This is a genomic window from Lentzea miocenica (assembly GCF_033949945.1).
In the GTDB taxonomy this organism is placed as follows: Bacteria; Actinomycetota; Actinomycetes; order Mycobacteriales; family Pseudonocardiaceae; genus Lentzea; species Lentzea miocenica.
On sequence record NZ_JAXAVW010000007.1, the window covers coordinates 173,015 to 229,910 of the forward strand.

General features: G+C 68.7%; 52 protein-coding genes (2 of these 52 cut by a window edge). 27 read left to right on the top strand and 25 right to left on the bottom strand.

The window, feature by feature from the left end; translation table 11 throughout:
* The 8 genes from SK803_RS10555 to SK803_RS10590 form a co-directional block, all read left to right on the top strand.
* On the top strand, positions 1-826 hold the 3' portion of the coding sequence (locus SK803_RS10555) for an SDR family NAD(P)-dependent oxidoreductase (protein WP_319965666.1). It extends 29,114 nt beyond the left edge of the window; the window shows 826 of its 29,940 coding nt (coding positions 29,115-29,940); its start codon lies off the left edge, out of view; it ends in the stop codon at positions 824-826.
* 13 nt (positions 827-839) lie between these two features.
* Entirely contained in the window at positions 840-2,540 is a 1,701-nt protein-coding gene (locus tag SK803_RS10560; RefSeq protein WP_319965667.1) for a 3-hydroxyacyl-CoA dehydrogenase family protein, read from the top strand.
* A gap of 74 nt (positions 2,541-2,614) precedes the next feature.
* Positions 2,615-3,064 (top strand): glycosyltransferase, encoded by a 450-nt coding sequence (locus SK803_RS10565; RefSeq protein WP_319965668.1) that lies wholly within the window; start codon positions 2,615-2,617, stop codon positions 3,062-3,064.
* Positions 3,065-3,216: 152 nt separating this feature from the next.
* Complete coding sequence (locus SK803_RS10570) at positions 3,217-5,826, top strand: helix-turn-helix transcriptional regulator (RefSeq protein WP_319965669.1); 2,610 nt, start codon at positions 3,217-3,219, stop codon at positions 5,824-5,826.
* Complete coding sequence (locus SK803_RS10575; RefSeq protein ID WP_319965780.1) at positions 5,826-8,504, top strand: ATP-binding protein; 2,679 nt, start codon at positions 5,826-5,828, stop codon at positions 8,502-8,504. Before SK803_RS10570 ends, SK803_RS10575 begins: the two co-directional genes overlap by 1 nt.
* A gap of 394 nt (positions 8,505-8,898) precedes the next feature.
* Positions 8,899-9,573 carry a PAS domain-containing protein gene (locus tag SK803_RS10580; RefSeq protein ID WP_319965670.1) on the top strand — a complete coding sequence of 225 codons (675 nt, stop codon included), beginning with the start codon at positions 8,899-8,901 and terminating at the stop codon, positions 9,571-9,573.
* 6 nt (positions 9,574-9,579) lie between these two features.
* Entirely contained in the window at positions 9,580-10,935 is a 1,356-nt protein-coding gene (locus SK803_RS10585) for an aldehyde dehydrogenase family protein (RefSeq protein WP_319965671.1), read from the top strand.
* A 13-nt stretch (positions 10,936-10,948) separates the two neighbouring features.
* The gene (locus SK803_RS10590) at positions 10,949-11,950 is read left to right on the top strand and encodes a beta-ketoacyl-ACP synthase III (protein WP_319965672.1); all 1,002 of its coding nucleotides are present in this window, start codon (positions 10,949-10,951) and stop codon (positions 11,948-11,950) included.
* A 51-nt stretch (positions 11,951-12,001) separates the two neighbouring features.
* On the opposite strand, the gene SK803_RS10595 is transcribed toward SK803_RS10590, so the two are convergent.
* Together SK803_RS10595 and SK803_RS10600 are read right to left on the bottom strand one after the other, a co-directional pair.
* Positions 12,002-12,406, bottom strand: coding sequence for a DUF6069 family protein (locus SK803_RS10595; protein ID WP_319965673.1), 405 nt, complete (start codon positions 12,404-12,406; stop codon positions 12,002-12,004).
* A gap of 28 nt (positions 12,407-12,434) precedes the next feature.
* Entirely contained in the window at positions 12,435-13,145 is a 711-nt protein-coding gene (locus SK803_RS10600; protein WP_319965674.1) for a Crp/Fnr family transcriptional regulator, read from the bottom strand.
* A 111-nt stretch (positions 13,146-13,256) separates the two neighbouring features.
* Here SK803_RS10600 and SK803_RS10605 point away from each other — a divergent pair, with 111 nt between their 5' ends.
* The gene (locus SK803_RS10605) at positions 13,257-14,177 is read left to right on the top strand and encodes a PucR family transcriptional regulator (protein WP_319965675.1); all 921 of its coding nucleotides are present in this window, start codon (positions 13,257-13,259) and stop codon (positions 14,175-14,177) included.
* A gap of 115 nt (positions 14,178-14,292) precedes the next feature.
* Positions 14,293-15,057, top strand: a complete 765-nt coding sequence (locus SK803_RS10610) for a PucR family transcriptional regulator (protein WP_319965676.1) — start codon at positions 14,293-14,295, stop codon at positions 15,055-15,057.
* 2 nt (positions 15,058-15,059) lie between these two features.
* Here the strand turns inward: SK803_RS10610 and SK803_RS10615 are convergent, their stop codons facing one another.
* A complete protein-coding gene (locus SK803_RS10615; protein ID WP_319965677.1) occupies positions 15,060-15,482 on the bottom strand; it encodes a YciI family protein in 423 nt (140 codons plus the stop codon).
* A gap of 130 nt (positions 15,483-15,612) precedes the next feature.
* On the opposite strand from SK803_RS10615, the gene SK803_RS10620 reads away from it, so the two are divergent.
* The gene (locus SK803_RS10620; RefSeq protein WP_319965678.1) at positions 15,613-16,005 is read left to right on the top strand and encodes a CoA-binding protein; all 393 of its coding nucleotides are present in this window, start codon (positions 15,613-15,615) and stop codon (positions 16,003-16,005) included.
* An 81-nt stretch (positions 16,006-16,086) separates the two neighbouring features.
* Positions 16,087-16,980, top strand: a complete 894-nt coding sequence (locus tag SK803_RS10625; protein WP_319965679.1) for a ParB/RepB/Spo0J family partition protein — start codon at positions 16,087-16,089, stop codon at positions 16,978-16,980.
* A 3-nt stretch (positions 16,981-16,983) separates the two neighbouring features.
* Here the strand turns inward: SK803_RS10625 and SK803_RS10630 are convergent, their stop codons facing one another.
* A complete protein-coding gene (locus SK803_RS10630) occupies positions 16,984-18,078 on the bottom strand; it encodes a helix-turn-helix domain-containing protein (RefSeq protein WP_319965680.1) in 1,095 nt (364 codons plus the stop codon).
* 127 nt (positions 18,079-18,205) lie between these two features.
* Here SK803_RS10630 and SK803_RS10635 point away from each other — a divergent pair, with 127 nt between their 5' ends.
* Positions 18,206-18,787, top strand: coding sequence for an NUDIX hydrolase (locus SK803_RS10635; protein WP_319965681.1), 582 nt, complete (start codon positions 18,206-18,208; stop codon positions 18,785-18,787).
* Positions 18,788-19,113: 326 nt separating this feature from the next.
* Here SK803_RS10635 and SK803_RS10640 read toward each other — a convergent pair whose 3' ends face one another.
* Positions 19,114-20,073, bottom strand: a complete 960-nt coding sequence (locus SK803_RS10640) for a hypothetical protein (RefSeq protein ID WP_319965682.1) — start codon at positions 20,071-20,073, stop codon at positions 19,114-19,116.
* 209 nt (positions 20,074-20,282) lie between these two features.
* On the opposite strand from SK803_RS10640, the gene SK803_RS10645 reads away from it, so the two are divergent.
* Together SK803_RS10645 and SK803_RS10650 are read left to right on the top strand one after the other, a co-directional pair.
* Positions 20,283-22,106, top strand: coding sequence for a S8 family serine peptidase (locus SK803_RS10645; RefSeq protein WP_319965683.1), 1,824 nt, complete (start codon positions 20,283-20,285; stop codon positions 22,104-22,106).
* Positions 22,107-22,248: 142 nt separating this feature from the next.
* A complete protein-coding gene (locus tag SK803_RS10650; RefSeq protein WP_319965684.1) occupies positions 22,249-22,719 on the top strand; it encodes an RICIN domain-containing protein in 471 nt (156 codons plus the stop codon).
* A gap of 20 nt (positions 22,720-22,739) precedes the next feature.
* On the opposite strand, the gene SK803_RS10655 is transcribed toward SK803_RS10650, so the two are convergent.
* Positions 22,740-23,360 carry an L-threonylcarbamoyladenylate synthase gene (locus SK803_RS10655; protein ID WP_319965685.1) on the bottom strand — a complete coding sequence of 207 codons (621 nt, stop codon included), beginning with the start codon at positions 23,358-23,360 and terminating at the stop codon, positions 22,740-22,742.
* Between the two features lie 100 nt (positions 23,361-23,460).
* On the opposite strand from SK803_RS10655, the gene SK803_RS10660 reads away from it, so the two are divergent.
* Together SK803_RS10660 and SK803_RS10665 are read left to right on the top strand one after the other, a co-directional pair.
* Entirely contained in the window at positions 23,461-25,107 is a 1,647-nt protein-coding gene (locus tag SK803_RS10660) for a glutamate--tRNA ligase (protein ID WP_319965686.1), read from the top strand.
* 747 nt (positions 25,108-25,854) lie between these two features.
* Positions 25,855-28,455 carry a glycoside hydrolase family 3 protein gene (locus SK803_RS10665; protein ID WP_319965687.1) on the top strand — a complete coding sequence of 867 codons (2,601 nt, stop codon included), beginning with the start codon at positions 25,855-25,857 and terminating at the stop codon, positions 28,453-28,455.
* A gap of 13 nt (positions 28,456-28,468) precedes the next feature.
* Here SK803_RS10665 and SK803_RS10670 read toward each other — a convergent pair whose 3' ends face one another.
* From SK803_RS10670 to SK803_RS10695, 6 genes are all read right to left on the bottom strand, one after another.
* The gene (locus SK803_RS10670) at positions 28,469-32,080 is read right to left on the bottom strand and encodes an nSTAND1 domain-containing NTPase (protein WP_319965688.1); all 3,612 of its coding nucleotides are present in this window, start codon (positions 32,078-32,080) and stop codon (positions 28,469-28,471) included.
* A 149-nt stretch (positions 32,081-32,229) separates the two neighbouring features.
* Entirely contained in the window at positions 32,230-32,838 is a 609-nt protein-coding gene (locus SK803_RS10675) for a YigZ family protein (protein WP_319965689.1), read from the bottom strand.
* Positions 32,835-33,899, bottom strand: coding sequence for an ATP-dependent DNA ligase (locus SK803_RS10680; protein WP_319965690.1), 1,065 nt, complete (start codon positions 33,897-33,899; stop codon positions 32,835-32,837). The genes SK803_RS10675 and SK803_RS10680 overlap by 4 nt, the downstream gene beginning before the upstream one ends.
* 15 nt (positions 33,900-33,914) lie before the next feature.
* Positions 33,915-35,024 carry an MAB_1171c family putative transporter gene (locus SK803_RS10685; protein WP_319965691.1) on the bottom strand — a complete coding sequence of 370 codons (1,110 nt, stop codon included), beginning with the start codon at positions 35,022-35,024 and terminating at the stop codon, positions 33,915-33,917.
* Positions 35,025-35,537 (bottom strand): ImmA/IrrE family metallo-endopeptidase, encoded by a 513-nt coding sequence (locus tag SK803_RS10690; protein ID WP_319965692.1) that lies wholly within the window; start codon positions 35,535-35,537, stop codon positions 35,025-35,027.
* Positions 35,538-35,540: 3 nt separating this feature from the next.
* Entirely contained in the window at positions 35,541-35,978 is a 438-nt protein-coding gene (locus SK803_RS10695) for a helix-turn-helix domain-containing protein (protein ID WP_030475574.1), read from the bottom strand.
* 155 nt (positions 35,979-36,133) lie between these two features.
* On the opposite strand from SK803_RS10695, the gene SK803_RS10700 reads away from it, so the two are divergent.
* The gene (locus SK803_RS10700) at positions 36,134-36,511 is read left to right on the top strand and encodes a hypothetical protein (protein WP_319965693.1); all 378 of its coding nucleotides are present in this window, start codon (positions 36,134-36,136) and stop codon (positions 36,509-36,511) included.
* Here the strand turns inward: SK803_RS10700 and SK803_RS10705 are convergent.
* Positions 36,490-37,725, bottom strand: a complete 1,236-nt coding sequence (locus tag SK803_RS10705; RefSeq protein WP_319965694.1) for a ThuA domain-containing protein — start codon at positions 37,723-37,725, stop codon at positions 36,490-36,492. The two genes, SK803_RS10700 and SK803_RS10705, sit on opposite strands and share 22 nt — an antisense overlap.
* 84 nt (positions 37,726-37,809) lie before the next feature.
* On the bottom strand, positions 37,810-38,661 hold the full coding sequence (locus SK803_RS10710; protein WP_319965695.1) for a lytic polysaccharide monooxygenase auxiliary activity family 9 protein: 852 nt from the start codon (positions 38,659-38,661) through the stop codon (positions 37,810-37,812).
* Positions 38,662-38,729: 68 nt separating this feature from the next.
* On the opposite strand from SK803_RS10710, the gene ilvA reads away from it, so the two are divergent.
* Complete coding sequence (gene ilvA / locus SK803_RS10715) at positions 38,730-39,965, top strand: threonine ammonia-lyase IlvA (protein ID WP_319965696.1); 1,236 nt, start codon at positions 38,730-38,732, stop codon at positions 39,963-39,965.
* Positions 39,966-40,028: 63 nt separating this feature from the next.
* Here the strand turns inward: ilvA and SK803_RS10720 are convergent, their stop codons facing one another.
* Positions 40,029-40,673 (bottom strand): DUF4360 domain-containing protein, encoded by a 645-nt coding sequence (locus SK803_RS10720; protein WP_319965697.1) that lies wholly within the window; start codon positions 40,671-40,673, stop codon positions 40,029-40,031.
* Between the two features lie 59 nt (positions 40,674-40,732).
* A complete protein-coding gene (locus tag SK803_RS10725) occupies positions 40,733-41,356 on the bottom strand; it encodes a DUF4360 domain-containing protein (RefSeq protein WP_319965698.1) in 624 nt (207 codons plus the stop codon).
* A 307-nt stretch (positions 41,357-41,663) separates the two neighbouring features.
* Between SK803_RS10725 and SK803_RS10730 the strand changes: the two genes are divergently transcribed.
* Both SK803_RS10730 and SK803_RS10735 read left to right on the top strand, forming a co-directional pair.
* Complete coding sequence (locus tag SK803_RS10730; RefSeq protein WP_319965699.1) at positions 41,664-42,779, top strand: DUF2341 domain-containing protein; 1,116 nt, start codon at positions 41,664-41,666, stop codon at positions 42,777-42,779.
* Between the two features lie 82 nt (positions 42,780-42,861).
* Positions 42,862-43,110 (top strand): mycoredoxin, encoded by a 249-nt coding sequence (locus SK803_RS10735; RefSeq protein ID WP_319965700.1) that lies wholly within the window; start codon positions 42,862-42,864, stop codon positions 43,108-43,110.
* Between the two features lie 9 nt (positions 43,111-43,119).
* Here SK803_RS10735 and SK803_RS10740 read toward each other — a convergent pair whose 3' ends face one another.
* The 4 genes from SK803_RS10740 to SK803_RS10755 form a co-directional block, all read right to left on the bottom strand.
* Positions 43,120-43,608: a DinB family protein gene (locus SK803_RS10740; RefSeq protein WP_319965701.1), complete on the bottom strand. Its 489-nt coding sequence runs from the start codon at positions 43,606-43,608 to the stop codon at positions 43,120-43,122.
* A gap of 40 nt (positions 43,609-43,648) precedes the next feature.
* Entirely contained in the window at positions 43,649-44,659 is a 1,011-nt protein-coding gene (locus SK803_RS10745; protein WP_319965702.1) for a glycoside hydrolase family 19 protein, read from the bottom strand.
* A gap of 163 nt (positions 44,660-44,822) precedes the next feature.
* On the bottom strand, positions 44,823-45,509 hold the full coding sequence (locus SK803_RS10750; protein ID WP_319965703.1) for a chitinase: 687 nt from the start codon (positions 45,507-45,509) through the stop codon (positions 44,823-44,825).
* Between the two features lie 122 nt (positions 45,510-45,631).
* Complete coding sequence (locus SK803_RS10755) at positions 45,632-46,015, bottom strand: VOC family protein (protein ID WP_319965705.1); 384 nt, start codon at positions 46,013-46,015, stop codon at positions 45,632-45,634.
* 58 nt (positions 46,016-46,073) lie between these two features.
* Between SK803_RS10755 and SK803_RS10760 the strand changes: the two genes are divergently transcribed.
* Entirely contained in the window at positions 46,074-46,508 is a 435-nt protein-coding gene (locus SK803_RS10760; RefSeq protein ID WP_319965706.1) for a hypothetical protein, read from the top strand.
* Here the strand turns inward: SK803_RS10760 and SK803_RS10765 are convergent, their stop codons facing one another.
* Positions 46,509-47,771 carry a BNR-4 repeat-containing protein gene (locus tag SK803_RS10765; protein ID WP_319965707.1) on the bottom strand — a complete coding sequence of 421 codons (1,263 nt, stop codon included), beginning with the start codon at positions 47,769-47,771 and terminating at the stop codon, positions 46,509-46,511.
* Positions 47,772-47,824: 53 nt separating this feature from the next.
* Here SK803_RS10765 and SK803_RS10770 point away from each other — a divergent pair, with 53 nt between their 5' ends.
* On the top strand, positions 47,825-51,019 hold the full coding sequence (locus SK803_RS10770; RefSeq protein ID WP_319965708.1) for a GH92 family glycosyl hydrolase: 3,195 nt from the start codon (positions 47,825-47,827) through the stop codon (positions 51,017-51,019).
* On the opposite strand, the gene SK803_RS10775 is transcribed toward SK803_RS10770, so the two are convergent.
* Entirely contained in the window at positions 51,006-51,683 is a 678-nt protein-coding gene (locus SK803_RS10775; protein WP_319965709.1) for an alpha/beta hydrolase, read from the bottom strand. The two genes, SK803_RS10770 and SK803_RS10775, sit on opposite strands and share 14 nt — an antisense overlap.
* Positions 51,684-51,702: 19 nt before the next feature.
* Here SK803_RS10775 and SK803_RS10780 point away from each other — a divergent pair, with 19 nt between their 5' ends.
* Complete coding sequence (locus tag SK803_RS10780) at positions 51,703-52,596, top strand: phosphotransferase family protein (protein ID WP_319965711.1); 894 nt, start codon at positions 51,703-51,705, stop codon at positions 52,594-52,596.
* Here the strand turns inward: SK803_RS10780 and SK803_RS10785 are convergent.
* A complete protein-coding gene (locus SK803_RS10785) occupies positions 52,591-53,499 on the bottom strand; it encodes an RluA family pseudouridine synthase (RefSeq protein ID WP_319965712.1) in 909 nt (302 codons plus the stop codon). The two genes, SK803_RS10780 and SK803_RS10785, sit on opposite strands and share 6 nt — an antisense overlap.
* Before the next feature lie 93 nt (positions 53,500-53,592).
* Here SK803_RS10785 and SK803_RS10790 point away from each other — a divergent pair, with 93 nt between their 5' ends.
* Positions 53,593-54,456 (top strand): EamA family transporter, encoded by an 864-nt coding sequence (locus SK803_RS10790; protein WP_319965713.1) that lies wholly within the window; start codon positions 53,593-53,595, stop codon positions 54,454-54,456.
* Here SK803_RS10790 and SK803_RS10795 read toward each other — a convergent pair.
* Complete coding sequence (locus tag SK803_RS10795; RefSeq protein WP_319965714.1) at positions 54,359-55,246, bottom strand: LysR family transcriptional regulator; 888 nt, start codon at positions 55,244-55,246, stop codon at positions 54,359-54,361. The two genes, SK803_RS10790 and SK803_RS10795, sit on opposite strands and share 98 nt — an antisense overlap.
* An 80-nt stretch (positions 55,247-55,326) precedes the next feature.
* Between SK803_RS10795 and SK803_RS10800 the strand changes: the two genes are divergently transcribed.
* Both SK803_RS10800 and SK803_RS10805 read left to right on the top strand, forming a co-directional pair.
* Positions 55,327-55,929 (top strand): hypothetical protein, encoded by a 603-nt coding sequence (locus tag SK803_RS10800; RefSeq protein ID WP_319965715.1) that lies wholly within the window; start codon positions 55,327-55,329, stop codon positions 55,927-55,929.
* A 10-nt stretch (positions 55,930-55,939) separates the two neighbouring features.
* Positions 55,940-56,611: a fibronectin type III domain-containing protein gene (locus tag SK803_RS10805; protein ID WP_319965716.1), complete on the top strand. Its 672-nt coding sequence runs from the start codon at positions 55,940-55,942 to the stop codon at positions 56,609-56,611.
* Positions 56,612-56,789: 178 nt separating this feature from the next.
* Here the strand turns inward: SK803_RS10805 and SK803_RS10810 are convergent, their stop codons facing one another.
* Positions 56,790-56,896 carry the end of a hypothetical protein gene (locus SK803_RS10810; RefSeq protein WP_319965717.1) on the bottom strand. Its footprint extends 538 nt past the window's final position, so 107 of the gene's 645 nt are visible here — the last part of the coding sequence; its start codon lies off the right edge, out of view; its stop codon occupies positions 56,790-56,792.

Sequence of the window (56,896 nt, forward strand, 5' to 3'; positions counted from 1 at the left end):
CGCGGCCGGCAACGCGTTCCTCGACGCACTCGCCGCGAACCGCAAGGCGCACAACCAAAAGGCGACGAGCATGGCGTGGGGTGCCTGGGACACCGGCATGCTGACCGCACAGGACGCGGAACGCATGGCCCGCTCCGGCATGCCGGCGATCACGAAGGAACTCGGCACCACCCTCTTCGACGAGGCGCTCCAATCCGGCCAGGCGGCAACGGTCCCGGTCAAGCTGGACTTCGCGGTCCTGCGAAACCACGAAGTAGCACCGTTGCTGCGCGGCCTGGTCCGCACCAAGACGAAGAAGGCGGTGGCGGGCCAGGAAACCGCCGACTCGCTGATCAACCGGCTCGTGAGCCTCACCGACCAGGGACGCACGGACGCGCTGCTCGACCTCGTCCGCGGCCAGGTCTCCGAGGTGCTCGGCCACGCGGAGGGCGAGGTGATCGAGGAGGACCGGCAGTTCCAGGACCTCGGCTTCGACTCGCTCACCGCGGTCGAGCTGCGCAACCGGCTCGGCGGTGCGACCGGGCTGCGGCTGCCGGCCACGCTGGTGTTCGACTACCCGACGCCCGCGGATCTGGTGGCACACCTCAAGACCGAGCTGCTGGCCGACGCGCCGGAGGCCGGGCTGCCGAGCGTGCTGGCCGACCTCGACGCGTTCGAGAAGGCACTCGCGGCGGCCAGCGTGGACACGGCGCTGCACCAGCAGATCGCGGGCCGGCTCGACGTGCTGCGCACGAAGTGGGCCAAGAACACCAGTACCGAGAAGGACTTCGAGTCGGCTTCGGACGACGAGATGTTCGCGATGCTCGACGAAGAACTCGGTCTCTAAGAAGGAGACGGACATGCCACTGGTGATCGGTGTGGTGGGGCTGGGCAGCCTCGGTGAGGGCCTCACGAAGGTCCTGCTCGTCAACGGGGCCGAGGTGATCGGCGTGGACAGCGATCTCGAGGTGCTGGCCCGCGTCCACCGCAGGCTCAGCGGTCCTCAGCTGAGCCTCGCGACGGAGCTGATCGACCTCAAGCGGGCCGACCTCGTCATCGAGGCGCTGCCGGAGGACCTCGGCGTCAAGGAAACCGTGCTGCGACGGCTCGTGGAGGAGTGCGCGCCGGGCACGGTCTTCCTCACCACCACACCGACACTGTCCGTGGCGAAACTGGCCATCGCGTCCGGCGCACCGGATCGCGTCGTCGGACTGCGTTACTCCATTCCGCCGCCGTACGGGCACCACGCCAGTCTCATCGGCACGTCCATGGCGTCACCCGAGGCACTTCACCTGGCGCGCAAGGCGGTCCGGCTGGCCGGCACCGAGATCGTGAGCATCGGCGGCCGGCCCGCGGAGGCCGCGACCGCGCTGCTCTACGCGTGCATGAACCGCACGATGAACCTCGCCGACGCCGGCTACGCGACCGTCGAGGACCTCGACACCGCGATGAAACTGGGCTGTGGCCTCAAGTTCGGGCCACTGCACCTGCTCGACCTGATCGGCCTCGACACGGTCAGGGACGCGCTCCGGAAGCTGCACGAGATCACCGGCTCCGACTCCTACGTCCCGTCACCGCTGCTCGACCGCATGGTCGAGGAAGGCAGGCTGGGCCGCAAGACCGGCGAGGGCTTCCACCGCTACGACGACCGCGGCGAGATCATGCCGCCACCCCGCGACCGCGTGACCGAGGGCGAGCCGCGCGAGATCCGCTCGGCCGGTGTCGTCGGCGCGGGGCTGATGGGCCGCGGCATCGCCGAGATCCTGGTCGTGGCAGGCATTCCCACCACGCTCATCGCCCGCACCCGGGAAAAGGCCGAGGCCGCCCTGGACCGGATCCGTTCGTCTCTCACCAGACTCGTCCAGAAAGGGAGGATGTCCGAGCAGGACCGCCAGGACGTTCTCGCCCGGCTGACCGTCGGCACCAGCTACGAAGCCCTCACGAACGCCGACATCGTCATCGAGGCCGTCGCCGAGGACATGGCCGTCAAACGCGCTGTCCTGCAAGGCGTCGACGCCGTCCTCAAACCCGGCGCCATCATCGCCACCACCACCTCCAGCCTTTCCGTCACCGGCTGCGCGAACGCGACGAACCGCCCCGCCGACGTCATCGGGCTGCATTTCTTCAACCCCGCCCCGGTCATGAGGCTCGTCGAGATCGTCCGCACCGGGCACACCGCCGACGACGTGCACGCCACCGCCCACGCGCTGGTGAAGTGGCTGCGCAAGACCGCGGTCGACTGCTCGGACCGGGTCGGGTTCATCGTCAACCACGTGCTGTTCCCCTACCTCAACGACGCCATTCGCATGCTCGACCGCACCGACGTCACCGTCGACGAGATCGACACCGCGATCGTGACGGCGTACCACCACCCGATGGGTCCCTTCACCCTCCTCGACACCATCGGCCTGGACGTCTCACTCGCCATTCTGGAGACGCTCAGCGCGGCTTCCCCCACCGGTGAACCCGCTCCCGCCGAGGAACTGCGCCGTCTCGTCGCGGCAGGACACCTCGGGAGGAAAACGGGAAGCGGATTCCGTGGCATGAACAAAGGGAAGTGAGGGATTCCCGAGCATTCGTTGCCGTAGAACTGCCATCAGGCGGTTCGTCGTTCGCAGAGAGGTGGTCATCGCAGATGGCCGAGGAGGTCGGCACGGGACGGCGGCACGTCGCGATCTTCGCCAACCCTGAGCAGGGACAGGCACTTCCGGCGCTGGCCGTGATCGAGGAACTGGTGCGGCGCGGCTACCGCGTCACCTACGCCACCTCCTCCGAGGTCGCCGCCCGCCTCGCGCTGAGCGAGGCGACCGAGGGCAGGTGGGACGTGGTGGGGTTCCTCGACGACAGCGTGTCGCCGATCTCCCTGGCACGCGGGTACTTCGCCGACGACCTGCCCGACCTCGTCGTCTACGACGGCACCGCGGTCGACGTCGCCAGGGCCGCAGCCGAGACGTGGGACGGCCTGCCGGACGACGACTTCGTGGACGCGGAGTTCGGCGAGTTCCTCACCCGGTTCGGGCTCGCGTTCCTGCCGGAGAAACCCAGTCTCTACCGGGTTGTGCCGGGCCGCGTCGCGGCGTATTAGCTCACGGGCTGGAACCCGCGCCCGACTCGCCGCCCGCACAATGCGGAATCACCTGCCAGACTTCGGCACCTGCCTCGCAGAGTTTGCGGTCCGGTCACCTGGGGCATTTATCCTCAGCGCAGGTCATCTCTTCGAGCCTGAGGCGGTAGGCGGTGGACGACGACACGGGCCCCGTCACCGAGCTGTTCGGACGTGAGAGCGCGCTCACCACGGTGGCGCACCACACGACCGCCGCTCGGCGCGGAGCGGGCGCGCGGGCGGTGCTCGTGCGCGGTGCCCGCGGCTCCGGCAAGTCCGCCGTCCTGCGCCTGGCCGCACGTACCGAGACGCGGGCCGGGACGACCGTGCTGTCCGCGGCCGGACGAGGTGAACGCCGGCCGCTCGCCGTGGCCCGCCGGCTGCTCGTCCAGGCAGGTGTGATCGTTCCGGAACTCGCCGACCCGTCCTCCGCCGACCTCTACCGCGTGTACCGGGGCATGTGGCGCGATGTCGTGACGGCGGCCGAACGGTCGCCCGTCTGCCTGGTGCTCGACGACCTCGACCTGTGCGACGACGCGACCGTGCGCTGGGTCGACTTCGTGCTGCGCAGGCTCGGCGACGAACCCGTCAGCCTGGTGCTGTCCCAGCACGCGCCACTGGACGCCGAACTCGCCCGCGCGCACGTCGTCGACCTGCAGCCGCTGACCACGCCCCAGGTCGCCGACATGATCTCCACGACCCTGCACTTCCCGCCGGACGCCGTGTTCACGAGTCTCTGCCTGAAGCTGTCCGGTGGCATCCCGCGCCACCTCACGACCGTGCTCGCGGACATCCAGGCGGCCCAGGCGCTGCGGCAGGAGTCCGTCGAACTGGTCGCCGCACGACGGTTGCGCGACCAGCCAGAACATCTGCGCGCGATCGCCACCGCGCTGGTCGTGGTGCAGCAGGAAGAACTCGTCGGGCCGCTCGCCGGAGTGTCCGCGCGCATCGCCGAGAACGGGATCTCGGTGCTGCGCGAAGAACATCTGCTCGGCGACGGCCTGCCCGACCACGTCCGCGAGTGGTACCGCGCGGGCGTGCTCGACGTGCTGGACCCGGCCGAGGTCGCCGATCTGCGGCACCGCGCGGCCGTCGTGCTGGACGAGTTCGGCCACGACGCGCGGGCCGTCGCCGAGCAGCTCGTCCACCTGCCCGCCGTCGACACGCCGTGGATGTCCCAGGTCCTGCACGAGGCCGCGGCCGGTGGCCGGCCCCAGGACGCCGCGCGCTACCTGCGCAGGCTCGTCGAACTCCACCCCGACGACATCGAGCTGCGGGTCAACCTCGCGACCGGGCTGTCCCGGCACGATCCCGGCGGGGCCTGCGAACACCTGGCCGCCGCGTTCCACCGCACCACCGACCCGGACCTGCGGGCGGCGCTGGCCGTGAAGCACGCGCTGACCGGGCGGACGCGCACGTTCCTGCGGCTGGCCAGGGATCCCGCGCTGTCCGAGGACCTGACCACGCTGCTCGACGCCGTGCAGCTGTCGATCGACCTCGACGACGCGCACCTGGTGTCGGCGGCCGTGGCGAAAGCGGTGCCGCCGAAAGCAGGAGACACGACGGCACAACGGTGTCTGCTCGGCGTCGTCGCGGAAGCCACCATGCGTGGCGGTGGGTCGATCGACGTGGCCGTTGGACAGGCACGGGCCGCGCTCGCGGACTCGGAGGCGCTGACCGACTGGTCGATGCTGTCCGCCGCCAGCGTGTTGCGGGTCGCCGGGCACACCGCGGAAGCACTCGCCGTGCTGGACCGGGCCGTGAACGCGTTCTCCGGCAACGGGGATTCGCTCGCGCATTGCCGATCGCTGTTGCAGCGTTCGCTCGTCCACATGTCCCTGGGCGATCTGCCGCGCGCGACCCAGGACGCGTCGACGGCGGTCCAGGCGGTGCGCGCGGGCGGCTGGGACCTGCCGCGCGCGATCATCCTGCTGGCCTGGTTGTCGCTGCAGACCGGCAACATCCCTTTCGCGGCACAGCTTCTGGACGAGGTGAACGAGGACGACATCCGGCACCTCACGCCGGCCCACCGCGAATACCTCCGCACGTCCGGCTGGCTGGCGTTCCTGCGGGACGAGGTCGCCGTGGCCGCCGACCGGATGACGGCGTGCGCGTCGGTGCTGAAGGCGGTCGGGCTCAGCGACCCCAGCACGCTGCCGTCGTGGACCGACGTCGTCCAGATCCTGACCCTGGCCGGCCGGGACGCGAGTGCCGCCGTGCGCGAGGTGGACCGGCTGGCCCAGGCGTGGCCGTCGCGCGAGTCGGCCGCGTTCTCGTTGCTGGCCAGGGCTTACACCACGTCCGGGCCGGCCGCTTTGGACATGGCGAAGGCCGCCTCGGCCGGGTTCGCGGCGGTGCCGTCGCTCATCCAGCAGGCCCGCACGGAACTGCTGCTGGGCCAGCGGTGGACGGGTGCGGGTGAGGCGCGCGAGGCACGCGCGCACCTGCGGGAAGCCGTCGGGCTGGCGCTGCGGGCAGGGAGCAGGCCGATGGCTGACTCGGCCAGGACGCTGCTGGTCGGCGCGGGCGGCCGGATGCCCGTGTCGTCCACTGTGGACGGGCTGGCGCTGCTGACCGTCAGTGAGCGCAAGGTGGTCGAGCTGGCCGCGGCCGGTGTCACGAACCGGGCGATCGCCGACCACCTGTTCGTGACGCTGCGGACGGTCGAGGTGCACCTCACGCGCGCCTATCGCAAGCTCGGGATCTCCAGCCGCGCGGAGCTCCCCGACGTCCTGGCGTCGTGATGGTCCTGCTCGAACGCGAGGACGAACTGGCGCGGCTCACCCGCGCGGTGCGGCGGGTCCGGGACGGTCACGGCGACCAGTTCGTCATCACCGGACCGCTCGGTTGCGGCAAGTCCGCGCTGCTCGAAGCGATTCGCGCGGATGCCACCGGCGTGCGCGTCCTCACCGCGAACTGTTCGTTGCTGGAGCAGGACTTCGCGTTCGGCGTCGCCCGGCAGCTGCTCGAACCCGCGCTGTCCCGCACCGGCGACTGCGATCGGCTGTTCGCCGGGCCCGCTGGTCTGGCCAGGTCGGTGTTCGCGGTCGACGCGCCGGTCGACTCGGCGTTCGCCGTGCAGGAAGCCGCGGTCAGCGGGCTCACCGCGCTCACCCACGCGATGAGCGCCGACCAGCCGACGGTGCTGCTCGTCGACGACCTGCAGTGGGCAGACGACCCGTCGCTGCGGTGGCTGGTCACGCTCGCCAAGACGCTGGAGCACCACCCGATCCTGCTGATCGCGGCGACCAGGGACGGCGAGCGCAGTCCGTTGCGGCGCAACGAGATCCGGCCGGAACCGTTGTCGTCCACCGCGATCGCCGAGCTCGTCGAACGCCGCACCGGCCGGCGTCCCGACGAGGAGTTCGTCGCCGCCTGCCACACCGTGACCGGCGGCAACCCGCTGTTCCTGTGCGCGGTGCTGAGCCACGTCACCAGCCCGGCCGCCGACCAGGTCCCGCACGTCCGAGAACTGCGACCCGCACGTCTCAAGGAACGGCTCGTGCGCGGCCTCGCCGCCCAACCGCTCCACGCCCAGAACCTCGCCAAAGCCGCCGCCGTGCTCGGCGACGACGACCTCGTCGGGCAGCTCGCCGGGCTCACCGAGGCGCAGGCCCGTGAGGCGCAGCGGACCCTCGACCAGGCCGGGCTCGTGACCAGCAGGCCCGTGGTCCGCGACGCGATCGAGGAGTCGATGCCGGTCGGTGAGCGCGAGGACTGGCAGTCCAGGGCCGTGCAGCTGTTGCACGACAACGGAAGGCCCGCCGAACAGGTCGCCGCCCGGTTGCTCACGGTCACCACGACCCAGGGCCGGTGGGCGGTCGAGACGCTCCGGGCCGCCGCCGGTGTCGCGATGCGCCGAGGCGCGCCCGAAGTCGCCGCGCGCTATCTGCGCAGAGCGTTGCGAGACGTCCAGGGGAACTCCGAACAACGCGCACGGCTGCTCGTCGACCTCGCGACCGCCGAACGGTTCTTCGACCCGACGGCATCCGTGCGGCACATCACCTATGCCGTGCCGTTGTTCCGTGAGGTCAAGGAACGAGCCGCGGCACTTGTGCGCATCGCCCCGACGGCACTCGGATCGGCGCCACGGCCCGTGCGCGACCTCATCGACCAGGTCGCCGCCGACCTGCGCCACAACAAAGAGCTCGCGTACCGGCTTGAGGCGCGCCAACGGTACGTGTGGCACTCAGACCCCGCGTTGCTCGCCGACGCGGTGCTTCGTCTCAAGCAGATCGACGGTGTCACGCCCGGCGAACGCGAACTGCAGATCATCCTGCTCGACGCGGCCATGTTCACCGCCCGCATGCCCGCGCACGAGGTCGCGGACATCGCGAGCAGGGTGCTGAAACAGGAAGAACCGCACCCCAGGCACGTTCACACCGCGATTCCGTTGCTGATCAAGGTGCTCGCCGCCGCGGACGCTGCGCACGAAGCCGTGCCGTGGCTCGACCGGGCCCTGAGCCAGGCGACGAACACCGTGGAACAGGCGTTGATCCGCGCGCAGCAGTCGTTCGTGCTGATGCACCTGGGTAAACCGGGGGAGGCGCACCGGGCGGCCGAGCACGCCGTCGACCTCGCGGTGCTGGACTGGCGCGGTGACACGACGACCGCCGCGATCGGGCTCACCGCCGTCGCGATGGAGCTGCGGGACCCCGGCCTGATCGCCAGGATCCTGACCTCGCGGCCGGACCGGGACGAGCCGCCCGGCTGCGACGCGGTGTACCGCATGCTGCACGCGACGGGGGAGGCGCTGGCGGGGGAGAACGCCCAGGCGCTGGACCGGTTCCTCGACTGCGGCCGCGTGTTCGACAGCGTCGGCTGGCGCAACCCGGTGCTGCTGCCGTGGTGCATCACCACGGCCAGGCTGCACGCCCGGCTCGGCGACCTGACCGCCGCACGGGACGCCGCCGCGCAGGCGTGGGACCGGGCCGTCGAGTGGGGCGCGCCACTCGGCGTCGGGCGGGCGCTGTACGTGCTCGGCCGCTACACACCCGGCCGCAAAGGGCTCGGGATGCTGCACGAGGCCGTTCAGGTGCTGCACGCCAACCCGTTCGAACGGGCGAAGGCGCTCCTTCAGCTAGGTGCTCGCGAACGCGCCGACGGCGACCCTCAGGCTTCCGGGCACCTGGACGAGGCATATCGCCTCGCGGTCGAATCCGGTGCGGAAAGACTGGCCCGGAGAATCGCGAAGGAACTCGACGGTAATTCGCCCGGCATTGTCGTGGCACTGACCCGCGCCGAGTTCAAGGTCGCCGGACTCGTCGTCCGCGGTCTCACCAACGCCGAAATCGCGGAAGAACTCACCGTGACCTCGCGGGCGGTCGAGAAGCACCTCACGAACTCGTTCCGCAAGCTCGGCATCCGCCGCCGAACGGAACTGGCCGGCGCCCTCGCGCGGGCCTACCCGCCGCCCGCGTAACACCGGCGACACATCTATGAATTTCTTGTGCGTATTTCCCGCACAGTTGAGCGGCACCTCAGTTACCGCACGGTGCCGTCTCGATCGGCGCTGACGTTGAACCCGCAGCTCAGAGCGGTAGCGCGTGATCAGGTGAGACGCACCCGAAACGTCCTACCGAAATACGCGGACGCCTCCCCGAACCCCCGGCCCACCCCTACCACAACATTAGGGGCCACCCCTCACACCTCGTTGACCGGGTTCGCCAGATCTTCCTACGATTCAACGTGTCAAGGTGAGAATCGGGAAATAAACCTAGATCGCCTGGCGACCGCCTCAAGTTCTCTTCTGCCTCGAAATGCCACACGCAGTCGCGGAACACAGAGTTCGACGAGATCGAGAGGGATACTCTCCGATGCACACTGTTGCCGCTGGTTCTCTGGTATCTGACCACACCACCGTCGTCCCGGACGCCGACGTGTTCCGCTCGTTGCTCGAACGGTCCGGCCTCTGCCTCGCGCGCCTCGACCTCCAGCTGCGCGTCGTCGAGGCCAACGACGACTTCGTGACCCAGTTCGGCCATTCCCGCGAGTCACTGCTCGGCCGCAGCTTCTACGAACTGCTGCACCCCGGCGTGCACGGCCCGATGCGCAAGCAGTTCGACCGCCTCGTCGAGGGCCGCCGCCAGCGCTTCGTCGAGCACCTCGCCGGCATCGGCCCGCGCCACGCCGTCTTCACCGGCGACATCACCGGCATCGCCGTCCACGACGCGCACGGCGACCTCGTGCAGTTCGTCGTCGTCGTGAACCCGGAGAAGGGCGAGCAGCCCAACGCCGTCGTCGTCGACCGCAACCGCATCCTCACCGAGCTCGACGCCCGCATCCTCGAGGGCATCGCCACCGGCGAGTCCACGGTCCGCCTGGCGTCGCGGCTCTTCCTGTCGCGCCAGGGCGTCGAGTACCACGTCGGCACGATGCTCAAGAAGCTCAAGGCCCCCAACCGCGCCGCGCTCGTCTCCCGCGCCTACAGCCTGGGTGTGCTCAGCGTCGCCAGCTGGCCGCCCCGGGTCTCCGCCGACTACATCAAGTAGGCCGTCGTGGAGGAGATCCTCGACAGGGCGGCACACGCCGCCCGTGAGTGGGGCACGACCCGGCCGGACGAGCGGGCGGCGGCACTGGACGCCGTCGCCGACGCGCTCGACCGCGAGACCGGTGAGCTGGTGGCGCTGGCGGAGTGGGAGTGCCGGCTGCCCGGCGGGAGGTTGCGCGCGGAGGTGGGGCGCACCACCTTCCAGCTGCGCTCGTTCGCCGAGTACCTGCGCTCGGGTGCGGTCAACGGGGTCGTTGTCGACCGCGCGGACCCGGAGTGGCCGCAAGGGCCCCGGCCGGAGCTGCGGCGCATGCTGGTTCCGCTCGGGCCGGTCGCCGTCTTCGGGTCGACGAGTTACCCGTTCGCGTTCTCGGTGGCGGGCAGCGACACGGCGTCCGCGTTGGCCGCGGGCTGCCCGGTCGTGGTCAAGGCGAGCCACAGCTATCCCGATCTCGCGGACCGCACCGCCGAGATCGTCGAAGAGGTGTTGCCCAAAGGCGTGTTCGCGCTCGTCCACGGACAGCGCCGCGCCCGTCAGCTCGTGCTGGACCCGCGGGTCAAGGCCGTCGCGTTCATCGGGTCCGCTCGGGTGGGCCGCGAACTGCACCACCTCGCCGCGACCCGGCCGGAGCCGATCCCGTTCTACGGCGGCTTCGGCAGTGTGAACCCGGTGTTCGTGACCAAGCGGGCAGCGCAGAAGCGTGGCCGTGAGATCGCGCGCGGGTTCGCTGAGGCGCTGGCTCAGCAGAGCGGGCAGCTGTGCACGAAACCCGGACTTCTCGTGGTACCAGAGGCTTTCGCTGACGACGTCGCCGCCGAGGTGCGCGCGTTGCGGGCGGAGCCGTTGCTCAACAAGCTCGTGGCCAAGCGGTACGAGACCGGTGTGGAAGCGCTGGCGGAGTTCTTGGACGTGCTGGTCGAGGGCGGTTCCGGGGCGGGTGGTCACGCACCGACGTTGTTGCGCACCACCGCGGCGGAGATTCTCGACGGCCACGACGAGGCGTTGTCCGAGTGCTTCGGGCCGGTGTCCGTCGTCGCGACTTACCGCGACAGCCACGAACTGCTGGAGCTGGCCGCCGCGTTGCCCGGGCAGCTCACCGCGACCGTGCACGGTGAGGACGACGATGTTCTGCCCGAACTGATCAGCGAGCTGACCGGACGCGCGGGCCGCGTCGTGTGGAACCAGTGGCCCAACGACATCGCGACGACACCCGCCATGCACCACGGCGGTCCGTGGCCCGCGACGACGTCGCCGTTCCACACCTCCGTCGGCGTGCGGGCCGTCGAACGGTTCCAGCGTCCCGTGGTGTTCCAAGGGTTTCCCAGCCACTTCCTCCCGGAAGTGCTGGCTGACGAACGGTGAGGAAGGTCGGAGAATGCGCGCAGCGGTGGTCGCGGGACTCGGGTCATGGCTCCCGCCGCGGGTGGTCACCAACGACGAGCTGACAGCCAAGCTGGACACGACCGACGAGTGGATCCGGACGCGGATCGGGGTCGCCACACGACATGTGGTCGAACCCGGCATGGCGACCTCGGACCTGTCGGTCGAGGCGGCGCGGCGGGCACTGCGGTCGGCCGGGGTGCCGGGCGCGGGAGCGGTGATCCTCGCGACCACGACGCCCGACCGGCCCTGCCCGGCGACGGCGCCGGAGATCGCGTCGCGGCTGGGGCTCGTCGACGTGCCGGCGTTCGACATCGCGGCCGTGTGCACGGGGTTCGTGTACGGGCTGGGCGTCGGGACCGGGCTGATCACGGCCGGGATCGTGGACAGTCTTCTGATGATCGGCGGGGACGCCTACTCCACGATCCTCAACCCGCAGGACCGCACCACGTCCGTCATCTTCGGCGACGGCGCGGGCGCGGTGGTGCTGCGGGCGGGATCGCCGGACGAACCGGGCGCGCTCGGGCCGTTCGACCTCGGGTCCGACGGCGAGCTGTCCGACCTGATCACCGTGCCCGCCGGCGGATCCCGCCAGCGGTCGTCGCGCGACATCGTGCCGCACGGCGACAAGTTCTTCCAGATGGAAGGACGCGAGGTCTTCGCGAACGCGGTCGCGCGCATGTCCGCCGCTTCCCGCAACGCCGTCAAACGGCAGGGCTGGGTCGCGTCCGATGTGGACAAGGTGATCGCGCACCAGGCCAACACCCGGATCCTGGACGCCGTGTCGGCGGAGCTGGAAGTGCCGCGCGACAAGTTCATCTCCAACATCACCGACGTCGGCAACACCTCCGCCGCCTCGATTCCGCTGGCTCTCGCGCACGGCGTGCGGTCGGGGGAGCTGAAGGCAGGACAGAAGGTGCTGCTGACCGCGTTCGGTGGCGGACTCACCTGGGGCGCCACCACATTGGTGTGGCCGGAGCTGAGCCTGTCGGAGTGAACGGCAGAACGGCCGGGAGGAACACCCTCCCGGCCGTTTCGCGGTCGAAAGCTACACCGGCAGCACGCGACGGAAGATCGGTACGGCGACCGCGGCCACGACGACGTGCATGACCATCAGCGCGACCACGCCGACGGCCGAGGCGCCCGGCAGGAAGAACACCGGGACGTCCGCGAGGAACGACAGCACCACGACGATCGGCACGAGCTTGCCGAGCGTGCGGGCGGGATCCTTGGCGCGCTTGCGGATCGACGCCCACGCGAACGCGGCGATGATCACACCGACCGCGGTCAGCACGACATATCCCTGGGGTTTCAGGCCTTCGACGGCGTTCGGGTCGGCCCCGAGTGCCTGGGCGATCCACGACACGGCCGCGTTGCCGGCCGCCGCGATCACGATGGCGGCGGCGACTCCCAGCACGACCTTTCCTGTGCTGGTCCTGGTTTCAGTGGGCATGGCTTCCTCGTTTCGGGAATGGCGGGAACTAGCGCTGCGCGGGCACAGCGGGCATGCCGACGCGCACCCGGCGGCTGAGCTGCGCCGGGTCGGTGAGGAAGATGCTCTTGCGCTCGATCGAGATCCACCCGCGCTGGGCGAAGTCCGAGAGCGTCTTGTTGACCGTGTCACGCCGGGCGCCGATGTACTGGCCGAGCTCCTCCTGGGTGAGGTCCTCGATCATCAGCACCGCGCCGCGCCGGTCGTTGCCGAACCGTCCCGCGAGGCGCAGCAACGCTTTCGCGAGCCGGGCGGGGGCGTCCATCTGCACCACGTCCATGCGCATCTGGTGCGACTCGCGTTGCCGGCGGGCGATGCAGCCCAACAGCCGCTCGGTGATCTCCGGGCACAGCGCGAGCCACTGCGTGAGATCGGCTCGTGAGATACGGCCCGCGTGGACGTCCGTGATCGCGACTGTCGTCGAGACCGAGGGCGAGGCGTCGAACAGGGTCGGTTCCACCAGGACGTCGCCCGTGCGGTGGAAGTCCAGCACCAGCTCGCGGCCGTCGGTGGAGGTGCAGCAGGTCTTCGCCTTGCCCGTGCGGATCACGAACAGGTCGTCGGTGCGGACGCCGAGGCGCAGCAGCACGTCGCCGCGGCTGAACTCGACCGGTTCCAGGGCGTGCGCGAACTGCCGCCACGCCTCGTTGGAGGGCGCGAGGATCGGTGGTCGCGCCGCGGCGACCAGCTGAGGTGCCATGCGCTCGACGTTAGGGTTGGCAACACTGGCGTGGCGCTGGAGAATGCTGGGGTTTTCCCCACGGCCCGTCCTGAAATCCTTCAAACGCGTGAAAGAGGGGAGGAGCAGCCTGTGCTTTTCGACGTCGGTCGCTTGTTGCACGAGGAGTTCCTCGCCGTCTACCGCGCGGCCGCCGCTGATGCCGACGGCTGGGAGGACGCGGCCGTGACGGTCGCGCACCGCGTCGGCGCACGCCTGGCCGCGGCGAAAGTCCCGGTCGCGCACGTGGTCATCGCCTTGCGGTCCACCGACAGGTTGCTGACCGAGGCCATGCTGGACGACGACGGCGACGCACGGGCGCTGGCCACCGCGGGCACCGCGTTGGCCGCGGAGCTGATGTCCGCGTTCTGCGCCGGTGACGACGGGCTGGCCGACGCGTTGCTCGCCGGCGGCGCACCCGATGGAGCCGCCGCCTTCTACACGGTCATCGCGGTCAGGGGAGCCTTGCCCGCACGTGTGGTAAGCGCTTTCCGCAAGCGCGGGCCGGTGCTTCTGGCGACATCCGGACATCTTCTGCTGCCGGTCACCGAAGCGGCCGCGCTGCCGTTGTGCCGGGACGTGTGCGAGGAGGTCGGCGGCGAGGTGTGGTTCTGCGTCGCGGAACGACCCGCCGCGCGCGTCGCGTTGGCGCGCAAGGAGGTTGACGACATCGACGCGCTGGTCGCGTCACTCGGCCGGCCGTCGGGGGTGTACCGCATCGACGACATGTTGTTCGAGAGTGCCGTGATGGAGACGCCGGAGGTCCGCGACGAGCTCGGCAAGGTGGTGGCGCCGTTGCTCGCGAACCCCGTTCTCGTGGAAACCGTGCTCGCTCTGCTCGAGGCGGACGGCAACCGGGCGGTAGCTGTCAAGAAGCTGTTCATCCACCGCAGCACGATCGACTACCGGTTGTGGCAGATCGAGCAGCTCACCGGACTGAGCCCGGTCAACCCTCGTGACCTCGCCGTTCTCGGCACCGCGATCGGCATGAGCCGCGCGAACGCCTTGGGCTGAAACGGTTCCGAAGACCCGAGGTGAACATCAAGCGTCCCTCAAGCCACCTGTGCCAACTGTCGACAGTTGCCTAACGTTCTGGTGCGACACCGTAGGGCCCTCAGGGAGGCGACGCGTGACCACCGTTCTGGACAGCAGGCTGCTCAACGACGTGCTGCGTGACATTCTCAGCCCCTTCGACCTTCCTCCGGTCGAGGACGTGGCCACCCGTCGTCAGCTCGCCAGAACGCTGCTGTCCGGCCGCGACAACGGGTCGTTCGACGGTCTGGCGCTCGCCTACGCGGTCATCGCGTTCTGCTCGTCCACTGAGGACGGTACGACCGGGGTGCTCGACGCCGTGCGGGACAACGCGGACGTGCTCGTGCTCGACGGCGTCAGCGGCGGTTACGTGCTGGCGCCATGTGCCCAGGACGACCACATGGAATTCGCCAAGGAGCTGCACGAGCGTCTCGGCGGCGAGGTGTGGATGGCCGTGGCGTGGGCGCCCAGGCGCGACCTGGCGGTGGCCCGTGCGACGGCCGAGGACGTGCTGCGGATCGCGTCCGGCCGTGCGCCCGGCGTCTACGAGCTGCGCAACGTGCTGGCGGACTTCGCGGTCCTGCGTCAGCCCCACGTCGCCGAACGGCTGACGCGCATGATCGAACCCGTGGTGGCGCAACAGCCGTTGCTCGACGCGTTGCGTGCGTTCATCTCCGAGGACGGCAACCGTGCGGCGGCGGCCCGGCGGTTGGACATCCACCGCAGCACGCTCGACCACCGTCTGCGGTTGGTCGAACGGCTCACGGGCTGCCGTCCGACCTCACCGCGTGCGCTGCTGACCTTGAGCGTCGCGCTGACCGCGCACTCATCGCCGCAGGTACCACTCCCGCACACTCACTGAGTTCACTGCTTTTGGGCGGCGATCTGCTCGCGCAGACGGTCCTCCTGCGCCTGGATCTCCGGCGTGATGACCTCCTCGAACGCCTCAGCGCCGTGGATCTGCCGGATCTCGACCTCGCCGGCCTGGAACGGCGCCTTCTTCAGCCACTCGACGGCGTCCTGCAGCGACGGCAGCTCCCAGATCCAGAAGCCGGCGATCAGCTCCTTCGTCTCGGCGAACGGCCCGTCGATGACCGTCGTCGCGCCCTTGGCGTCGAACGCGACCCGCGCGCCCTTGTCGCTCGGGTAGAGGCCGTCGCCCGCGAGCATCACGCCGGCCTTCACCAGCTCCTCGTTGTAGTTGCCCATCGCGGCCAGTTCCTCGGTGGTGGGCATGACGCCGTTCTCGGTGTCCTCGTTGCCCTTGACGATGACCATGAACCGCATCTCGATCTCCTCGCGTCTGGTGCTTCCGGTGCGTTTCTACCCAGCCGTCGATCGGGACGGCCGCGTTTCGACGAGCTTCGGCTGAATGTGACCGCCATCACATCATCGGGCACGCGGTTACGCTGGACCCATGCGCGAAGACGTCGACTGGATCCTCGAGAACTGCCAGGTCTGGGCCATCGTGGGGCTCTCGGACAACCCGTCCCGCGCGGCCCACGGCGTGGCGAGGTTCCTCCAGCAACGCGGCAAGAAGATCGTGCCGGTGCACCCGTCGGCCGAGACGGTGCACGGCGAGCAGGGTTACGCGACGCTCGCGGACATCCCGTTCGCCGTCGACGTGGTGGACGTGTTCCGCCGCTCGGAGGACGCCGGCCAGTTCGCGGACGAGGCCGTCGCGATCGGGGCGAAGGCCGTGTGGTTCCAGCTCGGCGTGATCGACGACGAGGCCTTCGGACGGGCGAAGGACGCCGGGTTGCGGATGGTCATGGACGTCTGTCCGGCGATTGAGTGGCGTTCCCGGTGACCGAGTAGCTAATCTGCCCTGGTCGTCCTTGGCCATCTGGGGGTCCTGAGGACGAAATCGGCCTGGGGGGCTTGGTTTCGCATGCACGTTGACATCGACGCGCTGCAGCTCGCGGATTCGCCGCGACTTGGTGGCTGCAGCGAGGAGTTCGTTCGTTCACTCGCGTCTTCTGACGCTGATCTACCGCCGATCGTGGTGCATCGCGCCACGATGAGAGTCGTGGACGGGATGCACCGCCTGCGGGCTGCCAGGTTGCGCGGCAGTCGTTCCGTCGAGGTCGAGTACGTCGGCGGGCCGGTCGAGGACGTGTTCGTCCTGTCCGTGTCCGCGAACATCTCGACGCTCTCGACCGCGGACCGCGAGGCGGCGGTGCGGCGGTTGCTGCGCTCGCATCCGCAGTGGTCGGACCGCGCCATCGCGGCTTCGACGGGCCTCGCGGCCAAGTCCGTCGGCGTGCTGCGGCGCGCGGTGGGCGGACGCGCCGAGGTGCGCGTCGGGCGGGACGGCAAGGTCCGTCCGCTCAACTCGGCCGCCGGCCGCCGGCTGGCCGGGCGGATGATCGCCGAACGGCCCGACGCGTCGTTGCGTGACATCGCGCGGGCGGCCGGGGTGTCGCCGGGGACCGTCCGGGACGTCCGGCGGCGACTGGCTTCGGGGCTCGACCCGGTGCCCGAGCGGATGCGCGCCGCCGAACGGACCGGAGGTGACGTGGCGGCGACGCGGACCGAGGTCCGGGCGCCGGACACCACCCTGCCGATCCTGCGTCGGGATCCTTCGTTGCGCTTCAACGAACACGGGCGGCACGTGCTGCGGTGGCTGGAAGCGCACGCGGTGTCGTCGGGGGAGTGGTCCGCGGTGGTCTCCGGGGTGCCCTCGCACTGCCGGGAACTGGTGGCGGACATGGCCCGCGGGTGCGCCGAGGCGTGGGTGGAGATGGCGGAGGCGCTGGAACGGGAGGATCGGGCCGCCGTGTGAGGCTCAGGCGAACAGGATCTCGTTGATCTCGCCGGACACCTCGCGCCCCGCGGCCGGCCGCAGGCGGTACAGCAGCTTGCTGAACGTCGTCAGGTCGATGTGCACGGTCGCGGACCGCACCTGGCGGATGTCGTCCAGCAGGTCGACGACCAGTTCGCAGGCGTGGTCGACGTGGCCCGCCTCGGCGTGCGCCAGTGCCCGGCGCAGGCCGAAACGGGTGCGGGCGCGCAAGGCGCCCGGCGCGATCAGCGGGAGCTGGGTGTCCAGGATCGCGGCGGCTTCTGCGTGCCGGCCCAGGTCGTGGAACGCCCAGGCTCGCGCGATCGCCACCTGGTCCAGCACGCTCGTTGTGCCGTAAGGGGATTCGCCCGCGGCCTGCTGCCACCGTGCCGCCCGGTCGAGGGCGTCCTGGCACCGGTCCTCCGCGCCTGCCAGCGCGTAGCCCAGGGCTTCTCGTTGCGCGGCCCCGGCTTTCACCGCCGGCGAGCGGGACTTGCTTGCGCGCCGAGCGAAATCGACGGTCGCGTGGGCGTCTCCCCGGTACAGGGCGAACTCGGCGGCACGGACCAACGCCCAGGCCTCGAGTTCCAGGTCACCGCCCTTCACCGCGTACTGGACGGCCCGTTTGGTCAGTTCCGCGGCCGAGGCGTCGTCGCCGCGTTCCTGTTCCATCCAGCCGGCGTACTCGGCGTACCGCGCGGCCAGCAGCCACAGGCCGCGGCCCAGGCCGGGGTCGTCGGCGGAACGGGCCATGGAACTGAGGAAGTCCACCTGGGGGCGCAGTCCGCCGAGCACCACGTCGGGACTGAGTCGGTGCCCCAGCGCGCGATGCTGCTCGAACATCGTGTCGTAGGTGAGCAAAGTGGTGTGGTCACTGGGAATCTGGCGGACCGGAGCATCGGCCAGTTCGACCAGGCGGCCTTCCGCCCGCAGCGCGTCGTCGAAGAGCCGGGCCATTTCGGGGTTCGGCTGAACCTGCCCGTTCTCGATCTTGCTCAGGTGGCCCTTGCTGTACGGTACGAGGCCGGTCATGCGGGTGAGCGAGTACCCGCGCTCGTTGCGCAGGCGGCGGACCTCCTGGCCGAACGTGGGCGACACGGCTACACCCCCTCGCCAGTAGTGTCTCCGGCTTCAAACCCCCGGATACCAGATGTCCACGAATTGTCCGGAGATTGACGATCAACTGGAACTAAGTGAAGTGGTCGTCGATGGTTCCATGTGAGTCATGGTGATGACGCGCTCCGACGAGGCGGCTGGTGTGGTGATGGTCTGGCAGCGCTTGGCGACCAACGTGGTCCACCGGTCCCAGTGGTTCGAGGTGCGCGCCGACGACGTCGTCAGACCGGACGGCGGGCATGGCACCTACACGCACGTGGTGGCACCGGGATCGGTCACGGTGCTGGCGATCCAGGACGACGACCACGTCGTGCTGACCCGGCAGTGGATCTACACGCACGGCGGCACCGAATGGCGGCTGCCCGGCGGCGCCGTCGACGACACGGACGACGATCCGCTCGCCGCGGCCCGGCGGGAACTCGCCGAGGAGACCGGGCTGCGCGCCGAGAAGTGGGAACGGCTCGGCCAGATCCACGGCGCGGACAGCCTGAGCAACCACGTCGACCACATCTTCCTCGCCACCGGCCTGACCCAGGGCGAGGCGTCGCTCGAGCCCGGCGAGGCGGACCTGCGCGTGCGGACCATGCCGTTCTGCCACGCGCTCGACCTGGTCCGTCAGGGCATGCTTCCGCACGCGGGCAGTTCGCATGCGCTGCTCGTGATGGCGTTGCGCCGCACCGCCCAGAAATAGTGTTTCAAGGGTTTCCTGATTTCGCTGGAAACAGGAAACCCGTTCTCATTCGACTGGCGGAAAGCCACTCTTGGTGCATCGGCGAGAACATCAGCCCGAAAGCCAGTCAGAATGAGAAGGTGAATTTCTCGATGAGAATGATCTGCTCACTCGCCACCGTCGTGAAGGTTGCCGCGATCTGCCTTTTCCTGGGATTCGTGGTCGGCAGTTTCTTCATGGTATCGGTGATCTGACCCGACTTCGGACTGCGGTTCTCCCTTAGCCCACAAGGGAGGTGTCAGCCGTGGAACCGCATTTCTGTGTTGAGATGATCTGAACTTGCCAGATCAGACCCGTGGCGACCATTGGACGCCGTAGCCGCGGCCCTGACGAGGATGCGGGAACGACACGTCGATCTCCCCGATCTCGTCCACGGGCAGCTTGCGCGGCCACGGCGTCAGGTCGTCGGTGTCGCGCGCCAGGGCCTCCTCGACGCGCCACACCGAGTCTGGCAGGTCGTCCCGGTCGAAGCGGACCCGCAACCGGAACGACTCGCACATCCGCTCCGGCCAGAACACGTAGGTCGGGCGCATGGACTGTCCCCGCGGCACTCGCACCTCGAGTGCGAACTGGTGTGTTTGTCCCGCGTTGAGGGGTCGGGGCAAGCGCAGCTTCATGAGGAAACGCCGAGGGGACGGCCGTTCGTGGCCGATGAGCTCCACCCCGTGCAACACCTCCACGTCCAGGTCGCCAGGAGCGCCGTCGGGCGTGGGGGAGGGGATCGTGATGGACCACGCGATCTCGTTGACACCGTCGGTGTCGGCCACGACGGTCCGGCGTTCCGTGCACGCGGGCGTCGGGCCGTCCAGCTTCAGCAGCGCGTCGAACTCCTTGACGTGCCACAGTTCCGACGGCGCCACGTGTGCCGTCGACGGGGCCGGCTGCAGTGCCACCTCCACCAGGCGCTGCAGCCCGGCCTCCATCCTCCTGCGCACCGTGCGCGCGCCGCGGTCCTGTTGCTTCGCGAGCCACTCGATGCGTTCGTTGAGGAACCGGAACTGCGCTTCCTCGTGCAGTCCGAGCGGTGCGAGAACCGCGCTGCGGACCTCGACCGGGAATCCGCGCGCCGCGTTCGTCACCCAGTCCCGCAGTTTCGTTCTCACCGCTTCCGCGCCGTCGGTCTCCACGACGCCGCACACCTGCCTCAGCGCCGGGCCGACGTGCAAGTCGATTCCGGGAGTCTGCACTCCGCGCCCGCGGCACAACGTGCGCAGTTCTTCCATCAGCTGCTCAGGTGAGACAGACATCCGTCCTCCGCGCGCGGAAATGCTTCGCCGGGCATGTCGGGCATGCCTGCCGTGACGTTACTCCGGATGGATTCTTCTACACCGTCCGACGAGATGATCACCGCCGATCGACTGATGTTCTGACCTGCTCTTTCGCGGTAACGTGCTGGTCACGGGCGGTGACTGACCTCCGGTCGCCGCCATCCCTGCCTGATGTGGAGGTTGGATTCGTGCTGCGCACAATAATCTCAGCCCTGGCCGCGTTCGCGCTGATCAGCGGCGTTCCTGCCGTCGCTGCCCCGGTTGAGAGCGCTTACCTGCTGCAGTTCCGCACCACCCTGTCCGACGCCCAGCGCCACCAGCTCAAGGGGCTCGGCGTGCGGCTCGGCGCGTTCGTCCAGGACGGCACCTACGTCGCCCGCATGACGAGCACCTCACGCGTTTCGCGGTTGAACTACGTCCGCGAGGTGCGCCCGTTCCAGGCCCAGCCGCAGATCGCGGCCCTGGGCGGCTCCTCGACCTACCTGATCGCGCTGGCCGAGCAGGACGCGCGGGACCAGAAGATCGTCGCCGACAAGGTGAAGTCCTTGGGCGGCAAGGTGAACGAGATCTCCGAGAGCCGTGAGCACATCATGGCCACGCTGGACGCGGGCCAGGCGGCGCAGCTCGCGAAGCTGCCCGCCGTGATCGCCATCGACCCGGTGTCCGCGCCGGAGACCGACATGGCGATCTCGCGCGAGTCGTCCGGTGCCAACCACATCGAGACCGCCGGCGGCTACCGCGGCCAGGGCGTGCGCGGCGAGGTGATGGACGGCGGCCTGCGCACCACGCACCAGGAGTTCCGCGCCCGTCCGCCGGTGATGCACACCGGCAACTCGACGAGCACCTCCCACGGCACCTCGACGTACGGGCAGATCTTCGCGTCCGGCGTCTCGTCCGCGCACCGCGGCCTGCTGCCCGAGGCACAGGGCATCTTCGCGGTCTACAACTCGGGCGACCGGTACGCGCACACCAAGCAGCTCGTCGATCCGGCCGGCCAGTACAAGGCCGTGTTCCAGTCCAACAGCTGGGGCGACGCGCTCACCACGTCCTACACGGCGATCTCGCAGCAGATGGACCGGATCGTGTTCGACCACGACATCCTGATCTGCCAGTCGCAGAGCAACGCCGGCACCCGCAGCTCGCGCCCGCAGGCGTGGGCGAAGAACGTGCTGTCGGTCGGTGGCCACTACCACTACAACACCGCCTCGCGCACGGACGACAAGTGGAACGGCGGAGCGTCGATCGGCCCCGCCGCCGACGGCCGCATCAAGCCGGAGATCTCGAACTTCTACGACCGCATCGACACCACGACGTCCACCAACGACACGGCTTACACGACGTCGTTCGGCGGCACGTCCGGCGCCACGCCGATCACCTGCGGCAACGCCGGTCTGCTGTTCCAGATGTGGGCCGACGGCGTGTTCGACGGCGCCCCCGGCAAGAAGCGCGACGTGTTCGCGTCCCGCCCGCACGCGGCGACCGCGAAGGCCCTGCTGATCAACACCGCCGACCAGCACCCGTTCACCGGCACGACGCACGACCAGACGCGCACGCACCAGGGTTGGGGCACCGCGTCCGTTCGCAACCTGTACGACCGCGCGAAGGCCGGTGGCTGGAAGCTGCCCGTGCTGGTGAACGAGACTGACCTGCTGACCACGGGCCAGACCAAGCGCTACTCGTTCACGTCCAACGGCCAGACGCCGTTGCGCGCGACGCTCGCCTACACCGACCCGGCCGGTTCGCCGACCGCGGCCAAGGCGACCGTCAACGACCTGACGCTGAAGGTCACCGCGCCCAACGGCACCGTCTACTGGGGCAACAACGGCCTGCTGGCCGGCAACTGGTCCACGTCCGGCGGCGTCGCGAACACCGTCGACACCGTGGAGAACGTGCTCGTCCAGGCACCGGCGGCGGGCACCTGGACCGTCGAGGTGGTCGCGACCGCGGTCAACGTGGACGGTCACACCGAGACGGCCGCCACCGACGCCGACTACGCGCTGGTCGTGTCGTAACTGGCGTTCAGGACGGTGGCGGCCGGGCCGCCACCGTCCTGACCTGCGGATTGCAGAAACCGCGCAAGAACTCCCCATGATCGCCTCGCCAGGGTTCCTCTCGAACGCACCGGACCGCCGGTGCGGAGGAGGGGATTTCGAGATGAAGAGGGTTCTCAGCAGGGTGGTGCCCGCCGCACTGGCCGTCGCCGCGTCCGCCGGACTGTCCGTGGCCGCCGCCCAGCCCGCCTCGGCCGCCGTGACCTGGCAGTTCCAGGGCTCCGGCACGAGCTCCTGCCTGGACGGCTTCGACGGCCACCGGGAAGGCGACGTCTACATCACCGGGTGCAACACCGGCCGGTTCCAGAAGTTCAGGTGGGTGGGCTCGTTCGGCCGCCAGACCCAGCTCGTGAGCGACGCGACCGGCCAGTGCGCCTGGCAGGAGGGCCTCACCGCGGGCCTGACCACGTGCAACGGCTCCCCGTCGCAGGTCTGGGTCGTCAGCGGGTCGGCGTCGCGGGCCATCATCAGGAAGAACGGCACCAACTACTGCCTGACCCGGCTGGGCACGACCAACGTCCGTCTGCAGACCTGCGACGGCAATCGCTACCAGGACTGGGTCCGCCGCTCCTGACCGCTATTCGAAGCTGTCCGTCATTCGAAGCGTTCGGCGTCGCCGGCGCCGTAGCGGATGATCTCGGGCTCACCGCTGGAGAAGTCCACGACCGTGGTGGGCGTGGTGCCGCACTCCCCGGAGTCGATCACCGCGTCCACCGCGTGGTCGAGGCGTTCCTTGATCTCCCAGCCCTGCACCAGCGGCTCGGCCTCGTCGGGCAGCAGCAGCGTGGACGTGAGCAGCGGCTCGCCCATCGCCTCGAGCAGCGCCTGCGTCACGACGTGGTCGGGGATGCGCGCGCCCACCGTCTTCTTCTTCGGGTGCATCATGCGGCGCGGCACCTCCTTCGTCGCGGGCAGGATGAACGTGTAGCCGCCCGGTGTGGAGGCCTTGATCGCGCGGAACACCGCGTTGTCGACGACCACGAACTGGCCGAGCTGCGCGAAGTTCTCGCACATCAGCGTGAAGTGGTGCTTGTCGTCGAGCTTCCTGATCTCGCGGATCCGGTCGATGCCGTCCTTGTTGCCGAGGCGGCAGCCGAGCGCGTAACAGGAGTCGGTCGGGTACGCGATCAGGCCGTCCTCCCGCAGGATGCGCACGGCCTGTTCGATGGCGCGCTTCTGCGGGTTGACCGGGTGGACGTCGAGGTACTTGGCCATGGCCGAGCAGCTTAGGCCGATCACCGAGGGGCCAGCATTTCGGCTCGCGCACGTTGATAACCTGGGCGTACTTCTTTCCCCGGTTTGGAGACCCTCAGCGATGCTCGACCGTGCCGTCGTCGACGCCCTGTTCCCCTCGGATCTGCCCGAGCCGTCCCACTGGGAGCAGCAGTACCCGCCCCGTGAGCTGGGTGAGGGCGCCAAGGTCACGCGTCTGGGCCCGTCGCCGACCGGGTTCCTGCACATCGGCGGCCTGTACGTCGGCATGATCGACCGCGATCTCGCGTCGCAGTCCGGCGGCTCGTACATCGTGCGCGTCGAGGACACCGACCAGGCCCGCGAGGTCGAGGGCGCCGTCGACCAGTTCAACCGCGCGTTCGCCTACTTCGGCATCGAGCCCGACGAGGCCGACTCCGTCGGTGCGTACGGCCCGTACCACCAGTCGCAGCGCGAGCAGATCTACCTGACCTACGTCCGTGAGCTGCTGCGCTCCGGCAAGGCGTACCTCTGCTTCGCCACGAAGGACGAGCTGGCGGACATCACCGCGCGTCAGCAGGCCACCAAGCTCCCCACCGGCTACTACGGCCGTTGGGCGATCTGGCGTGACAAGACCGCGGAGGACGTCGCCGAGGCGCTCGAGGCCGGTCGTCCGTACGTCGTCCGCTTCCGCTCGCCGGGCAAGGCGGGGGAGCGCACGTCGTTCGTCGACGCCATCCGCGGCTCGCTGGAGCACGAGGCCAACCGCAACGACGTGGTGATCCTCAAGGCCTCGGACCAGTCGCCGCGCCTGCCCACCTACCACTTCGCGCACGCCGTGGACGACCACCTGATGCGCGTGAACCTGGTGATCCGCGGCGAGGAGTGGATCTCGTCGGTCCCGACCCACCTGCAGCTCTTCGACGCCCTGGGCTTCGAGCGGGTCGAGTACGCCCACATCGCGCCGCTGATGAAGCAGCAGGGCGGCTCCCGGCGCAAGCTCTCGAAGCGCAAGGACCCGGAAGCCTCCGTCGAGTTCTTCATCGAGGCGGGCTTCCCGGCCGAGGCCGTCCAGTACTACCTGCGCGGCCTGGTGAACGCCCGCCTGGCCGACCTCCCGCTCGCCGAGGCCCTCGCGGCACCGATCTCGCTGGCCGAGTGCGGCGTCGCCGGCCCGCTGGTCGACCTGGTGAAGCTCGAGGACATCGCCGCCGACTACGTGGCGACCCTCTCCGGCGACGAGATCGTGGACCGGGTCTCGGCCTGGGCGTCGACCTACGACCCGGCCCTGGTCACCGTGCTGGCCGACGCACGCGACGAGGCCCTGGCGGCCCTGCAGGTCGAGCGCGGCCCCGAGGTGGCCAACCCGCGCAAGGACCTCCGCAAGTGGTCCGACTTCCGCACGGCCTACGGCTTCTTCTTCCCGTCGCTCTTCACCCTGGTGACCGACCGCGCCGACGAGCGCCTCGGCGGCCTGGCCCCCGACCTGGTCGCCACGTTCGCCGCGGACTTCGCCGACAACTACGCGGACGTCGAGGACGGCCAGGAGTGGTTCGGCCAGATCCGCGAACTCGCGGGCAAGCACGGCTTCGCGCCGAACCCCAAGGAGTTCAAGAAGAACCCGGACGCCTACCCCGGCTCCATCAAGGAGGCGGCGCAGCTGATCCGCGTCGCCCTCACCGGCTCGAACCGCAGCCCGGACCTGCACGCCGTGGCCCGCACGCTGGGCAAGGACGAGGTCCTGCGCCGAGTGCGCGCGCTCGCCGGCTGATCCGCCGTCGACCGGCCCCTGGCTCCTACGGGAACCGGGGGCCGTTCGCTGTCCGGTGCTCCGCCCGACGACCGCGGCGCGGTTTCCGCATGGCGAGGTGGCCCGCGCCGAAGGCGCCATCTCGTGGCGATGCGAAGCGAGCTGTAAAGAGCGATGCCGCGCCGGGTGCGCCCAGGTGCGATGGACCGCTGGGCAGCGGTGCACCCCCCAGCTTTGCGATTGGGGCTTTACCTTGAGGGGGCGGGATGCTCCCCTGGGTGGGCTCGGCCGGGGCGCTTTGTACCCCGGCTTTTGAGGCCGATTCAGCATCCCGCCAGAGGCTCGAGGTCAAGCCCCAATCGCGATCGTCGCGCAGCGGCGATGACCTCCCACGCCTCGTCAATGCCCACGCAACCACGCTGGAACGCGACCGGCCCACACAAAACGACCCCTGCGCCGGAACGCGACCAGCCCGTGCAATCTGCCCCGCGCACCCCCGCCACCAACCCCGGCCACAGCGGCGCGACCACCCGACCGGCCGTCACCCGACCGCCCACCCCAGCCACCCAACCGGACCACCACCCCCACCGCCGAGCGAGCGACCGAGCGACCGCCGTGCGACGTCCGGGCGAGCGCTGTGCGACGCCTGCGCCGCACCCGAACGAGCACCCGGCCCGGTATGCCCAGTTCGTCCTGCGGAGTTCCGGAAATAAATTCGTGAGAGCGTTCCCATTGACGTGGACGTAACACGCCGTTGAGGATCGCGGCATGCATTGGAGAAGCACTCTCGCCGCAGTGCTGGGGCTGACGCTCGCCGCCAGCGCTACATCGGCAGCCGCCGCGCAGGAAGCGCGGCACTGGCCGAAGCAGACGGTCATCGGGCAGCCCAGGACGGAGCACGGGTGCGCCCGCATCGAGAAGTCCCTGCCCACGCTCAAGGACTGGCCGAAGGTCGAGAGCCAGCTCAAGGGTGACCGCAAGGACGAGGCGCGCATCAAGGCGATCCTCAAGGACATGACGCTGGCCGAGAAGGTCGGCCAGATGACGCAGCCCGAGATCGCCGCGATCACGGCGGACGACGTCAAGACCTACGGGTTCGGCTCCGTCCTCAACGGTGGTGGCAGCTGGCCCGGCGCCAACAAGAAGGCCACGCCGCAGGACTGGCTGGCGCTGGCGGACGCGTACTTCGAGGCGTCGAAGCAGTCGCGCACCAAGATTCCCGTCATCTGGGGCATCGACGCGGTGCACGGCAACAACAACGTCTACGGCGCGACGGTCTTCCCGCACAACATCGGTCTTGGTGCGGCGCACGACCCGTGCCTGATCCGGGACATCAACGAGGCCACGGCCGAGCAGATCCGGGCCACCGGGCAGGACTGGGCGTTCTCGCCCACGCTCGCCGTCGTCCAGGACGACCGGTGGGGGCGCACGTACGAGGGCTTCTCCGAGGACCCGCGGATCACCCGCGCGTACGGGTTCGAGGCCATCAAGGGCTTGCAGGACAACGCGAAGAAGCGCATCGGCGAGGACGGTGTGATCGCCACCGCCAAGCACTTCCTCGGTGACGGCGGCACGACCGGCGGCAAGGACCAGGGCATCAACCCCTCGTCCGAGAAAGACATGATCAACATCCACGGTCAGGGCTACTACGGGGCGCTGGCCGCGGGTGCGCAGACGGTGATGATCTCGTTCAACAGCTGGACGAACGACGTCATCAACGAGGGCAAGGTGCACGGCAGCAAGTACGTGCAGACCGGCATCCTCAAGGAGAAGATGGGCTTCGACGGCCTGCTCGTCTCCGACTGGAACGGCATCGGCCAGGTCACCGGCTGCACCAACGCCAGCTGCCCGCAGGCGGTCAACGCCGGCATGGACATCATCATGGTGCCGAACGACTGGAAGGCGTTCATCACCAACACGATCGCCCAGGTCCAGTCCGGTGAGATCCCGATGGCCCGCATCGACGACGCCGTCACCCGGATCCTGCGCGTCAAGCTGCGCGCCGGCACGTTCGACGCCCCCAAGCCGAGCCAGCGCGACCATGCCGGTGAGCAGAAGGCGTTGCTGCACAAGGAACTCGCTCGCGAGGCCGTGCGGGAGTCCGCCGTGCTGCTGAAGAACGACAAGCGCGTGCTGCCGTTGTCCAAGCGCAGCAAGGTGCTCGTGGTCGGCAAGAGCGCGGACAACATCGGCAACCAGACGGGTGGCTGGACGCTGTCCTGGCAGGGCACCGGCAACACCAACGCCGACTTCCCCAACGCCACCAGCATCCTCAAGGGCATCCAGGACACCCTGGGCGCCGCCAACGTCACGTTCGCCGAGACCGCTGAGGGCGTCGACCCGGCGCAGTTCGACGCCGTCATCGCCGTGATCGGTGAGACGCCGTACGCGGAGGGCGTGGGCGACCTCGGCAAGCGGTCGTTCGAGAGCGCTCGCCTGCAGCCGCAGGACCTCGCCGTGCTGGACAAGGTGTCCGGCAAGGGCAAGCCGGTCATCACCGTCTACGTCGGCGGCCGCGCGCTGTACATGAACAAGGAGATCAACCGCTCCGACGCGTTCGTGGCGGCCTGGCTGCCCGGCACCGAGGGCGGCGGCATCGCCGACCTGCTGATCAGGGGACGTCACAACGGGTTCAGCGGCAAGCTGTCCTACTCGTGGCCCGGCGAGGCCTGCCCGGCGCTGCCAGGTGAACCGGCCAAGACCCCGCTGTTCAAGCTCGGCTACGGCCTGCGCGACTGGCAGACCGGCAACCTCGGCAAGCTCGACGAGACCAGCCCCGGCGCCCTGTGCTCCGGTGGTGGCGGTGGCACGGCGACCGAGGACCTGGAGGTCTTCAACCGCACGGACATCGCGCCGTACCAGGCGATGATCGGCTCCCCGGAGAACTGGGGCGGCACCGTGGTCGGCCCGGACGGCCAGGCCTCGCACGCCGAGATCAACGTCGTGCAGTCCGACGTCAACGTCCAGCAGGACGCGCTCAAGACGACGTGGACCGGCACCGGCCCCGGCCAGGTGTACCTGCAGAGCCCGACCGGCAGCGACCTGCGCGGCTACGGCAACGCCAACGCGGCCATCCAGTTCGACGTGATCGTGCACGCGGCCCCTGCCAACCGCACGGTCGTCAGCGCGCACTGCGTGTACCCGTGCATGGCCGAGATCGATGCCACGCAAGCGTTCCGCAACCTCCCGATCGGACAGAAGGCGACCGTCAAGATCCCGGTCTCCTGCTTCTCCGACAAGGGACTGGACCTGGAGAACGTCAACACGCCGTTCCTGGTCTACACCGACGGCGCGTTCCAGGCGTCCTTCGCGAACGTGCGATGGGTGCCCAAGGCGGGCGCCGATCCGGACGTAGTTCCCTGCGCGTAACGCCAAACGTGCCCTACCGGCAGACCTGCCGGTAGGGCACGTCCGGGAAGTGCTCCTCCCACTGGGCGGACGTCAACGGCGCCGGGTTCCGCTCGCACAGCCGGGCGATCGACCGCCCGGCGCCCACCTCCCACAGCCTGATCGTGGTGTCATTGCTGCCGGAGGCGAGGTAGGTGCCGTCCGGGCTGAAAGCGAGCGACGGCACCGGGGCCTCGTGCCCCGAGTACGTCGTTTCCAGCCGTGGCCGCGCCGGGTCCGTCACGTCCCACAGCCGGACCTTGCCGTCACCGTGCGAGGTCGCGAGCCGGGTGCCGTGGAACGCCGCCGAGTAGGCGACGTCGGAGAACCCGGTGAGCTGGGCGACCTCACGTGACGTCGAGGTGTCGATCAGGCGCACGGCCGAGTCGCCGATCGCGGTGGCGAGCAGCCTGCCGTCCCCGCTGAACCCGTCCGCCATCGCGGCGTCGCCGCCGCCGGGGAACGGGATCTCCTTCAACGCGCGGCGATCGGTCGCGTCGAACAGCCGCGCCTCCCCGCGCCCGCCCGCGATGAGCCTGGTGCCGTCCGGGCTGAAGCCCACCGCCCACACGGACGCGTACCAGTCCGAACGGCGGAAGAGCTCCTGCGGTGCGGCGAGGTCCGCGACACCCCACACCGTGAGCGTGTGCTCCGAACCGACCGCCAGGGTCCTGCCGTCCGGCGTGAACGCGAGCGAGACGTTCGCGGTCTGGTGGTCGCGCGGCTGCAGTCTCACCGCCAGCACGGGAGCGGCGGGGTTCGTGACGTCGTACAGCCGGGTGTAGCCGTCGTCGCTCGCGACCGCGAGCCGCGTGCCGTCCGGGCTGAACGCGACGAAGCGGATGAACGCGGTGGCGTCGCTGATCCGCGCGATCGGTTCCCGCGTGCGCCGCGCCGTCATCCGCCACAGGAACACCGTGCCGTCCCAGCTGCCGCTCGCGAGCACCTGGCCGCCGGGGTGGAACGCCACCGACGAGACGATGTTCTCGTGGCCGATCAACGGCAGCTCCCGCATGTCCTGCAGGCGCAGGGTCTTGGGGGCGTCGTCGATCACCAGCGTGGTGCCGTCCTGGGTGAACTGGCCGGTGAAGACGCCGCCGGGGATCGTGCCGAGCAGGCGCGGGCTACCGCTCAGCGCGACCTCGGTGACGCTCCACAGCCTTGTGCGTTCGTCACCGGTGGTCACGAAGGTCTTGCCGTCGGGAGAGAACGACACTCCCCACACGATCGCCGTGCTGCCGGTGAGCACGGCACGGGACCGCGGCGCGGCCAGGTCGCTCACGTCCCACAGCCGTGCGACGTGGTCCCAGCCTCCGGTGCCTAGGGTCCTGCCGTCCGGGCTGAACGCCAGCGACTCGACCGGTTGCGTGTGGCCGGCCAGCTCGCCCTGCCGCGACGGGGTGCCGTCCAGCGACCACAGCGTCACGGTCGAGCCGATGACGATCGCGACGGCCCTGCCGTCCGGGCGGAACACGGCCCGCTTCACCTCGCCGCCGTTCCCCGCCAGCGTCTGCGACAGCGTGGGCCTGGCCGGGTCCGCGACGTCCCACAGCCGCGCGGCGCCGTCGTCGTGGGCGGTGAGCAGGAGCGTGCCGTCGTCGTTGAACACCGCCGACCTCAGCACGGTGGTGGAAACGAGTTGCCCGGCGAGCCGCGGATCGCGCGGGTCGGTGGTGTCGAAGAGCTTGACGGCGTTGCGCCCGGTGACGGCGAGCAGGTGGCTTTGCCGGCCGAGTGCGATGCCGCCCGGCTCGTAGTCGAACTCGACGGTGCTCAGGTGCGCCGGCCGGTGATTGTCCGTGATGTCCCACAGCTTCGCGGTCCGGTCCACGCTGACGGTGGCGAGCGTGGTGCCGTGGATCGCGACGGCCGGGATGTCGGACGAGTGCGCGGCGAGCCGGGTGAAGTAGGGGCCCGCGGGCGTGCTCGCCAGGTTGTCGCTGGTCTCGGTGTTGTCGGCGAGCTGGTGGGCGGACAGGCTGAGCTGGGCCGCGAGCTGGGAGTCGAGTGGTTGCACCGCCTTCGCGTCGGTCACCGCCTTGCGCGCGATGGCGATGTTGCGCTGGGTCGTCGCGTCGTCGGAAGCCCGGATCGCGTACCCGACGGCTGTCACGGCGAGGACGAGCAGCACGGTCAGCAACGCGACGAGCTGCCGCAACCGGCGGGTGCCGCGCCGGGCGGTCTCCTGTTCGGCTTCCTCCGCCTCGATGCTGGCGTCGAGGAACCGGCGTTCGCGCGCGGACATCTCGTCGGCGTCGCCCGTCGCCCACTCACGGGCCAGTGCGAGCCGCACGCCCCGATAGAGGGCGCCCGAGTCGTGGTTCAGCGACTCCCAGGTCGCGGTCGCCTCGGTGATCTGGTGGTGCACGCGCAGACCGTCGCGGTTCGCCGTGAGCCAGCCGGACAACCGCGGCCACGACCGGATCACCGCCTCGTGCGCGAGGTCGACACTGGTGTCGTCGAGCGTGATGAGCCGTGCGCGCGCGAGATGGTCCAGCACGAACAGCGTGTCGTCGTCGTTGTCGAGGCTCTCGCGGTTCACGCGACGCTTGGTGTCCTCAGTGCCCTCGCCCAGCGCCGTCAGTCGCAGGAAGATCTTGCGCGCGATGGCCTGCTGCTCGGAGTCCAACGCCAGATACGCGGCCTCGGCGCTCTGCGCCAGCGCGTGCCGGACGCCGCCCGTCTCCTCGTAGCCCGCCACGGTCAGACGCGTGCCACGACGACGACGCCACGTCTCCAGCAATGCGTGCGAGACCAGTGGCAACGGCGCGTGTTCGGCTTCCAGTACCGACACCAGCGCGCCCTCGACGGTGTAGCCGGCCCGCAGCGCCGGTTCGGTGATCGCCCGCCGCAGCTCCTGCGGGCTCATCGCGCCGACCAGGATCTGCGCGTCGTGCAACGCGTCGACCAGCGCCGGATAGCGGCCGCAGTGGCCGTAGAAGTCCGAGCGGACGCCGATGACGACCTTCCTGCCGGTAGCAGCGGTGTGCGCGGTGGTGATCGCGTCGATGAACGCGACTCGCTCGTCCTCGTCGCGGCAGAGGGTGAAGACCTCCTCGAACTGGTCGATCACCACGAGCTCGGCGGTCGTGCCGCCCCACAGCGCCATCGGGTGCGGACCGGGGGAGAAGACATCGGCGGGCCGCGACGCGACCAGACCAGCGCGCAGCAGCGACGACTTACCGGAACCTGAAGCACCGAAAACGCCCACGAAAGGACGATCGCCGCACTTTTCGAGTAGTTGCGCGACGAGCTTTTCCCGGCCGAAGAACCGGCGTGAGTCCTCTGCCTGGAAGGCGCCGAGGCCGAGGTAGGGCGGTTCCCGTTCCGGATCGGCGGGCTTCGCGCCCTCGGCCACCGCGTGCCATCTTCGCCGCCATTGTTCGACGTCACCGCCGCAGGCGTGCACGTAGGCCGTGGTCACGGCCAGGCTGGGCAGTTTCCGCCCGCTCGCGGCCTCGGAGAGCACCGTCACCGAATAGTGCGCGACCTTGCTGAGTTCGCGGTAGGTCGGCTTACCTGCTTTCTCACGCAACAATCTCAAGTCCGCGGCGAACCTGAGCAGCTCGTCGTCGTCGGAATCCAGCGGGCGCTCCGGTCTCGGCACTCGCCGGATTGTTCTCCTGTTGTTTGTCCGGCGTCCAGTCGGCGGAACCGAACAACGCGTTCGCCCTAGAAAGGACGCATGAACGGTGACATTCGCGACCTGCTCGTCGAGACCCGCAAACCCGACAACCCGCCCCCGGACCCGAAGACCTAGTAATCCGTCACGTCGAGGTCCACTGGCTCGCCCCTGATCGCGGTGACGGAACCGCCGGTCTGAGCGGCGAGCCAGACTTCGAACGCCTCCGGGTCCTTCGTGAACACGGTGAAGGTGACGTCACGCCCGTACTCGGTGTCCGCGACGTGGTACCCGGCCGCGCGCAACGCGTTCTCCAGCTTCCCCGCCTGATCGTGGTCCACGGCCAGAAGAACGGTCTCGTGCCGCTCACGAGTCAGCGTGCCGATGGAGTCGATGGCCTCCGACACGGCCCGTCCGTACGCCCGGACCAGGCCGCCGGCGCCCAGTTTGATGCCGCCGTAGTAGCGGGTGACGACGACAGCGGTGTCCACGAGGTCCCGCCGCGTCAGCACTTCCAGCATCGGCACACCGGCGGTACCGGCGGGTTCGCCGTCGTCGGACGACCGCTGGGTGTCGGCGGTGCGGAACGCCGTGCAGTTGTGGGACGCCTGCCAGTGCTCTTTGCGGATCCGGGCGAAGAACTCCGCCGCGTCCTGCTCGGAGGCGACGCGGGCGACGTGGCACAGGAACCGCGACCGCTGGATCTCGATCTCGTGCGTGCCGTCCCGCTTGATCACTTTCACCGCTCGATTGTGCGCCTTCTTTCGGCCTCACCGAACAGGGCGTCCAATTCGGCCGGCGGCACCTCTTCCAGCTGCTCGTACGTGCACTCCAGAGCCGTCTTGTCCTCGCGGAACCGCACGAGCCGTGCGGTGTGCCGGAACCGTCCGCCCTGCACGTGCTCGTACCGCACCTCGGCCACGCGCGACGGATCGAGCAACACGATCTGAAGCTGCTTCTCGGGGTTCCACCGGCTGTTCATGCCTGGACCCTCGTACGTCGCCCACGCGCTCCACGGATGCTCGGCGGGGTTCAGCAGCGGCTTGAGCTCCTCGACCAGCTCGCGCCGGCGGACCGCGGTGAAGCTGCTCGCCACGCCCACGTTGTGCAGTTCGCCGTCCTGGTAGAGCCCGAGCACCAGCGACCCGACGCTCTCGCCGTCCTTGTGCAGGCGATATCCCGCGACCACGCAGTCGGCCGTCCGCTCGTGCTTGACCTTGAACATCACCCGCTTGTCCGGCTCGTAGACGCCGTCCACGGCCTTGACCATGACGCCGTCGAAGCCCGCGCCCTCGAACCGGGTGAACCAGTCCTGCGCGACGTCCGGGTCCGTCGTGGACGGGGTCAGGTAGATGCCGGGGATCTCGGTGACGACCTCCTCCAGCATCCTGCGGCGCTCACCCAGCGGCAGCCCGGTGACGTCGGAGTCGCCACACGCCAGCAGGTCGAACGCCACGAAGCTCGCCGGGGTCTCCACGGACAGTTTGCGCACGCGCGAAGCCGCCGGGTGCAGGCGCAGCTGGAGCGTGTCGAAACTCAGCCCGTCCGGCGTGACCAGCACGATCTCGCCGTCGACCACGCACCGCGGCGGCAGCGCCTCCTTCAGCAGCTCCACGACCTCGGGGAAGTACCGGGTGAGCGGCTTGTCGTTGCGCGAACCCAGCTCGATCTCGTCGCCGTCGCGGAACACGATGCAGCGGAAACCGTCCCACTTCGGCTCGTACGCGAGACCGTCCGCGCGCGGCAGGCCGGGCACGGACTTCGCGAGCATCGGCTTCACCGGCGGCATCACGGGCAGGTCCACACCCGGACCCTAAGCTCAGCGCAACGACACCGCGAGCTTTTCGAGTTCGCGCACGTCAGCGTCCATCCCGTCGTCCTCGGGGATGGCCAGCGCGATCGGCCTGCGCAACGTCACCGAGCCCGTCCGCCGCGTCTCCAGCCCGGCGCGCAGCCGTTCGGCGAGCGGCAGCTCGTCCGGTGTCTCGGCGACGTACGGGCTGATCCGCACCAGCCCGTCCCGGCACTCGATCACCCGCCGGTAGTAGCGCCGGTGCACGCCCCGCAGCGAGAACGCGTCGCGCCTCGACGGCACCCGGTGCAGCGCGTCCTCGGGGAACGACTGGTTCAGCAACGTCCACAGCGGAGCGAGCCGGTGGTACGTGCGCAGGTGCCGCAGCCACAGCCTCGTCGCCGCGAACCGCATGGCCGCGATCGGGTAGACGACACCGATCACGATCAGCAGCACACCGGGCAGCAGGAACCACACGGCCGTGGTCAGCAGCCAGCGGGGGAGCGGCTCGCCGAAGTAGCGGGAGATGTTCGACGACACGAAGATCGCGTCGGCGGGTACCAGCAGCCCGAGGCCGGTCGAGGTGATCAGCAGGCCACGGCGCAGCCGAGGGTCGGCGCCGCGGGCGTAGCGGCGGGCCCAGACGAACATCGCGGCGAATCCGTAGAGCAGGTAGCCGTTGCCCAGCGCGTAGAAGACCGTGATCGCGAGGACGCCGGTCGGGCCGCCGCCCAGCGAGTTCGGCACCCGCGCCGCCGCGACCCGCAGGTCGTCCGGGATCGCCAGCACCGCCCACGTCATCACCGAGACGCACAGCACGAGCGGCGCGAGCTGGAACAGCGCGTGCTTCTTGGCTTTGGCGTCGTCGAGCGCGGAGAAGATGAAGAAGCAGATCAGGCCGTACACGCCGACCTGCAGCATCGAGTGCTGGATCAGCTGGCAGACCATCGGGTCGAGGCCGAGGAACCACCGCCCGTCGGCGGCCGCCCTGCCGAACGGGTACCCGAGCGCCCAGCCCGCCACCAGACCGGTGACGCTGCGCAGCCGGGGGTCGTGAGGCCGGCGCACCAGCAGGTAGAGCATCACGGCCAGGGCGGAGAACGCGACGATGCCCTGGGTTTCCTTGAGGTACTCCATCTACAGCCACCCGATCCGGTCGGCGAGCGAGGAGGCCATCCGGCGGGCGGGGCCCTCGGCGTTGCGCGGCGCCACCTTGTCCAGCACCGACGCCCACTCGAGGATGATCGTCGCCACCGTCTCGGCCTCACGCTCGTGCGCGGAGTCGTAGGAGGTGCGCCTCAACGCCCGGCGCACGGCGTCCGGTTCCAGATCGGGGTAGAGGCCCGAGAGCAGGTCGTCGTCCTGTTCGTCACTGGTGTGACCGGCCAGCACGTGCCCGAGCTCGTGCAGGATGATGTGGTTCTGGTGCGCTTTCGACGTCTCCTGCTGGTACAGGATGTAGTCGGCCTTGGCGGTGGCGATCCACACGCCGTACGGGCCGGGCACCGGGATCGGGTGGGCGACCAGCCGGATCGGCTTGCCGCGCTGCTCACCGACCCTGCGGCAGAGCTCCTCGACGTCCAACGGCGGTTGGATGTCCAACTGGTTCAGCAGGCGGCGGCACCGCTTGCGCAACTCTCTTTCGGCCACGAGTCATCCTTCGCCGCGCTCGGCCTGTTCCTGTCGGTAGACGACGTCCAGCAACTCCATGACGAGGCGGCGGCGGTCGGGGGACAACTCGCCCGCGCGCATGGCCATGAGTTGCGCGTCGCTGCCCGAAGCGATCTCGTTGAGTCTGCTCTGTTCGTCCTGCAACGACTTCAGCTGCTCGTCGACGCGGTCGGTGACCTCGTCGTCGAAGAAGTAGCTCACGGGCACACCGAAGAAGCCTGCCAGTGCCTGCAAGTGCTTGAAAGTCGGGTTGTCCTTCTTGGCCTTGCGCAGCTGCCAGATGTAGCTCTGGGAGATGGTGACGCCGGTGTCCGCGATGGCCGCCGCGACCTGCTCGTTGCTGTACTCCTGGCCGGAACGGGCGGTGTGCCGGGCGAAGAGGTGGTTCAGCTTGTCAGCCAGGGACCGTTCCCCCGCCATTGCCGGCTCCCCCCGTCGCGCGCAGTGAACGTCTCCACCCATGGAAAGGGCTATCTGGGTGACGGGATTTTCGCCAGTTGAAAGCCCGCCAATCGCCAACATAGACTCCCACGCATGCCTGTCTCAACTGCGGAGGGCGGGAGGAGTCGGCCGTCATGGCGCTTGCTGAACGACAGGGAACCTTTCACCGGACCGTGATCGACGTCGTCTACAAGACCATGGACCAGCTCGCGCAGACGGATTCGCCCAACGAGGTCTTCGAACTGCGTGAGCAGCTGCGTGCCGCACTGCCGTGGTGGCGGGGACTGCTGCGGATGCACGAGCCGAACGAGCGGCACCGGTGCAAGTCGTGCCGCGCCTGGTACGGGCGGCACCGTGCGTGGCCATGCCCCGTGTGGCGAGATGCGGTGTCGGCGCTGCACCAGCTCAACGACATGTACGGCTTCCTGGCCTCGTCCCACCCGGTCTCCGGGGATCGGAGACCGGGCGAACGAGTCACCGTGACCGGGCCTCAGCTCAGCCGGAACGCCTGAGCGGCCGACCCGTCGCAGGTCGCCTGGATCAGCTGCACGCCGTCGGCCGCACTGGCCGGCGCGCTCAGGCACTTGCCCGAGTGCCGGGCGGTCAGCGTCGAGTAGCCGTCCGCACCGGTGGTGACGCGCCACTGCTGGTTGGTGCCGCCGCCGTAGGTCCAGAGGTGGATGCCCGCGCCGTCCGCGGTGGACACGTTGCTCACGTCCAGCGCCTTCGACGGGTCGTTGCGGTATTCGAGACGGGAGTAGCCGTCGCTCGTCGCCACCGCGCGGAAGTTCTGCGCCGTGGTCGAGTTGCACGCGTACTGCTGGATCACGGTGCCGTTGTCGAGGCCCGCGGCGCGCGCGTCGACGCACTTGCCGTTGCCCTTGTTGACGACCGTCTTCCAGTCGGGCTGCGGCTGGGGAGTGCCGCCGCCGCCCAGCCAGAGCAGGCTGTCGATGAGGAAGTTGTTCTGTGTGGGCGAGGCGAACGTGGACGACGTCGGCCGGTTGTTCGGGTAGTCCATCGCGTTGTGGCCGAAGTTCGCGTACACCATCTTGAAGTTCTTGTTCGACCACATGATCGGGTAGTAGCCGCTGCGCCACTGCTGGTTCGGGTCGGTGCCGAGCGGGAAGCTCGACGGGTCCACGCTCGCCAGGATCTGGATGTCCGGGTTCGTGCGCAGGTCACGCGACCAGCTGTACCACTCGCTGACCGCCGAGGTGAACTTCTCCGGCAGGCGCACGGTCGACGGGTGCGTGCGGGTCTCGACCTTCAGCACCGCGGTGGTCGGGCCCCAGGTGTTGCTGACGAAGTTCCCCTTGCCCAGGAACGTGTTGTGGTACCAGGACCACTCGTTCGCGTTCTGCGTGAAGGCGCTGACGTGGAAGCCGAAGAAGCCGCCGCCTGCCTCCATGTAGCGCTGGAACCCGGCGCGCGCGGAGGCCCCGGTGGGCGCGTCGTCGAGGAAGACCACGACCTGCGCCTGGGCGGGGGTGAGGGTGCTGAGGCGGTTCCAGTCCTTGGTGGCCTCGTAGGTGAAGCCGTTCTCCTGACCCGCGCGGGTCAGCCACGGGTTCGCCTCGTTGACGAACGCGATGTGGGCGGCGTCCCAGGTGCCGTTGTAGAACGCCAGCACCTTGAACGGCGCGGCCTGGGCCGGTGCCGAGACGGTGACCGGGAACAGTGTCGCGGCGAGAATCGCCAGCAACGCCAGCAGTTTTCGAGCCATGCGGGCACACACCTTCATCTCGCAGGGGTTGCGCGCCCGAAGATCATCGTAGAGATGGTCCAGACCTATTGGGGACCGGGACGTTCACAGAATTCTTTTGCGCCACAACATGATTCCGCCCAGCACGGCCAGGCCGCCCAGTGCCGCCACCACGGCCGATATGCCGAACCTCGTTGTGCTGGAAGGAGGTTGTTCGGCACTCGACGCAACGGGAACAGGTCGCGGCGTGCTCGACGGCGTGGCGGAAGGCTTCGCCGAACTGGACGGAACGGAGGGCGCGGCCGGTGCTGCCTGCGCCTGCGGGGCCGGTTTTTGTTGCGGTACAAGCGTTGCGGGCGCCGGTGCGGGAGCGGCGATCTCGACGTCCGTGCACGAGTAGTACGTGTCAGGCGTGTCGGTGTTCTGCCACACGGTGTAGATGAGGTGCCGCCCGGTCCGGTTCGCCGGCAGCTGGACCTTGAACTCGTAGGAACCGTTCACCAGCGGGGGAGAGGGCACGTTCAGGAACTGGTCCAGGTCCGCCCACCGCAGCGGGCGGGCCGGCGAGTAGCCGTCGCGGGTCACGTAGAAGCGGAACGAGCCCTGGTGCGGGATCGTCGCCCGGTAGGTGAAGGCGGTGCTCTTGAGCTTCGTCGCCGGCCACTGCGCGGACGGCAGGTCGAGCCCGGCGTACTTCGCGAGGCCCGCGCTGCACAGCTTTCCGTCGGGGACCTTCGCCTCGTCCTGGCCCCGCACGTTCGGCAGCCGGATGTTGTCCCAGTCCTTGGACGGCAACCCCGCCTGAATCGCGCTGCGGCACGGCGAGGATGATGCTGTCGACTGACCTGGTGAGCACAGAAAAGCCCTGCTCGCCGGGTCGGTGGGCGCGCCATGGGCGTGCGCGGGAACCGCGGAGAGCATCATGAGCAGCGTCAGAACGCCCACAAGGCGAAACACGAGCACCTCCCCTGTCTTTCTAGGGGTACGCGTGCCAGACCCGAGTCGTTCACGGAAGATGTAATGTCATGTCCTTCGCTGATGAGGTGTCCGCGGCCGCAGCCCGGCTCGGTGGAGTCGCACGCACCACGCCGCTGGAGGTGAACCAGCGGCTGTCGGAGCGCACCGGGGCGCGCGTGTGGTTCAAGCGCGAGGACCTCCAGGTCGGCCGCTCCTACAAGCTGCGCGGCGCCTTCAACCTGCTGTGCCAGACCGAGTTCGCCTTCGGTGGCGCGGTCTGCGCGTCGGCCGGCAACCACGGCCAGGGCATGGCGTACGCGTGCCGCCGCCTCGGCATCGAGGGCCGCGTGCACGTCCCCCGCACCACGCCGCGGCAGAAACGCGACCGCATCTCCGCCCTCGGCCAGGGCATGGTGCAGCTGATCGTCGACGGCGACACCTACGACGACGCGGCCGCCCTCGCCAAGGAGTACGCGCAGACCACCGGCGCGACCCTGGTCCCGGCCTTCGACGACCGCCGCACGGTCGCCGGTCAGGGCACCGTCGGCCTGGAGATCGTCCAGCAGCTCGGCGGCGCGCCGGACGTGGTCGTGGTGCCGGTCGGCGGCGGCGGGCTGCTCTCCGGCGTCGGCACGTGGTTCAGGGAGCGCTTCCCCCGCACCCGCATCATCGGCGTCGAACCGGCGGGCGCGGCGAGCATGATCGCCGCCATGCAGGCGGGCGGCCCCGTCACGCTGCCAGAGGTCGACTCGTTCGTCGACGGCGCCGCGGTCCGCCGCGCCGGCGAGGTGACGTTCCCGATGGTCCGCGACAGCGGCGCCGAGCTGCTCAGCGTGTCCGAGGGCGCGGTCTGCACGGAGATGCTGGAGCTGTACCAGATCGACGGCATCATCGCGGAACCCGCGGGCGCACTGGCCTCGGCCGCGCTGCTGGAGGAGATCTCCGTGGCGCCGGACTCGACGGTCGTGTGCCTGCTCTCCGGCGGCAACAACGACGTCTCGCGCTACGCCGAGATCGTCGAGCGGTCGATGATCCACCGCGGCCTCAAGCACTACTTCCTGGTGGAGTTCCCGCAGGAGCCGGGCGCGCTGCGGCGGTTCCTCGACGAGGTGCTCGGCAAGGACGACGACATCGTGCTGTTCGAGTACATCAAGCGCGACAACCGGGAGACCGGCGCCGCGCTGGTGTGCATCGAGCTCGGCCGCCGCGAGGACTACGACCTGCTGTGGGGCCGGATGAAGGAGTCCCCGCTGAAGATCCAGCACGTGGCTCCTGGCTCGACCGCGTACCGCTTCCTGATCTGATCCGGACCGTGGACGGGGAGATGCCGGGCACCCCTGTTCGGAGTGCCCGGCACCGGGTGGGTGTTACGGCTTCGGTGGACAGGTCTTCCACGCGAAGTGGTAGGTCGTCTCGATGGATCCGTCGGTCGAGTCCATCGTGATGAAGCTGGTGACCTTCTTCGGGTCGGACGTGCCCGCGGAGACCCGGAGCTCCGTGTTGATGTTGAAGTTCCGCTTCTCACCACACGGGTGGTAGACGATCGCGGCCACGTCGGTCGTGTCGGTCGCCTGCCAGTCGTCGCTGAGCGGGCCCCTGTAGTTGTGCTGCTTGTACTGCGTCTCCGACATGCCCTGGAAGTAGTAGTTGGCCTTCTCCAGGGCCGTGGCGCCGCGCTCGAGGTGTGCGAAACCGCGGTAGTCGGTGGACGCGATGCCGTAGGTGAAGCCGGACGGCACGTTGACACGCAGGTTCAGCTGGCAGTTCTTGCGGAAGTCGGTCGGCTTCGCCTCCGGCCCGACCTGCGCCATGAACTCGCTGTAGGTCACGGTGAACGCCTTGTTGTCCGGGCTCACGGCGACCGCTGCCGTTCCCGGCTTGCAGCCCGACCCGTTGATGGTCACGACGTCGATGGTGATGATCTCCGGCGGCGGCGTGGTGCCGGGGGCGCCACCGGGCGGGATGATGATGGTCGACATCGCGAGCGCGGCCGCGGCCACTGCGTTGAGCATTGGGGCACCTTTCCGTCTGGGTTTCAGCTGAAGGACGGCGGCGGCAATCGGTGCCTTGATCAGCAACGCTTCCAGGAGAACTGGTACTTCGTGCTCACGCTGCTGTCGGTGGAATCCATCGTCATGAAGCTGTTGGCCTTGGTCGCGGTGCCCGCGTTGACGCGCAGCTCGGTGTTGATGTTCAGGTGCCGTACTTCACCGCACGGCGCGTAGACGATTTCCGACACCGTGGCGCGGTCGGTGGCCTGCCAGTTGTCGCTCTTCGGGCCGGAGAAGTTGTGGGTGCGGCTCACGCCCTGGGACATGCCCTGGAAGTAGTAGCTTCCCTTTTCCGTGCCGGTCGCCCCCTGCTGCAGGTTGGCGAATCCGCGGTAGTCCGCCTGGGCGATGCCGAACGTGAAGCCCTGCGGATAGCTCACTCTGATGTTGAGCTGGCAGTTCTTGCGGAAGTCTGTGGGACCGGAGCCCTGTCCTGCCTGGGCGAGGTACTGGCTGTAGGTCACCGTGAACGCCGTGCGGTCGTCCGCGGCCGCGACGGCCGCGGTGCCGGCGGGGCAGCCGGATCCGTTCACGGTGACGACGTCGATCGTCACGAAATCAGGAACATCGGGAGCTGCGTTTGCGGCAGGCGCGGCAAGAACCGCGGAGAGCGCGAGGGCAGCAGCCGCCACCGTTTTCAGCATGGCCAGCCTTTCTTTCCAGAAGTGTGGTACCGGCGACGGAAATCAAACGATATCGGAAACCCTGTGTTGCGAAGGGCCGCCGAATGGGTGACTGAATTGCTCGGCAATACTTGTGGAAAAGCAGAACTAATTGCACGCCCGAAATTTCGGGGCGTGCGCGAACTCATGCTCACCCACCGTGTGGCAAATTAACCTGACGATTGCCTGACGATCGCCTCTCGTTGCTCCGTCCGAGTGATGCAGGCTGACAGGAAACAAGGTTTACAGTAAGACCTTGAGTGTCCGCCGCCCCGGACAAAGGGATCACATGCACAGGACTGGGCGCACACTCACCATCTCGGCCGCCTTGCTCGCGAGCCTCCTGCTACCCGCGGTGGCATCGGAAGCGCAGGCGGGCTGGGCGCATCAACGCAAGATCACCATCGACACCACGGCCGCCGGGGCGAACGTGCCGGGCGACGTCAGGGGCTTCCCCGTGCCGGTGAAGCTCGACGCGTCGAACTTCGACTTCGGCCAGGCGAAACCGGGCGGCGCGGACGTCAGGTTCGACGACCCGGCTGGCAGGCCGCTGCCGTACGAGATCGAGAAGTGGGACGCGGCCGCCAAGCAGGCCGCGATCTGGGTCCGCACCGACGTCAAGGGCAACGCCACCCAGACCATCACGCTGAAGTGGGGCAACCCGGAGGCGTCGCCGGAGAGCGACGGCACCAAGGTCTTCCCGAAGGCCGACGGCTGGGTCACCACCCACCACCTCGCCGAGAAGGGCGCGGCGAACGGCTATCGCGACTCCACGGGCAACCTCAACGGCAAGGGCGTCAACATCACCGGCGACGCGACCGGCACCGGCGTGGTCGGCAACGCGCTGTCGTTGACCAGGGCCAGGAGCGAGTACGTGCTGCTGCCCGGCAGCGAGACGAGCGGCCTGTTCAACCCGCTGCCCTCCAAGGGCACCTTCTCGATCTGGTCGAACGCGAAGACGCACCCGGCCGCGTACATCGCGATGTTCGCCAAGGGTGAGACGGGCTTCCGCATCCACTACTTCGGCGAGGGCGACCAGACCGAACCGTGCATCGACGTCGCGAACTACGACTGGTGCCCGCTGCCCTCCGGCGCCTACACGAAGGTCAAGAACAACACCTGGTACCACTTCGTCTTCGTCATCGACAAGCCGAACGCCTACTACTACATCAACGGCAAGCTCGAAGTCGGCAAGACCGACACCAACGCCTGGAAGACCACCGGCGCCGAGCCGGTGACCATCGGCAACAACGAGAAGACGCCGGGAAGCAACAGCCGCAAGCGCTCGTTCGACGGCCTGCTCGACGAGGCCCGGATCCTGTCCGTGCCGAAGGACAAGAGCTGGGCGAAGCTCGACTTCGAGTCCCAGAAGCCGGGCTCGAAGCTGCTCAGGCACCAGAAGTGACCTGAACCGCCCTGGGAAGAAGCGCTCCTCATCGGATGTTGATACTGATGACTTCGTCCAACCCCGATGAGGAGTGCGCCTGATGGCTCCCGACCAGCTGACCGTCTACTCGACCTCGTGGTGCGGCTACTGCCGGATCCTGAAGAGCTCGCTCGACCGGGAGGGCATCGAGTACGCCGAGATCAACATCGAGGAGACGCCGGGTGCGGCCGACTTCGTGATGAGCGTGAACGGCGGCAACCGCACGGTGCCGACCGTCCACTTCCCGAACGGCAGGGCGCTCACCAACCCGTCGCTCGCGCAGGTGAAGGAACAGCTCGCCGTCAACTGAACCCTGCCGTCAACTGAACAGCTGATCGGTCGTCGACGCACCGTCCAGCGCCTCGCGGATGATGTCCGCGTGCCCGGAGTGCTGTGCGGTCTCGCGCAACACGTGCAGCACGATCCGCCGGACCGGCCAGGGTTCGGGGTTCGGGTCCCACGGCGCGGAAGGCATCGCGACCAACGCGTCCAGCGAAGCGGCGCGCACGGCCTCGTCGGTCGCGCGCGCCGCTTCGGTGTAGGAGGAGAGCAGTTCCTCGAAGGAACCGCCTTCCCAGACGTACTGGCCGGTGTCGAGCATGCCGTCCGGTGTGCCCGGCCGGCCGGTGATGATGTGCGTGTAGGCGCGCTCACCCTGGACGAGGTGCTTGAGCAATCCGCCCAGGGTGAGCTCGCTGACCGTCGTGCGCTTCCGGGCGTCGGCCTCGGACAGGTCGCGCATCGCGATGCGGAAGACCCTGCGCTGGTCGTCCAGCATCCGCAGCAGTTCGTCGTGCTCCGTCGTCATGCGGCCAAGCTACGGCCGAACTAGGACGGATCGCGTCCTACTAGCAGTAGAGGTTCGCACCGGCCGGCACGCCGAGGATCCCGACGAACTGCTGGTACTTGGTGACGCGGCTCTGCACCTGGCCGGGGTTGCCACCGTTGCACTCGAGCGAACCGTTGATGCTGCGGATCGTCTCGCCGAACCCGTTGCCGTTGACCATGGCGTTGTGCCCGGTGATGGTGCCCGGTCCGGTCTGCGTGTTCCAGTACCAGAGGCCCGTCTTCCACGCGATGGCCGCGTCCGTCTGGACCAGTCGCGGGTTGTTCAGCAGGTCGATGCCTAGTGCGTCGCCGGCGGACTTGTAGTTGAAGTTCCACGACAGCTGGATCGGGCCGCGGCCGTAGTACTGGTCGGCCCCGGCGGGGCAGCCGTACGGACGGCTCCAGTCGCAGTAGACGCCCGGCGTGATCTCGGTGATGTAGACGAGACCACCGGTTTCGTGCGAGACGTTCGCGAGGAACGCCGCCGCTTCCTGCTTCTTCACCGTGTCGCTGCCCGTCTTCGCGAAGCCGGGGTAGGCGCTCATCGCGGTGACGAGGCCGCTGTAGGTGTAGAAGCCGTTGCGGCTGGGGAACATCTGGTTGAACTGGGCTTCGCTGACGACGAAGTCGCCGCCGCCACCACCACCGCCACCACCGCAGTTGTACGGCTCCCAGAACCACGTGGAGATCGTCGGGTCGTAGCCGGGGTTGTCGTGCTCGGCGATGTAGTAGGAACCGTTGTACCGCACGATGTTGCCGGTCACGTAGGCCCTGCCCGCGACCCAGTCCGTGGCGGTGGTGCAGGTGCCGCCGCCGCCACCTCCACCGCCGTCACAGCTCGTCGGCTCCCAGAACCAGGTGGAAATCGTTGGGCTGTAACCGGGGTTGTCGTGCTCGGCGATGTAGAAGCCGCCTTCGAACTTGACGATGTTGCCCGTGTAGTACTGCTTGCCCTGCACCCAGTCGGTGTAGGTGCAGGCCTGCGCGGACACTTCCGCCTGTGAAGAAGCGGTCGGTGCGATGACTGCCATTGCCACCATCACACCGGCCGCGATAGACGCCAAGATGCGTTTTCTCAGCAAGGTCACCCACTCCTGGAGTCTGTGCGCCCGGAGAATCACGGATGTGAACAACGCTGAGATTGGCACCATTGGTCCAGACCAGTCAAGGGTCTAGACCTGTTTTGTCAACTGTTCAGCAGTACAGGTTGCCACCCTGCGCGACGCCGATGATCCCGGTGAACTGCCGGTACTTCGACACACGGCTCTCGACGGCGCCGGGGTTGCGGCCGCCGCACTCCAGGGAACCGTTGATGCTGCGGATCGTCTGGCCGAAGCCGCGCGAGTTGACCATCGCGTTGTGCGGGGTCATCGTGCCAGGCCCGTTCTGCGTCATCCAGTACCAGATCGCGGTCCGCCACGAGATGGTCGCGTTCGTGGCCACGAGCTCAGGGGTGCCCAGCAGGTTGACGCCGAGGTAGTCGCCGGCGGCCTTGTAGTTGAAGTTCCACGACAGCTGGATCGGGCCACGGCCGTAGTACTTCTGGGGTGACGGGCAGCCGTAGGGCCGGGTCTCGTCGCAGTAGTCCCCGTTCTGGTTGATCTCGCGGATGTAGTAGAGCCCGCCGGTCTCGTGCGAGACGTTGGCCAGGAACGCCGCGAGCTCCTGCTTCTTCACCGTGTCGCTGCCCTGGTTCGCGAACGAACCGAACGTGGCCATCGCGGACTTCAGGCCGCCGTAGGTGTAGAAGCTGTTGCGGGACGGGAACATGTTCTTGAACTGCGTCTCGGTGATGATGAACTGCGCTGCCGTCGCCGGCTGAACGAACGTGAAGACGCCGATCAGCGCGACGAACAGGGCGGCGGCGCGTGTCCTGAACATGGGACCAACTCCTCGGAGTGTCAGGGCGCCCACTGTGTGTTACCGCTCTCACGGTGGCAGGCGGGGCACTCCGAGCACAAGAGGTGGTCTATACCTTTTAGATACGTGAACCGATCGTCAGGTCAGGACCCCGAGCCGTACGGCCTGGTGATGATCTCCAGCGCGTGGCCGTCCGGGTCGTTCCAGTAGACGCCGCGCCCGCCGTCGTTGCGGTTGATCTCGCCGGGCTGCGAGTGGAACGGGTCGGCCCAGTACCGCAGGCCGCGCTCCTGGATCCGGCCGAAGATCTGGTCGAACTCCTCCTCGCTCACCAGGAACGCGTAGTGCTGCTCGGTGATCGGGTCGCGGCTGGTCATGTAGTCGAGCGAGACGCCGTTCGCGACCTCGACGACGAGGAACGGGCCGAAGCGGACCGCTTCTGGCAGGCCGAGAAGCTCGGTGAGGAAACGCGCTGAGCGCTCCTGGTCCGAGACGTGGACGATGGTGTGGTTGAGCTGTACGGGCATGTGTCCTGCATACCCCGGTGTCAGGGAGTTGTCAGCGCGAACGGTGATGATCCCCCACATGAAGAGAGCGATCATCACCGTCGCGTTGGTGCTGCTGGGCTTCGTCTTCCCCGGTGTCGCCAACGCGGAGACGCCGCCCGGTTGTGCCAGCGCGGGGCAGATCGGGGCGACCGCGTACATCAAGTTCCAGGGCGACAACATCGCGTCCGTGAAGCAGTTCGCGGGTTGCGGCTCGAACTGGTCCTACGTCTACATGTGGGAGAGCTTCCGCAACTCGGGTCACCACTGGATCACCGACACCGCGGTCGCCGTGTACAGCAGCGCGAGCGACACCACGCCGGACAGCCACAAGGGCGGCAAGAGCAACCCCTACGACCCCAAGGAGTTGTGGAGCAGTCCCACCAACACGCTGAGCAAGTGCACTGCCGCCTACGGCCTCGTGAGCGTCGCGCAGGACTACAGCTACAACAAGTACACCGGCAAGCGCTGCTGACTAACCCCTGAGCGAGAACACCGGCCACTTGCCCGTGTGGTTGGTCTTGCGGGTCTCGTAGTCGATGGTGTTCGCGACCAGGTCGCTCGGCCGGTTCTCCACGAAGTTCGCGTAGAACGTCGTGTCAGCTCCGGCCGAGTACGGCACCGCGAGGTCGTGCTTCGGCGTCACCGAACCGCCGGGCGTCCACGACTTCACCAGGAGCCGCTTCCGGTCCGCGCTCGCGTAGGAGAAGTGCACGCTGTTGCCGGTGGCGACGAGGTCCTTGAACAACGACGTCGAGGTGTCCGCGGTCGTCGAAGTCCAAGTGCCACCGGCGAAGCGCGACAGCACGATCTTGGCGCTGGTCCTGGTGTGCACGCCGTAGCCGAGCACGAGCGAGCCGTCGTCGAGCGGCACGGTCACCGGGTTCTCCTCCGGCAGGCCCTTGCCGGCGGGCAGGTCGAGCGGGTTCGTCGTCACGACACGGGTCTTGTCGAGGTCCGCCGCGTCGATGACGGTGGCGAGCGACGTGCCGCCGACGGTGAACAGGTTGCCCGAGACCGTGTCGAAGTAGGCGACGTAGATGTTCTTGCCGCCGCCGTTGTGGCCCTTCGGTCCGCCGTGCATCGACCAGGTCAGATAAATGCGGCCGTTGCGTTGCGTCACGCCGAACGCGTAGACCTCGGCGTACCTGTCCGCGGTACGACCGGAATCGATGATCATGCGGGGCGCGGACCACGTCCTGCCGTTGTCCGTCGACTTGATCATCTTGAACGTGCGGTACGGGTGCGACAGGTCCGTGTTGTGGCTGTAGAACAGGTGGATCGTGGTCCCGATGACGACCGGCTCGGGGTAGGTGTTCCTGTCGGTGGAGATCGTGCGAGCGGTCCACGTGCCGGTGATCGAACGCGGCGCCGGCGCGGTGTAGAACTGCATCGAGCTCGTGTGGGTCGCGCGGAAGACCGCGAGCCTGCCGTCGCCGAGCTGCGTGAGCACCGGATAGTCGTGGTAGGCGTTGTCGTGCGTCAGGTTCAGCGCGGCGACCTTGACCGCGGCGGACCAGGTGTTCGCGGCGTGGTCGAACGCCTTGACGTAGATGTCGTGGTTCGTGCCCGAGTACGTCACGAACGTCTTGTTGACCGCCGCGTCGTACACGCCCGCGCCGTTGGTGCGCAGGCATCCGTAGACCGACGTTGTCGTGACGGTGTCGAGAGTGGCTGCGGCGTGTGCCGGTTGACAAAACGCGACAAGAAGCAGCAACGCCACGGCTGATGCGCGCATCGCCGACCTCCGATGGGTGTCGGGGCGGCGACGTTCCGACAATACTGCCCCCTATGCGGACACTGGTTGTAGTCGGACTGTTACTGGGGTTAACAGTCCCTGCGCAAGCGGCTCAAGCGGACGAGGACCCCTCGTCACTGGTGAACCCCTTCGTGGGTACGCAGAACTTCGGCAACACCTTCCCCGGCGCCTCGGTGCCGTTCGGGATGGTGCAGGTCAGCCCTGACACGGGAGGACAGGGCGGGTACGACTACAAGGCAACCTCCATCTACGGCTTCTCGCAGACACACCTGTCGGGCGTGGGCTGCGGGGTCATGGGCGAGCTGCCGGTGATGCCGACAGTCGGGTCCGTTGACAACGTTGACATCAACGCCTACAAGTCGGAGTTCAGCCATTCGGACGAGACCGCGCAACCCGGCTACTACCGGGTCGGGCTGTCCCGTTACGGGGTGAACGCCGAGGTCACGGCCACACCACGAACCGGTTGGCAGCGCTACACCTTCCCGTCGTCGGCCGCGGCCAACGTCCTGTTCAACACGGGACGGTCCAACCAGACGGTGCTCGACTCGGAGATCCACGTCGTCGGCGACCGGACCATCGAGGGCCGGGTGCGCAACGGCAGGTTCTGCGCGGGCAAGGACGAGCACACCGTCTACTTCACGGCGACGTTCGACCGGCCGTTCGCTTCCTTCGGCGCGTGGCGGGGGAGTGTTCCCACGGCGGGTGCCAGGGACGCGGCCGGAACCGGCGGGAACGGCGCGTGGGTCACGTTCGACGCGACCGCCGACCGTGACGTCGTGCTGAAGGTCGGCCTGTCCTACACCGGGATCGAGGGCGCGCGGAAGAACCTCGCGGCGGAGGCTCCCTCCCACGACTTCGACGCCGTGACGGCCGCGGCGAAGGAGACCTGGCGCAAGCAGCTGGACGCCGTGAAGGTGTCCGGTGGGCCGCGGGACCGGCAGGTCGCCTTCTACACCGCGCTCTACCACTCGGTGCTGCACCCGAACCTCGCCGGTGACGTCGACGGCAGGTACATGGGCTTCGACGGGAAGGTGCGGACGGCTTCGGGTTACACGCCGTACCAGAACTTCTCGTTGTGGGACACGTACAGACCACAGAACCAGCTGTTGCAGATGCTCGAACCCGAGGTCGCCCGTGATGTCGCACTGTCCGTCGTGGCCAGTGGACGTGACGGAGGATGGTTGCCGCGCTGGGCTTTGGCGTCGTCCGAGACCAACATCATGACCGGTGACCCGGTGACGCCGTTCCTGGTCGAGGCCTGGTCGAAGGGGCTGCTGAAGGGCTTCGAGGAGGAGACCTACCAGCTGTTGCGCACCAACGCCTTGTCGCTACCGCCGGCGGAATCGCCGTACAACGGGCGTTCGGGCGTGCAGTACTACTCGGATCGCGGGTACATCCCGTCCGGTCTGAAGCTCGGCACGGACTGCGCGCACAAGGGCGGCGACAACGACTGCGTGCACCCGGCTTCGGCCACGCTGGAGTACTCGGCGGCGGACGCGTCACTCGCCTTGATGGCCAAGGGACTGGGCAAGCGTGCCGACGCGCGGCTGTTCGGTGATCGCGGGCAGTGGTACCGCAACCTCTGGGACTCGTCGATCGGCCAGTTCCGGCCGCGCACCGTCGCCGGCACCTGGCTGACGCCGTACAACCCGGTGGACGCCTCGCACCAGTTCCACGAGGGCGGCGCCTACCAGTACCAGTGGCTCGTGCCGCAGGATCCGGCCGGCCTGGTGTCGCTGATGGGCGGGCGCAAGGAAACCGAGAAGCGCCTCGACTCGTTCTTCGCCTACGACAAGCTCCTGGTGGATCCCGCCGGTACCGCACGGCGCGACTGGATCACCGAACCGTACGACTACTACGGCAAACCGACCTACAACCCGAACAACGAGCCCGACCTGCTCGCGCCGTACATGTACCTGTGGACGGGCACGCCGTCGAAGGCCGCGACGGTCGTGCGGGCGGCCATGACGTTGTTCACCACCGGCCCCGACGGCATGACGGGCAACGACGACCTGGGCACGATGTCGGCCTGGTACGTCTTCTCGTCGCTGGGCATGTACCCGACGTTCAGCGGCGGCGACTTCCTCGCCCTGTCGTCACCGCAGTTCCCGTCCGCGACCGTCCGAATCGGACAGTACGGATCCCAGGGCGGCACGCTGACCGTCGCCGCGCCGAACGTCTCCGACTCGGTGCGGTACGTGCGCAGTGCCTCGTTGAACGGGCGTGACGTCCGCAAGACGTGGCTGGACTGGGACTCGGTGCGGCGTGGCGGCAAGCTCTCCTACGAGGTGTCCTCGAAGCCTTCGTCGTGGGGCACCGGCCGTTCGGACGAGCCGCCGTCGTTGAACGACGGCAACACCGACTCGCGCCGTGCGTTGTCCGCGTCGCTGCGGAACACCGAGATCGTCATGCCGACCTCGGATTCCGCGCAGTCGCTGACCTTGCAGCTCGACGTGCTGGCGCAGTCTCCGTCCGGCATGACCGTCCGGCCTGAGGTCACCGCGCCGGCGGGCTGGAAGGTGAGTGGCGCCAAGCCGTTCGTCATCGTGTCGCGCCATCTGCCGACGCAGAAGACCGTGCCGTTGACGGTGTCGGTGCCCGCGGGCACTCCGGTGGGTTCCTACGAGGTCTCGGTGAAGGTCGAGTCCGTGACGGTGAAGGCCGCGATCGAGGTGAAGCCGGCCGCGTTGTGCGCGTTCTCGACGTGTTCGGTGGACGTCGGTCCGGAGCGCAACCACGACGGCACCGCCACCGTGGCCGACTCCGCCGCGGGCAACTTCGACGGCGGCGGCTGGAGCTACGACGCCGCGTTGCTGCCGCCCGCCGGGCCCGTGACGTGGGGCGGCATCACCTACCAGGCACCGGATCCGGCGGGAACCGCGCCGAACTTCGTGGAGGCACGGGGTCAGGGTCTGCTGCTGCCCACCGGCCAGTTCTCCTGGCTGCACGTCGTGGGTTCGTCGCACAACGGGCCGGTCTCGACCGCCTTCACCGTCTGGTACACCGACGGCACCTCGGCCGAGGTCGCCGCCACGGTGCCGGACTGGGCGGCGGGTGGCCCGGTGGTGCTGGAGATGCCGCACCGGATCAAGGCGGGCCAGGGCGTCGACGGGCCGCCGGTCCGGCTGTTCGGTCAGTCGCTGCGGCTGGACGCGGCCAAGACGGTCCGGTCGGTGACGCTGCCGAACGACCCGCGGGTGGAGCTGTACGCGCTCACACTCGCCTGAGGATGATCTCGGCGATCTCCTGTGCGCGCGGAATGTGCGGGCAGTGATCGCCGTCGATCTCGATCGCGGGGGTGCCGAGCCGCTCGAGGGCGGTTCGGCACATCCACTCCGGCCTGATGGTCCGGTCCTGCCGGGGCACGATCACCGTGCTGTCCGGCAGGTCGTCGTGCCGGTGGCGCTGGGTGAACGCGCCTTGCGGCTGGAAGAGCCGCAACGTGCCGAGCGCGAACTTCAGCTGTTCGAGGTTGCAGTCGTGGAACAGGAAGTAGGCGCTCACGGCCGGCTCGCTCAGCAGGTCCGCGCCCGACCACCCGAACCACTCGGGCGGGAACATCTCCTCTCCGTGATCCCGCAGTTCCTCCATCACGCTCATGCCACCGGTGAGGTCCGCGATCAGCGCGCCGATCCACACCAGGTGCCGTGCGCCGAGCCGGTTCGCCGCGGCGGGCAGCAGCAGGCCGCCGCCGGAGTGGCCGATCACGACCGGACGGTCCGCATCGGGGAACTGGCGGGCGACCTCGTCCGCGTAGTCCTCGGCCAGCCAGCCCTCGCGGTCGGTGAGGTCGGCCGCGAACGTGCGGTGGCCGTGCTGCTCCAGCAGGGTTCGCAACGGCTGCCAGCAGGCCGGCGTCTGGGTGGTGCCGTGCAGCATGACGAAGTCCATGGCACTGAATACTGGCAGGGTGGAGCTCCTCGACAGCAGTCAGCGGTCGAACGTCTGGGCGGACGGCGACCGCATCATCAAGCAGGTCATCGGCGACCCCGTGGCGTTCGAGCGCGAGATCACCGCGCTGAGGCTGGCCGAGCACACCGGTGTCGTCCCGCGCGTCCTCGACGTGGACCCGGACAAGCGGACCGTGGTGATGGAACGGCTGCGGTCCGAGCCGCCCGCCGAGGACTGGGTGGTCGACTACGCCCGCGGCCTGGCCAAACTGCACGCCGCCACGGGACCTGAACACGCCGGACTCCTGCCACGCCAGCGGATCCCGGACCCGGAGCCGTTCCTGCGGCTCGTGCGGGCGCTGGACGTCGAGATCGGCGGCGCCGAGAGCGAGCTGGCGTTCGAGGACACCGGGAGGTTCGACCTTCTGCACGGCGACCCGTGTCCCGGCAACGACATGTACACCGAGGCGGGCGCCAGGTTCGTCGACCTCGAAGGCGCGGCGCTGGGCGACGGCGTGACCGAGCTCGTCTACCTCCGCATCGGGTTCCCGACCTGCGCGACCGTCACGGAGACGCCCCGGGAACTGCGCGAAGCCGCCGAGCAGGCCTACTTCGAGGAACGCGGCTTCACCGGGGGCGTGGAGGACGCGTGCGTGCGATGGCTCGTGCAGGGTGACGCGTTGGTGCAGCGGTTCGATCGCGACGGCACCGACCACCTCGCCAGGGTCGTCGACGAGGACTGGTTCTGGTACAGCACGACCGCGCGTGGCCGGCTGATGTTCCGGTCGCGGGTCGTGGCCGGGTTCACCGAGACGCACCCCGAGATGAGCGCGCTCGCCCGGCGGTTGCACGAGCGGATGAGCGAGATCTGGGCGCCGCAGCCGATCGGAACCGTCCGCACGCACGTCTCATGACCAGGCGGACAGCCTCAGCCGCGAGGTGAACGCGTGCTCCTGGCCGGACACCGGGTCCACAAAGGACAACGTGCGGGCCAGCAGCTGCAGTGGTGAGGAGAAGTCGTCCAGCGGGCGCTCCCGCAGCACCGGGTAGAAGTCGTCGTTCACGATCGGCACGCCGAGCCCGGACATGTGCAGGCGCAGCTGGTGGGTGCGGCCGGTCAGCGGCTTCAGGTGGTAGCGGCCCAGGCCGTCGCGATGCTCCACAAGGGACACGTGCGTCTCGGCGTTCGGTTCGCCCTCGACCTCGAACGCGGTGATGATGCCGCGCTCCTTCATGATCCGTGAACGCACGACCAACGGCAGTTCCAGCGCGGGCTCGTAGCCGGCGATCGCCTCGTATTCCTTCTGCACCAGCCGATCGCGGAACATCGTCTGGTACTTGCCGCGCAGGTCGCGGCGCACCACGAACAGCACCAGCCCGGCCGTGACCCGGTCCAGCCGGTGCGCGGGGGAGAGGTCGGGCAGGCCCAGCGAGTCGCGCAGCTTCACCAGCGCGGTCTGCATGATGTGCTGACCGCGCGGGATCGTGGCCAGGAAGTGCGGTTTGTCCGCCACCACGATGTTCTCGTCCTGGTAGACCACGCCCACCTCGAACGGCACGGGCACCTCGACGGGCAGGTCGCGGTGGAACCAGATGTAGCTGTCCGGGACGAACGGCGTGTCGATGCCCAACGGCCCGGACACGCCCCAGATCCGTTCCTCGCGCAACATCTCATCGATGCGTTCGGAGGCGACCCGTGGCAGGCGTTCCACGAGGTGGTCGCGCAACAGCGGCCACGAACCTTCTGGCGGCAGCTTCAACCGCGCCGCGTCCAGGCCGTTGCGCTGGGGGAGAGGGGAGGAGGGTTTGCGTCTCATCGCACCGGCCAGTCTAAACGTTCGGGAAAACCGAACGATATCGCTCGAAAACATTCGCTGTACCGAAAGGACCTGGTCAACGAGGCTGTAGCCATGGCGGTCTTCCTGGTCCTCGGTTCGGTCATCTCCCTGCAGTTCGGCGCGGCCTTCGCCAGTCAGCTCTTCGGCCAGATCGGCGCGCCGGGAGCGACGGCGCTGCGGCTCGGCATCGCGGCGCTGCTGCTGGCCGTCGTCTTCCGGCCGAAGTTCCGCCAGGAGGCGCTCGTGCTCGGGATGACCATGGCCGGCATGAACGGCACGTTCTACCTCGCGCTCGACCGGATCCCGCTCGGCGTGGCCGTCACGATCGAGTTCCTGGGGCCGCTGGGGCTCGCGGCGGTGCTGAGCAGGCGGCCCAGGGACTTCGTGTGGGTCGGGCTGGCGCTGGCCGGTGTCGTGATCCTGGGCGTGCGGGAGTACACCGGTGCGAAGCTCGACCTGATCGGCGTCGCGCTCGCGTTGCTCGCGGCCGTGTTCTGGGCCTGTTACGTGCTGGCCGGGCGGAAGCTCGCGACGGCTGGGCTCGGCAGCGGAGGCCTCGCGGGGGCCAGCCTGATCGCGGCGGCGCTCACGTTGCCGTACGGGATCTCGACGGCCGGTGCCGCGTTGTTCGAGCCGAAGATCCTGTTGCTGGGCACGCTGGTGGCGCTGCTGGCGTCCGCGATCCCGTACACGCTGGAGATCCGGGCGCTCAAGACGTTGCAGGCCAGCACGTTCGGCGTCGCGCTCGCGCTTGAACCGGCGGCGGCCGCGCTCGCCGGCGCGGTCCTGCTGGGCCAGCACCTGAGCGTGGTCTCGCTGGGCGCCATCGCCCTGGTGATCACAGCCGGGGTTGGAGCGGCACTGCGGAAACCGCCAGCGCCTCGCGAAACGCCCGCACCGCCGGATGCTGACCTCGTCCTGCCCGTGCCGCGGTGAACAGCAGCCGGGACTGGGGGACCGGCAGCTCGTGCAGATCGACGGTGACCTCGCGGTCGTACCAGATCAGGTCCGGCAGCAGCGCGACCGCGAGGCCCCGTTCCACGAACCGCAGCTTCACCAGGACGTCGACCGAGGCGAACCGCACGTCCGGCTCGTAACCCTGGTGGCGGCACCAGTTCGTGTTGAAGAGCCGCTGCGGCATGCCGACGGTCTCCATGATCCACGGGAACGAGCCGATCTCGGTGATCGGCAGTCCACGTGGGACGGCCAGCCGGATGGGGTCCCGGAACAACTCCCGGTACTCCAGGTCGGGGAACCGGGGCTCCGGCTGGTCCGGCCACTCCTCCAGGAAGACGAGGTCGAAGTCGCGGGCGTTCAAGCCGGAAAGCGCTTCCGCCGGGTCCAGCACCTGGAACTCGATCCGAAGTGACGGATGCTCGTCTCTCATGCGCGCCAGCGTCGCCGGGATCAGCGCCAGTGCCGCGGTCTGGAACGTCGCGACCCGCAGCGTGCCGGTGATCTCGTGCAGCGACGCGGCGACCTCCGACTCCGCCTGCTCCAGCCGGGCGAGGACCTCCTCGGTGTGCCGCACCAGGATCTCGGCCTGCGGGGTGAGCTTCACCCGCCGCCCGACGGGTTCCAGCAGCGGCACACCGACCTCGGTCTCCAGCAACGACAGCTGCTGCGACACCGACGACGGGCTGTAGTTCAGCGCCTGCGCGACGGCCGCGAGCGTGCCCCGTTGGGAGAGTTCTCGTAGCAACCGCAGGCGATGGAGGTCGAACATCGGATCATTATCAGATACAGTGCCGCTACCGCCCCCTGAGAAAACGTGCTGTCTCCAGCACGTCTTGAGGAGGTATCGGTATGTCCAAACGACTCCGCACCGTCGCGGGGATCGCTCTGGCGACCGGTCTGCTCGTGGCGGGTTCTCCCGCACTGGCGCAGGTGGAAACCGGGCCGTGGACCAGCGAATCGCCGTCGTTCAGCGTTCAGCAACGCGGCTGCGGCACGGTCAGCGGTCTCACGTTCCAGCTCACCTGTTCCACCGCGAGCGGTGATCAGCGTGCCGAGCGCCGGTACGCCACTTACACCGGCGGCACGCGGCAGTTCGAAGGGAGCTTCCGGATCACGAGTCTCGGAGGCACCCGCGTGAGTCTCAAGCAGACGTTCCGGGAGGCCCCCACCGCGGGACCGTTCTGGATGCTCGCCGTGGAACGCGGCGGCCGGCTGTACGCAGTGCACGGTGGCACCACCATCGCCACCGGTGCAACGGTAGGCACGACCGTGCGCGTCAACACCGTGCACAACGTGGGCAACGAACACCGCACGTACATCAACGGCTCGCGCAAGCACACGTACGCGAGTTCGGGTACGAGCTTCTACGACAAGTTCGGCGCGTACCGGACGTCCAGCGGCCAGGGACCTGCCACGGTCGTCTGGAGCAACATCCGGTTCTGGCGCAAGTGACCGTTCGCCGGTGATCAAACGCCTTTCCCTGGCGGGACTGCTGTTCTTGGCTGCCTGTGGCCAAGAACAGCAGGACCCGGCGCTGACGTCCGAGCTGACCTCGCCCACCGACGTGACGCTGCACTGGCGTCCGGAGGCGGGGTCGGCCGGGCAGGTCGTCGAGTACGCGAACGCCGCCGACGGCGAGTACACGGTCCTGGAGTTCGCTCCACCGGCCAAGAACTCCTACCAGCACCCGGACCTGATCCCGGAAACCCGGTTCTACTACCGGGTCCGGCCGTTCACCGGGCCCGCTTCCGCCACTGTGGACGTCACGCTGCCTCCCGGTGACGAGGTGCCGGAGATCGAGGGGCCGGACTGGACCGCGCCGCGCAAGGGCGGCAGGGGCACGCGGCCGGTGTCGTCACCGGAGGCGGCGGCGCGGAACCTGAAGGCGGAGGTCAAGCACGCCAACGGGATCCTGTTCACGTGGGAGGACCAGGCCTCCGACGAGGAGGGGTACCTGATCGAGGTCAAGCCGGCCGGCGCGGCGGACTACCGCGTCGCCGTGCAGCTTGATCCGGACACCACGTCGTACGGGGTGATCACACTCCCAGACGAGAAAACCGCGACCTATCGGGTGCGGCCGTTCCGGTTCGGAGCGCCCTCGAACCTGACACATCAGAAGACGGGGAAGGTCTGAGGGCGTGTCTGGCGCTCCACGCGCTCGCGGCGAGCAGCAACGCCGCGAGCGCGTAGGGCCAGCTGGTTCTCTCTGTCAGGGCGAGGCCGACATCGATAGCGGCCATCAGCCCGAACACGCTGGTCAGGAGCCACCAGGTCAGTTGGTCAGCACGAGCGTCGGGGGTCATTCGGGTGGGCTACCCGTTCTCGACCTCCTTCACACCTTCTTCCTCTTCTTTTTTCTCGCCGCGGCGGCGCATGAACCCGAAGCCGGGGATGCCGAGGATGGCCTGGCGCATGTCGC

What these genes read in the sequence shown, in the direction of transcription:
- SK803_RS10560 (WP_319965667.1), top strand. Translation starts at nt 840, where the DNA reads ATGCCACTGGTGATCGGTGTGGTGGGGCTGGGCAGCCTCGGTGAGGGC.
- SK803_RS10565 (WP_319965668.1), top strand. Translation starts at nt 2,615, where the DNA reads ATGGCCGAGGAGGTCGGCACGGGACGGCGGCACGTCGCGATCTTCGCC.
- SK803_RS10575 (WP_319965780.1), top strand. Translation starts at nt 5,826, where the DNA reads ATGGTCCTGCTCGAACGCGAGGACGAACTGGCGCGGCTCACCCGCGCG.
- SK803_RS10580 (WP_319965670.1), top strand. Translation starts at nt 8,899, where the DNA reads ATGCACACTGTTGCCGCTGGTTCTCTGGTATCTGACCACACCACCGTC.
- SK803_RS10590 (WP_319965672.1), top strand. Translation starts at nt 10,949, where the DNA reads ATGCGCGCAGCGGTGGTCGCGGGACTCGGGTCATGGCTCCCGCCGCGG.
- SK803_RS10595 (WP_319965673.1), bottom strand. Translation starts at nt 12,406, where the DNA reads ATGCCCACTGAAACCAGGACCAGCACAGGAAAGGTCGTGCTGGGAGTC.
- SK803_RS10600 (WP_319965674.1), bottom strand. Translation starts at nt 13,145, where the DNA reads ATGGCACCTCAGCTGGTCGCCGCGGCGCGACCACCGATCCTCGCGCCC.
- SK803_RS10615 (WP_319965677.1), bottom strand. Translation starts at nt 15,482, where the DNA reads ATGCGGTTCATGGTCATCGTCAAGGGCAACGAGGACACCGAGAACGGC.
- SK803_RS10620 (WP_319965678.1), top strand. Translation starts at nt 15,613, where the DNA reads ATGCGCGAAGACGTCGACTGGATCCTCGAGAACTGCCAGGTCTGGGCC.
- SK803_RS10625 (WP_319965679.1), top strand. Translation starts at nt 16,087, where the DNA reads ATGCACGTTGACATCGACGCGCTGCAGCTCGCGGATTCGCCGCGACTT.
- SK803_RS10635 (WP_319965681.1), top strand. Translation starts at nt 18,206, where the DNA reads ATGGTGATGACGCGCTCCGACGAGGCGGCTGGTGTGGTGATGGTCTGG.
- SK803_RS10640 (WP_319965682.1), bottom strand. Translation starts at nt 20,073, where the DNA reads ATGTCTGTCTCACCTGAGCAGCTGATGGAAGAACTGCGCACGTTGTGC.
- SK803_RS10650 (WP_319965684.1), top strand. Translation starts at nt 22,249, where the DNA reads ATGAAGAGGGTTCTCAGCAGGGTGGTGCCCGCCGCACTGGCCGTCGCC.
- SK803_RS10655 (WP_319965685.1), bottom strand. Translation starts at nt 23,360, where the DNA reads ATGGCCAAGTACCTCGACGTCCACCCGGTCAACCCGCAGAAGCGCGCC.
- SK803_RS10660 (WP_319965686.1), top strand. Translation starts at nt 23,461, where the DNA reads ATGCTCGACCGTGCCGTCGTCGACGCCCTGTTCCCCTCGGATCTGCCC.
- SK803_RS10665 (WP_319965687.1), top strand. Translation starts at nt 25,855, where the DNA reads ATGCATTGGAGAAGCACTCTCGCCGCAGTGCTGGGGCTGACGCTCGCC.
- SK803_RS10685 (WP_319965691.1), bottom strand. Translation starts at nt 35,024, where the DNA reads ATGGAGTACCTCAAGGAAACCCAGGGCATCGTCGCGTTCTCCGCCCTG.
- SK803_RS10695 (WP_030475574.1), bottom strand. Translation starts at nt 35,978, where the DNA reads ATGGCGGGGGAACGGTCCCTGGCTGACAAGCTGAACCACCTCTTCGCC.
- SK803_RS10700 (WP_319965693.1), top strand. Translation starts at nt 36,134, where the DNA reads ATGGCGCTTGCTGAACGACAGGGAACCTTTCACCGGACCGTGATCGAC.
- SK803_RS10705 (WP_319965694.1), bottom strand. Translation starts at nt 37,725, where the DNA reads ATGGCTCGAAAACTGCTGGCGTTGCTGGCGATTCTCGCCGCGACACTG.
- ilvA (WP_319965696.1), top strand. Translation starts at nt 38,730, where the DNA reads ATGTCCTTCGCTGATGAGGTGTCCGCGGCCGCAGCCCGGCTCGGTGGA.
- SK803_RS10720 (WP_319965697.1), bottom strand. Translation starts at nt 40,673, where the DNA reads ATGCTCAACGCAGTGGCCGCGGCCGCGCTCGCGATGTCGACCATCATC.
- SK803_RS10725 (WP_319965698.1), bottom strand. Translation starts at nt 41,356, where the DNA reads ATGCTGAAAACGGTGGCGGCTGCTGCCCTCGCGCTCTCCGCGGTTCTT.
- SK803_RS10730 (WP_319965699.1), top strand. Translation starts at nt 41,664, where the DNA reads ATGCACAGGACTGGGCGCACACTCACCATCTCGGCCGCCTTGCTCGCG.
- SK803_RS10735 (WP_319965700.1), top strand. Translation starts at nt 42,862, where the DNA reads ATGGCTCCCGACCAGCTGACCGTCTACTCGACCTCGTGGTGCGGCTAC.
- SK803_RS10740 (WP_319965701.1), bottom strand. Translation starts at nt 43,608, where the DNA reads ATGACGACGGAGCACGACGAACTGCTGCGGATGCTGGACGACCAGCGC.
- SK803_RS10745 (WP_319965702.1), bottom strand. Translation starts at nt 44,659, where the DNA reads ATGGCAGTCATCGCACCGACCGCTTCTTCACAGGCGGAAGTGTCCGCG.
- SK803_RS10750 (WP_319965703.1), bottom strand. Translation starts at nt 45,509, where the DNA reads ATGTTCAGGACACGCGCCGCCGCCCTGTTCGTCGCGCTGATCGGCGTC.
- SK803_RS10755 (WP_319965705.1), bottom strand. Translation starts at nt 46,015, where the DNA reads ATGCCCGTACAGCTCAACCACACCATCGTCCACGTCTCGGACCAGGAG.
- SK803_RS10760 (WP_319965706.1), top strand. Translation starts at nt 46,074, where the DNA reads ATGAAGAGAGCGATCATCACCGTCGCGTTGGTGCTGCTGGGCTTCGTC.
- SK803_RS10765 (WP_319965707.1), bottom strand. Translation starts at nt 47,771, where the DNA reads ATGCGCGCATCAGCCGTGGCGTTGCTGCTTCTTGTCGCGTTTTGTCAA.
- SK803_RS10770 (WP_319965708.1), top strand. Translation starts at nt 47,825, where the DNA reads ATGCGGACACTGGTTGTAGTCGGACTGTTACTGGGGTTAACAGTCCCT.
- SK803_RS10775 (WP_319965709.1), bottom strand. Translation starts at nt 51,683, where the DNA reads ATGGACTTCGTCATGCTGCACGGCACCACCCAGACGCCGGCCTGCTGG.
- SK803_RS10785 (WP_319965712.1), bottom strand. Translation starts at nt 53,499, where the DNA reads ATGAGACGCAAACCCTCCTCCCCTCTCCCCCAGCGCAACGGCCTGGAC.
- SK803_RS10790 (WP_319965713.1), top strand. Translation starts at nt 53,593, where the DNA reads ATGGCGGTCTTCCTGGTCCTCGGTTCGGTCATCTCCCTGCAGTTCGGC.
- SK803_RS10795 (WP_319965714.1), bottom strand. Translation starts at nt 55,246, where the DNA reads ATGTTCGACCTCCATCGCCTGCGGTTGCTACGAGAACTCTCCCAACGG.
- SK803_RS10800 (WP_319965715.1), top strand. Translation starts at nt 55,327, where the DNA reads ATGTCCAAACGACTCCGCACCGTCGCGGGGATCGCTCTGGCGACCGGT.